We start from the raw sequence: 55,561 nt of genomic DNA on the forward strand, positions 1-55,561 counted from the left end.
TCCGGGCCCGGATGCGTGCGCCACCGCCTGTGGGGCGTCGAGACGCGTCAGATCAGCAGCGTCGGCTTGATGTCGACCAGCCGGCCCAGCAGGCCGTTGACGAACGACGGCGAGTCGTCCGTCGAGAGCTGTCCGGCGAGGTCGACCGCCTCGTCCACCGCGACGGCGTCGGGGACGTCGTCGTTGTAGAGCAGCTCCCAGGTGCCGATCCGCAGCAGCGCGCGGTCGACCGCCGGCATCCGCTCGACGGTCCACCCCTGCGAGTAGGTCGCCAGCAGCTCGTCGATGCGCTCGCGGTGGGTGGCGACACCCTCCACGAGGTCGACCGTGTACTGCGGGACGGCGGCCTCGGTGTGCGGCTCGATCACCCGGTCGGCGACGAGCACCTGCGGGTCGATCCCCCGCTGCTCCGCCTCGAAGAGGATGTCGACGGCGCGCTTGCGCGCCTTGGTGCGTGCACCCATGTCAGCAGGCGCCCGTCAGTCGTTCACGCGGCCCAGGTACGACCCGTCACGCGTGTCGACCTTGACCTTGGTGCCCTGCTCGAGGAACAGCGGGACCTGGATCTCCGCGCCCGTCTCGAGGGTGGCGGGCTTGGTGCCGCCGGTGGAACGGTCGCCCTGCAGGCCCGGCTCCGTGTAGGTGATCTCCAGGACCACGGACGACGGGAGCTCGACGTACAGCGGCGTGCCGTCGTTGGACGCGACCATGATGTTCATGCCCTCGAGCATGTAGTTCGCCGCGTCGCCGACGGTGGCGGCGGGCACGGTGATCTGGTCGTAGGTGTCGGTGTCCATGAAGACGTAGTCGGCGCCGTCCATGTACAGGTACTGGAAGTCGCGGCGGTCCACGTTCGCGGTCTCGACCTTGGTGCCCGCGTTGAAGGTCTTGTCGACGACCTTGCCGGACAGCACGTTCTTCATCTTCGTGCGGACGAACGCGCCACCCTTGCCCGGCTTGACGTGCTGGAACTCGATGATCGACCAGAGCTGACCGTCGATGCGGAGCACGGTGCCGTTCTTGATGTCGTTGGAGGTAGCCACGTTTCTTGTTCGTCCTCGGGGTCGGGTACGGAGCGGAAGTCGTGCGGATGTCGTGCGGATGTCGACGTGCCGGGCCGCAGAGAGCCCGGAACATTCTACAGCGCGACCAGGAGCACGTGCCCCGCGATCCCGACGGCGGCCGACCATGCGAGCGACGCCAGCGTCCCGACCACGAACCGCTCGCTCGCGACCGGGTGCTCGCGCAGCTCCGAGAACCGGCCGAGCCCCTTGACCGCGACGACGACGGCCACGCCCTCCGGGTAGCCCGCGAGCAGCGAACCCGTGACGCACAGCCGCTCGAGCAGGCCGATCCAGGTGCCACCGCGCAGCACGGCGACCGCCTCCGCCGCGGCCTGCGGCTCCCGCTCCGCGTGCCGCAGCACCCACGGCACGAGCCAGGCACCACCGCCCACGCTCGCGCCCAGGCCGACGAGCCACACCGCGACGTCCGCCGCCACCGCTCCGAAGCTCACGCGCGCTCCTCCCCTGCCTCGCCGTCCGGGTCGTCGTCCGGGTCGTCGTCCGGGTCGTCGTCCGGGTGGTCGTCCAGGTCATCGTCCAGGTCGGCACCCGCGGCCCGCAGCAGGCGCGCCGCGAGCGGCCGGACGGCCGCGTCCTCGGCCCACAGCGCGGCACGCAGCCGCTGGCTCACCGCCTGCTCGCTGACCCCCAACGCGGCCGCCGAGGCCCGCTGCGGTGCCGGGCCCCGCTGCGCGACGAGCGTGTCGACGGCCTCCCACCCCGCCGTGGAACGCCGCGCCACGACGGCCCCGAGCAGATGCAGGAGCGCCTGCGCGTCCGCGGCGACGGTCGAGCGCGGCTCCTCGTCCGGCCCCACCACGGCCAGTGGCACGCTGCCGCGCCCGCGCCGCTTCGCCCGGTCGACCGCCGCGCGGGCCCGCACGAACGCCGGGCCGGAGGCCGCCCTCGACTCCGCCGGCAGCGGCCGGTCGACCGCGCCGAGGCCGATCCCCACGGACCATCCGCCGTCGCGCACCAGGTCGAGGACGACGTCGACGGCCAGCGCCGCGCCGTCGTCGTCCGCGGACAGCGCGCCCTGGAGCTCGTCGCCCACCGTGCGGTCGAAGGGCAGCAGCACTCCCGGCCGTCCGTGCGCCCGCGCGGCGACGAGCGCGAGAGCCTCGGGCACGCGGTCGGGACCCCGGGTGCTGCCCCGCTGGTCCGCGGTGATGACGATCATGGATCAACGCTACGACCTTGTGAGGACCTCGACAAGTCTCAGGACTTGTTTCCTGTCAACCCTGGACCCTGGAGAAGGAGGAGTTCAGGACTGGAGCTTGTGCGCGAGGGCGCCGAGCGCCAGCCGGTAGGAGTCGAAACCGAAGCCCGCGATCGTGCCCGTCGCGATGCCGGCCACCACCGAGTAGTGCCGGAACGACTCGCGCGAGGCGGGGTTCGACAGGTGCACCTCGACGAGCAGCAGCCCGGAGGACGTCACCTGGGCGGCGGCGTCGCGCAGCGCGTAGCTGTAGTGCGTGAACGCCGCGGGGTTGAGCACCACGTGCGCGCGGGCGTCGACGGCCTCGTGCAGCCAGCCCACGAGCTCCGACTCGTCGTCGGTCTGGCGCACGTCGACGGTGACGCCCAGCTCGCTCCCCCAGACGGCGGCCTCCCGCTCGAGGTCGGACATGGACGCGTGGCCGTAGATCTCGGGCTCGCGCACGCCGAGCCGACCGAGGTTGGGACCGTTGAGGACGAGGACGTGAGTCATGGCCCGAGGGTACGGCGGCACCACGGCGGCCGTCCCGGCCGTCCGCGCTCGCGCCACCGGTCGTCCGGCCGTCCCGGTCGGGTCAGTCCGTCTCGTCGACGAGCAGCCGGCGCGGGCCCGGGCCGTCGTCGCCGAGCGCGTCGTGCGGGTTGGCGAGCACGCACCGGCTCAGGGACAGGCAGCCGCAGCCGATGCAGTCGGTGAGGTCGTCCCGCAGCCGCTCGAGCTGCTCGATGCGCGCGTCGAGGTCGGTGCGCCAGGCCTTGGACAGCCGCTCCCAGTCGCGGACGTTCGGGGCGCGATCGGCGGGCAGGGTCTCCAGCGCCTCGGCGATGCGCGCCAGCGGGATGCCGACCCGCTGGGAGACCCGGATGAACGACACCCGGCGCAGGACGTCACGTCGGTAGCGCCGCTGGTTGCCGGAGGTGCGGCGGCTGGCGATCAGGCCGCGCCGCTCGTAGAAGTGCAGGGCGGAGACGGCGACGCCGCTGCGCGCGGCCACCTCGCCGACGGACAGCTCGACGTGGTCCCACGGGACCCTCTCGGTCGCGTGCTCCGGCACGATCCGTGTCCCTTCCCGCGCGGCGGCCTCCCGACCCTTGACCTCAACCATAGTTCAGGTCACAGCATGGCGGCATGGACGCCATCCGCCACCACACCTACGGCCCGCCCGAGACCCTCGTCCTCGAGCAGGTCCCCGACCCCGTGCCCGGCCCCGGCCAGGTGCTCGTCGCCGCCCGCGCGCACGGCGTGCACCTGCTGGACACCACCCTGCGCCGCGGCGAGGCCACCGGTCCCCTGCCCGCGCCTCGCCTCCCCGCCATCCCCGGGCGCGAGGTCGCGGGCACGGTGGTCGCGGTCGGCCCGGACGTCGGGGACGACCGGCTCGGGGTCCGGGTCGCCGCCCACCTCGGCGCCGCGCCCGACGGCGGCGGGTACGCGCGCCTCGCCGTCGCGCCCGTCGACGCCCTGCACCGCCTCCCCGACCGGCTCGACCTGGCCGACGCCGTCGCGATGATCGGTACGGGCCGGATGGCGCTCATGACGCTGGAGGTCGCGCGGCCGCGTCCCGACGACGTCGTGGTGCTCACCGCCGCCGCAGGTGGCCTCGGCTCCCTGTTCGTCCAGTCGGCGCTCGACGGGGGCGCCCGGGTCCTCGCCCTGGCCGGCGGGCCGCGCAAGGTCCGCGCGGTCCGCGGGCTCGCACCCGACGCCGGTCAGCGGCTCGCCGTCGTCGACGTCGCCGGGGACGGCTGTCCCGCCGCCGCGCGGGCCGCGCTCGGCCGGCTGCGCGCGGCCGCCGCGACGGTCGTGATCGACGGCGTCGGTGGCGACCTGGGCGCCGAGGCCGCGGCCCTCCTCGGGCCCGCCGGTCGGCTCGTCGTGCAGGGCTGGGCCTCCGGGAGCCCGAACCCCGTGGCCGCGAGCGCCGTCACCCCGGCGGGCGACCCGGTCGATGTGCGGGCCGTCGTCGGGCCCGGCGCCCCCGCGTTCGGCGACCTGCGCGCCTACCAGCGACGGGCCCTGGAGCGGGCGGCGTCGGGCGAGTGGCGCGTGCTCACCCATCGGGTGGCGTTCGCCGAGGCGGCACGGGCGCACCGGGAGCTCGAGGAGCGCCGCACGGTCGGCAAGGTGGTCCTCGGATGACCGGCGCGTCCGCCGAGGGTGCGGCCGACGGGTCGCGCGCCGGGCTGCTGGGCGTCCGGGCGCAGCGCACGGTGCTGACCGGCATGGTGGCGTACGTCGCGCTGGGGGCGTTCGAGTCCCTGGCGGTCTCGACGGCGATGCCGACGGTGGCCGCCGAGCTGGACGGCCTGCGCCTGTACACGCTCGCGTTCGCGTCGGGGTCCGCCGCGGGGGTCGTGGGGATGCTGGTCGCGGGCCGGTGGACGGACCGCCGCGGGCCGACGCCTCCGCTGCTGGCGGGGATCTCGCTGTTCCTCGCGGGGCTGCTCGTCGCGGGGCTGGCACCGAGCATGCCGGTGCTCCTGGCCGGTCGCACCGTGCAGGGCGCGGGCAGCGGCATCGAGGGGGTCGCGATCTTCGTGCTGGTGGCGCGCGTGTTCCCCGCGGAGCGGCGGCCGAAGGTCTTCGCGTGGTTCGCGGCCGCGTGGGTGGTGCCGGGGGTCGTGGGCCCGCTGCTCGCCGGGGCGATGACGCAGTACCTCGGGTGGCGGTGGGTGTTCCTCGCCGTGCCCGTGCTGGCCGTGCCCGCCCTGCTGGCCCTGCGGCCGGCGCTGGCGGCGGGGCGCACCCGGGGCTCGGCCGGACGGGTCGCCGACGACGGCGGGGACGCGGCGTCGTGGCGTGACGTCGCGGGCCAGGTGGTGCGCGGCGCGCGCGGGCTGGGGACGGTCGTGCTGGTGCGGGCGCTCGTGGCCGCCGCGTTCGTGGGTGCGCAGGTGCTGCTGCCGCTCGCGCTCGTCCGCGAGCGCGGTCTCGCCCCGGCGTTCGCCGGGGCGGTCCTCACGCTGCACGTCCTCGGGTGGTCGGCGGGGTCGTGGGCACGCGGTCGCGGGCTCGGAGGCCTGTCGCACGCGGCGTTCCTCCGCGTCGGCGGCATCTCCCTCGCGCTGGGGACCGCGGGTGTCGCCCTGCTGGTCGTCCCCGGCGTGCCCCTGGCCGCCGCGGCCGCGCCGTGGGTGCTGAGCGGGCTCGGGATGGGACTGATGTTCCCCACCCTCAACCTGCTCGTCCTCGAGCTCGCGCCGCCGTCGGCGCAGGGCGTGTCGATGTCGGTGCTCCAGGTGTCCGACGCGGCGGCGTCCGCGCTCGCGCTGACCGGCACGGGCGCGCTGCTGTGGGCCCTGCACGACCGGGTCGGCGCGGCCGCGTACGCGGTGTGCCTCGGCCTCTCCGCGGCGCTCGCGCTGACCGCGGCCGTGCTGGCCGGTCGTACCCGACCCGACGTCGTCACGAATTCCGTCGCGTTCCCGTCGGGTGTACGGGATGCTGCCGATGAGGATGTGCTCCCCGCCCGGTCCTCCTGAGTGCACCGTCCCGGGCGAGCTCTGGCGATTCCCCGCTCGTCCGCACGGACCGGGCCGCAGGCCGGCCCGGTCCCCGTACCGTCGTCCCGACGAGGAGTCACGATGTCTCAGCCCTCGAATCCCCCCACGCCACCCGCCATCCCGGTCGACGCGCTCCGCACCGCGCTCGGCGACGCGACGCCCGTCGTCGGCCCGGACGACGACGGCTACCACGCCGCCCGCGCCATCGAGCCCGGCGGCGTCGAGCAGCGCCCGGCGGCCGTCGTCCGGCCCGCCGACACGGACGCCGTGGTCCGCGCGGTGCGCGTCGCGCGCGACGCCGGCGCCGAGGTCTCCGTCCGCTCGGGCGGGCACTCGGTCTTCGGTCTGGGCGCCGCCGACGGCGCGCTCACCCTGGACCTGCGCGATCTCGACTCCTTCGAGCTCGACGTCGACGGCCGCACGGCCTGGGCCGGCGGCGGCATCACCGCGGGCGCGTACTCGCGCGCGGCCGGGCAGCACGGCCTGGCGACCCCGTTCGGCGACACCGGCACCGTCGGCGTCGGCGGCATCACGCTGGGCGGCGGCGTCGGCCTCCTGTCGCGGTCGCTCGGCATGACCATCGACAGCCTCCTCGGAGCGGAGGTCGTGACCGCGGACGGCGAGGTGGTGCGCACGGACGCCGACCACGAGCCCGACCTGTTCTGGGCGCTGCGGGGCGGCGGAGGCAACTTCGGCGTCGTGACACGGTTCCGGTTCGCCCTGCACGAGGTGTCGCAGGTGGTCGGCGGAGTGCTCCTCCTGCCGGCCACGCCCGAGAGCGTGGCGGGGGTGGTCGCGGCAGCTCAGGCCGCGCCCCCGGAGCTGACGATGGTCGTCATGGTGATGCCGGCGCCGCCGATGCCGATGATCCCCGCGGAGCACCACGGACGTCTTGTGGTCATGGCCAACGCGTGCTGGTCCGGCCCGCTCGACCAGGCGGACGCCGCCCTGGCCCCGCTGCGCGACGTCGCCGCCCGCGCCGGCGGCGCGCTGCTGGACGGCCTGCGCGCCGCGCCCTACCCCAGCCTGCTGGAGGGGGGCCCGGAGGGCGGCCCGCTCGTCGCGACCGGGCGCACGTTCCTCGCCGACGGGCTCGACGAGGCCGCCGCGGCGCACCTCCTGGAGCAGCTGGAGGGGTCCGACGCGCTGATGCGCGCCGCCCAGCTGCGGGTGCTCGGCGGCGCGGTGTCGGACGTCCCCGCCGACGCGACGGCCTATGCCCACCGCGGTGCGCGCCTGGTGGGCAACGTCGCCGCGGTCGCCCGCGACGCGGCCGGCGCCGCCGGGTACACCCCCTGGGTCGAGGCACTGGCCGACCGACTGCGCGGCGCGGAGGGCGCGTACGTGAACTTCAGCCTCGACGGCGGGCTCGACGCCGCGCGGGCGGCCTACCCGGGCGCCACCTGGGAGCGGCTGCGCGACGTGAAGCGCCGCTACGACCCGCAGAACCGGTTCCGCGGCAACGTCAACGTGCCACCGGCGTAGCAGGCGGACGAGAGGGACGGTCAGCGGGCCCGCGCGTCGATCTCGTCGCGGCGCGCGAGCACCAGCCGGTCGACGACGTCGTCCGGCAGAGGGGCGTCGGGCTGGAAGGAGACGGACCCCTTGGTGGTGCGGAACCCGCCCAGGTCGCCCGCGAGCGCCGCGACGACGTCGGGGCTGAAGGGGTAGAGGCCCACGTGCGTGCGCGTGACCACGGCGCTCACCAGCGGGCTGCCGCGGTACCGCAGCGCGGGCATGCCGTAGCTGCGGCCCTCCTCGACGTCCGGCACGAGGGCCCGTGCCCGCTCGTAGACGCGCGCGACGGCGTCGCGCTCCGCTCCGGTCAGGGTGGCCAGGTAGTCCTCGACGTCTCCCACGGGTCCATCGTGGGGTGCGGCGTCACGTCTCGCCACGCCACGTCGTCGGCAGTGCGGGGCGGAACGCCCGCCCCGCGGAAGGATGGGCAGCATGCCACGCACGGACACCCCCGCCCGACGACGCACCGGGCGTGCGACCGAGCCCCGCACCGACCTGGAGGACCTGCGCCGGGTGGCGTTCGGCGCCGCGTACCGGATGCTGGGCAGCGTCACGGAGGCGGAGGACGTCGCCCAGGAGGCCATGCTGCGCGTGGCACCGGTCGGGGCGGTGGACCCCGTGGTGATGAACCCCGCCGCGTACACGACGACGGTCGCGACCCGGATCGCGCTGGACGTGCTGCGCTCGGCGCGGGTGCGGCGCGAGTCGTACGTCGGCGAGTGGGTGCCCGAGCCGCTGGTCGGGGACGTGGTGGCGGCCGGGTCGGCGGGGCGCGAGGCCGCCGCGCACGCGGAGCTGGCCGACGACCTGTCGACGGCCTTCCTCGTGCTCCTGGAGACGCTCACGCCGGCGGAGCGGGCCGCGTTCCTCCTGCACGACGTGTTCGGCTATCCCCACCGCGAGTCGGCCCAGGTGATCGGGACGACGGAGCTGGCCGCGCGGCAGCTCGCGTCACGGGCGCGGCGCAGGGTCGCGGCCCGGCGGGAGGCGGAGTCCGGGGCGAGCGCCGGGGCGGCCAGGACCGACCCGCACGCCGCGGAGCTGGTGCGGCGGTTCATCGCGGCCACGGAGGAGGGCGACGTCGACGCGCTGGTCGAGCTGCTCGCCGACGACGTGGCGCTCACCGGGGACGGCGGCGGCAACGTGCCGGCGGGGCTGGCGGTGTCCCGCCCGGTGTCCGGGAACGTGGCGGTGGCCCGGCTCCTGTCGGGGTTCGCGCGGCGGGGCGCGCCCGCGCGCATCGAGGCGACCGTCGTCAACGGCGCTCCGGGCATGATCGCGTACGCCGACGAGTCCGTCGGCGGCGGCGTCATCGGCACGTACGCGGTGCAGGTCGTGGGCGGGCGCATCACCCGGATCGACGGCGTCATCAACCCGGACAAGCTGCGCCACCTGGCGCCGCTGGCCGACCTGGAGGCGGTGGCCGCCGAGATCAGGGCAGCGGGGCAGCGACGTCGGGCCGCACAGGCTCCCGACGGCCCACCGTCACCTTGAGCATGAGCACGAGGCCCACCAGGATCACGGCGACGATGCCCAGGGTCCCCCAGATGGTGGCGCCCGTGAGCGCGATGAGCAGCGTCCACATCGAGGGAGCGAGGAACGAGACCGCGCGGCCCGTCGTCGCGTAGAGGCCGAAGATCTCCGACTCGCGCCCGGCGGGCGCGACCCGCGCCAGCAGGGAGCGGGACGCGGCCTGCGCCGGGCCGACGAAGCAGGTCAGCGCCAGCCCCGCCACCCAGAACACCGCCGCCCCGAGCGGGTGCAGCGCGACGACGAGCAGCCCGCACACCACGAGCCCGGTGAGCGAGCCGATGATCACCGCGCGGGGCCCGAACCGGTCGTCGAGGCGCCCGGCGACGATCGTGCTGAGCCCGGCGAGCAGGTTGGCGGCGATGCCGAACGCGATCACCGCGTCGTCGCCGAACCGGAACGACACCGCGGCGATGACGGCGCCGAACGTGAACACCGCGGACAGGCCGTCGCGGTAGACGGCGCTCGCGAGCAGGAACCAGAAGGTGGGCCGCTCGTGGCGGTACAGGGCGACGACGTCGCGCACCAGGACGACGTACCCGGCGAAGAAGCCGACGCGCGGGCGGTCCTCGGCGGGCGGCGCCTCGGGCACGTAGCGGAACAGCGGCCAGGCGAAGGCCACGGCCCACAGGGCACAGCCCAGCGCGATGACCCGGTAGGCCAGGCCGTCGTCGGTGGGCATGCCCCACCAGTCGAACGTCTGCGCCACCACGACGAGGACGAGCGCGACGATCCCGCCCAGGTACCCCAGCCCCCACCCCAGCCCGGACACCCGGCCCACGGTGCCGCGCGTCGACACCTGCACGAGCATGGCGTTGTAGTTCACGCCGGCGATCTCGCTCGACACGCTGCCGAGGGACACCAGGGCCGCGCCGAGCACGAACCAGGCCGGGTCCGCGCGGACGGCGAAGAGCGCCGCCATCGCCAGGACCATGACCAGCGTCGCGCCGCCCACCCAGGCCTTGCGGCGTCCCTCGACGTCGGCGCGACGCCCCAGCACCGGCGCGAGGAGCGCCACGAGCAGGCCCCCGATCGTGATCCAGAGCCCCAGCCCGCTCGTGAGCCCGGCCAGGGCGCGCTCGTGCACCGGGTCCGTCGCGGGCAGCGCGGCCACCTCGGGCGTCAGGAACGCGTCGCTCGTGAGGTACAGGGCCGTGAAGACGAACGTCACGATCACGGTGTTGAACGGCTGGGTGGCCCAGTCCCACATCGCCCAGGAGACGACCTGGCGGCGCGGCACCGGCGCCTCCGCGACGCCCGGCCTCGCCGCGCCGTCGTGCCGCGGGCCGTGAGGTGAGCCGTGCGGCGACCCGGGCGGCGACCCGGGCGAGGCGGTGGGCGCGGCGTCGGGTACGGGTTCCGGCACCGCCGGTCGGTCGCTCATGAGGCGCAGTCTGCCCGACGCGGGCGCCCGGCGGGGGGGGCGCGTCGCACCGCGGTCGACGGCGCGCCGCGACCGACGCCCGCGGATACGATCGCGCCGTGCACGCCCCCGCCCCGCGCCCGCCCCGACGCCCCGGTCCCGCCGGGCGGTGGCGGCCCGACCGGCTCCTCGGCCCGGCCTTCGAGGAGCGGCCGCTCGGCCCCGCGACCCTGGTGCGGGCCGTCGACCGGCCGGCGCGGCCGCGCGCCGTCGTGCTGCACGTGCACGGGTACAACGACTACTTCTTCCAGGCGCACCTCGCCCGGGCGTTCGTCGACGCCGGCCTGGCGTTCCACGCCGTCGACCTGCGCCGCGCGGGGCGCTCCCTGCTCGACGCCGGCCCGGGGGCCGACGACCCGCTGCCCCCGCACTACGTCGCGAGCCTGCGCGAGGCGGGCGCCGACCTGTCCGCCGCGGCGCACGCCGTCCGGGAGCTCGAGCCGGGCCTGCCGCTCGTGGTGCACGCGCACTCGACGGGCGGCCTGAGCGCGGCGCTGTGGGCGCACGCCGTCCGTCACGACCCGGCGCACGGGCCCGACCTCCTGGTGCTGAACTCGCCGTTCTTCTCCCTCAGCGGCTCCCGGCTCGCGGACGCGGGCCGCTCCGCGGTGCTCGAGGTCCTGGGCCGACGTCGCCCGCTCGCCGTCGTCAGCGCGCACCCCTCCGAGTACGCCACGGCCCAGCACGCCTCCCACGGCGGCCGGTGGGACTTCGACACGACGCTCAAGCGCCCCGAGGGGCTCCCGGCGCGCGCCGGCTGGCTCCGCACGGTCACGCGCGCGCAGGCCCGCCTGGCCCGCGGTCTCGCCGTCCCCGGGCCGGTCCTGGTCGCTCGCAGCGACACCTCCGGCCCCGACCGGCCCGACAACCCGCTTCTCGACGCGCAGGACACCGTGCTCGACGTCGGCCGGATCGCGGCCCTGACCCCCCGGGTCGGGCCCGACACGACCCCGCTCGTCGTGCCCGGCGGCGTGCACGACCTCGCCCTGTCCGCCGACACGCCGCGGCACGCCTATCTCGACGGCGTCCTGGCATGGCTCGCCGCCCGCCTGCCGCAGGCCCGCCCGCCCGTCCCCGGGACCCTGACCGCCGGCGCCGACGACCTCCGCGACACCGACGACACCCGCGACACCGTGCGCGAGGAAGAGGCGCAGCCGTGAGACCTGTCCCCGCGCACCCGTACCTCGACCCCCGCGGCGCCGACGGCGCGCCGCTGGCCGTCGTCGCGCTGGCCCACCGCGGCTTCTCGCACGGCCGGGAGAACCTGGAGAACTCCCTGGCGGCGTTCGCCGCCGCGGTCGACCTGGGCTTCCGCTACGTCGAGACGGACGCGCACGGCACCGCCGACGGCGTCGCCGTCGCCCTGCACGACGCCTCCCTCGACCGCACCACCGACGCGACCGGGCGCGTGGCCGACCTGCCGTGGTCGGTCGTGCGGCACGCACGCATCGGCGGCAGCGAGCCGGTGCCGCGCCTCGACGACGTGCTCGGCACCTGGCCCGACCTGCGGGTCAACATCGACGTCAAGGAGGACTCCGGGGTGGCGCCGACCGCCGAGGCGATCGAGCGCACCGGCGCGCACGACCGGGTCTGCGTCACGTCGTTCGACGTCGGGCGCCGCCGCGCGACCCTCGCCCGCCTGTCCCGCCCGGTCGCGACGTCGGCCGGGCGCCGCGAGGTGGCGCGCTTCCTCGCCGGGGCCCGCCTCCGGGTCGACGCGATCACCCGCCGCGCGCTGCGCGACGTGGACGCCCTGCAGGTCCCCGTCTCCGAGGGCCGCGTGCCGGTGGTCGACGCGAGGACGGTCGCCGCCGCCCACCGCGCCGGGCGGCAGGTGCACGTGTGGACGATCAACGCTCCTGGGGAGATGGGTCGTCTCCTCGACCTGGGCGTCGACGGGATCGTCACCGACCGCGCCGACCTGCTGCGCGACGTGCTCGTCGCGCGCGGCCTGTGGGCCTGAGCGTCCCGCCCGTCAGGCCCGGCCGGGTCCGGCGCCCCCGCCGGCCGGGGCGAGCTCGACGCCCCATGCCTCGCGCACCACGGCCTGCCCGCTCGGGGTGAGCCGCAGCCCCCGCCCGGTCGTCCGCGCCACCCACCCCGCGTCGAGGAAGCGGGTGCCGACGGCGGCGCCGAGCGCGCCGGCCAGGTGCACGCGCCGCTCGGTCCAGTCGACGCAGGCCCGCACCGTGGGACGGCGGGCGCGGACGGCCGCGTCGACCTCCACGCCGAGGTCGCGCAGCCCGTGGGTCCCGGCGTCGGTGAGCGCGAGCGACTCCCCGACCAGCCACCCGGACGCCACCCACGCGCCGGTCAGCCCTACACCGAGCCGCCCCGCGAGATGGTCGTAGCAGAACCGCGCCTCCGCCAGGCGGTCGGCCTCGCGGCTGCGGCGGTACCCCGTCACGGGCGCCGGTCCCGTCAGGCCGCCGAGCGCCTCCAGCGCATCCGCCACCTCCGGGCCCGCGAGCTCGTAGTACCGGTGACGCCCCTGCGCGCGTGAGGTCACCAGTCCGGCCTCGAGGAGCACCGCGAGGTGCTCCGACGCGGTGGACGCCCGCACGCCGGCCGCGCGGGCCAGCTCCCCCGCCGGGCGGGCCGTGCCGTCCATGAGCAGCCCCAGGAACACCGACCGGGCCGGCGCGGCGAGCGCACGCCCGACGGCGGTGAAGTCCCGGTCCCGCCCGTCACCAGCCATGGCCCCGACGATACGGTGGCGACGCTTCGGCGGACGCCGAGACGTCTCGCGTCTACGGTCGGCGCATGACCGCCGCTGCTGCCCCCGCCCCGCAGGACCTCGAGGTCCGTCTGCCCGGCACGCCCGGCGCACTGGCCGACCTGGGCGAGACGCTCGGGCTCGCCGGTGTCAGTCTGGAGGGCGGCGGCGTGACCAGCCTCGACGGCGGCCGCGTCGCCCACTTCCTCGTCGACGACGGACCCCGCGCGGTCGCCGCGCTGGCGGCGGCGGGTCTCGGACCCGCGGTCGCCCGCGACGTCGTCACGACCCGCCTCGCCCAGGACGTCCCCGGGCAGATGGGCGCGTTCGCGCGCCACCTCGCGGAGGCAGGCATCGTCGTGGAGCACCTGTACAGCGACCACGACGGCAACCTCGTGCTGCTCGTCGCGGACGACGACATCCCGGCGTGCCGGGACGTCGTGCGCGGGTGGGACGCCGAGCGCGAGTCCGCGCGCCCGGCCGGCGGGGGCGCGGGCTAGAGCCCGAGCTGGACCGTCACGCCGGGCCGGCCGGCCGGCGGCTCCTTCGAGATCTCCGCGTACGCGGCGGCGAGCAGCGTCGGGTCCGGCCCCTCGAGGCGCGTCGGCTTCGCGACGTCGTCCAGCACGACGAAGCGCAGCAGGTTGCCGCGCGTCTTCTTGTCGCGCTGCATGGCCGCGAGGAGCTTGTCCCAGCGGTCGCCGCGGTAGGTGGTGGGCAGGCCGAGGGAGTCCAGGATCGCGCGGTGCCGGTCCACGACGGCGTCGTCGAGCTTGCCCCCGAGGCGGGCGAGCTCGGCCGCGAAGACCATCCCCATCGCGACGGCGGCGCCGTGCCGCAGCTGGTAGCGCTCGGTGAGCTCGATCGCGTGCCCCAGGGTGTGCCCGTAGTTGAGGATCTCCCGCAGGCCCTGCTCCGTGAGGTCCTCCCCCACGACGCGGGCCTTGACCCGCACCGACCGCTCGATGAGCTCCGTCAGCACGGCCCAGGTCTCCGGCGAGGCGTCCGAGCCCTTCCACTCCCGCAGCTCGTCGGCGTGCTCCTCCACGAGCTCGAGGATGCGCGGGTCGGCGATGAAGCCGGTCTTGACGACCTCCGCCATGCCGGCGACGAGGTCCCAGCGGTCGAGGGTCTCCAGGGCCGCCAGGTCGCACAGCACCCCCGCGGGCGGGTGGAAGGCGCCCACGAGGTTCTTGCCCTCGGCCGTGTTGATGCCCGTCTTGCCGCCCACCGCGGCGTCGACCATCGCGAGCAGCGTGGTCGGCACGTGCACGACCTTGATGCCCCGCAGCCAGGTGGCCGCGACGAAGCCGGCCAGGTCGGTCGTCGCCCCGCCGCCGACGGAGACGATCGCGTCCGACCGCGTGAAGTCGGCCTGGCCCAGCACCTGCCAGCAGAACGCGGCGACCTGGGCGGTCTTCTGCTCCTCGGCGTCGGGCAGCTCGACCGCGAACGCCTCGTAGCCCTGGCCCACGAGGTCCTCGCGGACCGCCTCCCCGGTGGCCTGCAGCGACGCCGGGTGCATGACCAGCACCCGCCGCACGCCCTCCCCGAGCAGGCCCGGCAGCTCGCCGAGCAGGTGCCGCCCGACGACGACGTCGTAGGACGGTGCTTCGTTCGTGCTGCCCTGCACGGTCACGCGGACCGTCATGACTGGACCTCCTGTGCCGATGTGCCCGCGGCCGCGTCGTGCTGCGCCGCGCCTTCCTGAGCCGTGCCCTCCTGGGCCGGTGCACCCCTGACACCGGCGTGCACCTGTGCGGCGACCTCCTGCGGGGGCCGCTCGTCGGAGACGACGTGCACCGTGGCGAGCCGCTCGTAGGTGGGGCGGCGCGCCTGCATCAGCTCGACCCATCGCGCTCTCGGGTTGCCCACGAGCAGCGGGCGGGACTGGTTGAATCCGACGCGGGGCGCGGCGTGCGCGAGGGAGACGTCGAGGAAGACGACGGTGCCGCCGCCCGCGACGTAGCCCTCGAGCGCCCGCTGGGTGTGCTCGTCCATCACCGCGCCACCGCCGAGGGCGAGGACGCCGGGGTGGCAGGCCAGAGCCGTGGTGACGGCCTCCCGCTCGAGCTCGCGGAAGTGCGGCTCGCCGTCCTCCACGAAGATCTCGGCGACCGGCTTGCCCGCGGTCTCCTCGACGTCCGCGTCCGTGTCCCGGAACGCGACGCCGAGCCGCTGCGCGAGCAGGCGGCCGACGGTCGTCTTGCCGCTGCCGGGCGGACCGATGAGGACCGCGCGGGGCACGCCCGCGCTCATCGGAGCAGCTCGGGGATCGAGGCGAGGTACGCCTCCGCGTTGCGCCGCACCTCGGCCACCGAGTCGCCGCCGAACTTCTCCACGACGGCCTGGGCCAGCTCGAGCGCCACCATCGCCTCCGCGACGACGGCGGCGGGCGGCACCGCGCACACGTCCGAGCGCTGGTGGTGCGCCGTGACGGCCTCCCCCGTGGCGACGTCGACCGTCGCGAGGGCCCGCGGCACGGTGGAGATCGGCTTCATCGCGGCGCGCACACGCAGCACCTCGCCGTTCGACATGCCGCCCTCGATGCCGCCCGCGCGGTTGGAGCGGCGGTGGATGTGGCCGTCGTCCCCGCGCTCGATCTCGTCGTGCGCGGCCGAGCCCCGGCGGCGCGCGGTGCGGAAGCCGTCGCCGACCTCGACACCCTTGATCGCCTGGATGCCCATGAGCGCGCCCGCCAGGCGGGCGTCGAGGCGCCGGTCGCCCTGCACGTAGCTGCCGAGGCCGGTCGGCACGTCGTAGGCGAGCACCTCGACGACGCCGCCGAGGGTGTCGCCGTCCTTGCGGCACTCGTCGATCTCCGCGACCATCGCCGCGCTCGTCGTGGCGTCGAAGCAGCGCACCGGGTCGGTGTCCAGGGCGGCGACGTCGTCGGGCGTGGGCAGCTCGGTGCCCTCGGGGACCTCCACCGGGCCGATCGCCACGACGTGCGAGACGAGCCGGACGCCGACCGCCTGCTCGAGGAACTTCGCCGCGACCAGGCCCAGCGCGACACGCGTCGCGGTCTCGCGGGCCGACGCGCGCTCGAGCACCGGCCGGGCGTCGTCGAAGCCGTACTTACGCATCCCGACGAGGTCGGCGTGGCCCGGGCGGGGACGGGTGAGCGGCCGGTTGCGCGCGATCTCGCGCTCGTCACCGGTGCCGGCGTCGACGAGCAGCGCGTCGCGGTCGACGGGGTCCGGCGACATGACGTCGGTCCACTTGGGCCACTCGGTGTTGCCGATCTCGAAGGCCAGCGGGCCGCCCTGCGTGATCCCGTGGCGCAGGCCGCCGAGCACGCGCACCGCGTCCTGCTCGAACTTCATGCGGGCGCCGCGGCCGTACCCGAGCCGCCGGCGGGCGAGCGCCGCCTGGATGTCCGCGGTCACCACCTCGACGCCGGCGGGCAGGCCCTCCAGCACCCCCACGAGTGACGGACCGTGCGACTCCCCCGACGTCATCCAGCGCAGCATGCCCGCGATTCTTCCACGCTTCGCGGCTTCGGCTTACAACACACCAGATCGTGGACGGGCGCACAGACGTGCACCCGTCCACCGATCGGCTTCGATTCCAGTGTCAGTAGGCAAAGCAGTGGTCGTTACTGCCACCGTTCCCAAGGGAGACCCACTTCATCTTGTTTCGAGTCTCAGGGCCGTATCGACCGTCAGCCGTAACCCCGATCTTCTTCTGGACCGCGACCAAAGCGTCTCGGGTGTTGTTCCCGAACACACCGTCGGCCGCAATGCTCTGCCCGAAGCAGTAATTCATGGATGCCTGCAACTGAACTACCCCGTCACCTCGAGTCTTGTTGGTGGCGTTCATGTAGCAGGTGTAGGTTCCCGCCGAAGAGCTGTAAGGAACATAGGTTCCCGTCGCCGACCGATGCTTCATCGTGTTGCAGTAGGCCGTAGCGGCACTGGCAGGAACCGCGGCCGCAAGACCACCACCGAGAATGGTCAGCAAGGACACGAGAGCAACCAGAAGTCGCGAGCGCTTCGTCACGCTTTTCTCCGATCTAGAGTTATCAACCGACTCTACAGACCGTACAGTTCGCCGTATCCTCAGACAAGAGGCACATTCCGACTATTGTGGAGCGAACCACCAAGCGCAATATCCATGGCTGCCACAGGCGCAGTGCGCCCCGTCATCAGCCTCACCTGCTCGACGGCTTGGTGCAGCAGCATCCGCTCCCCGCCGACGACGGTGCCACCCGCATCCGACCAGGCGGTCGACAGCGCGGTGGGGCGCGGGTCGTAGACGACGTCGAGCAGCACGCCCGACGGCGCGGCGCCGTGGGCGGCGATCGCGGCCGCGACCGGGTCGGCGGCGTAGGCCGGCATCGTGGAGACCACGACGTCGGCGTCCCGCAGCGCGCCCAGCGAGGCCGACGGGTCGAGGACCTCGAAGCGCGGGCTGACGCCCATCCGCGCGGCCGCCTCCTGAAGCCCCGCCGTGCGGCCGAGGGAGCGGACCAGCACGCGCGGCGTCGTGCAGCCGAGCTCGCCCAGCGCCGCGAGCGTGGACGCGGCGGTGGCGCCGCCGCCGAGGACGACGGCGCTCTCCGTGCTTGCGCCGGCACCACGCCCCTGGGCCACGAACCCCTCGCGGAGCGCGGTGACGAGGCCGTACACGTCCGTGTTGGTGCCCGTGAGCGTCACGCCGCACTGCGCGGGACCGACGAGCACCGTGTTGACGGCGCCCACGGCCACGGCGAGCGGGTCGACGTGGTCCACGAGGTCCATGACCGCGTGCTTGAGGGGCATGGTCACGCTCAGGCCGGCCCAGCCGAGATCGAGGCTCCGCACGAGCGCCGGCAGGTCCTCGACCGTGGTGTCGATCGCGGTGTACTCCCAGCCCTCGAGTCCGAGCGCGTCGTACGCGGCGGTGTGCAGGATGGGCGAGAGGGAGTGCGCGACGGGGTGGCCCAGCACCGCCGCTCGACGAAGAACGGCCACGTCAGTATCCGTTCTCGTCTTCCCAGGCGCGCAGCTCGTCGACGTACTTCTGGTGCTGCTCGTAAGTCTCGGAGAACTTCGTCTCGCCCGTGTCGAGGTTGACGGCCACCCAGAAGATCCAGTCGCCGTCGGCGGGGTTCGCGACGGCCTCGATCGAGGAGGCACCGGGGTTGCTGATCGGCGTCGGTGGGAGCCCCAGATGCTTGTACAGGTTGTACTTGTTGCTCGTGTCGGCCTTGTCGTCGTTGGTCAGCTGGGTGCCGGGCTTGCCTGCGCCGTAGGCGACCGCCGCGTCGATGTCGAGGGTCATTCCTCGATCCAGTCGGTTCTCGATCGCCCGCGCCATCTTGGGTCGGTCCTCAGCGTCTCGAGCCTCTCGCTCGATGAGCGAGGCCTTGTTGAGGGCCTCTTCCCAGTCGCCCTTGTCGATCCCCGCCGACTCGAGCTCGTGCTTGGTCTGGTTCACCATCGCCGTGAGCAGCGTCGTGGCGTCGTCGCCCGGCTGGACGGTGTAGGTCTTCGGGAACAGCCAGCCCTCGGCGTTGCCGTCGGCCTGCTTCGGCAGTCCGAAGGACTCCGGGTCCTTCAGCGCCTTCTCGAGCTGCTTCGGCGTGATGTCCGTGACCGAGCCGACCTTGTCGACGATCTGCGCGACCGTGTACCCCTCGGGGATGGTCACGTTCGTCTGCAGCTTCTCGTTCTTCACCAGCGCGGCGACGGCGTCCGACGCCTTCATCTCGGCCTGCAGCTGGTAGGTGCCGGGCTGGATGCCGGCGGCGGCCGGGTTCTGGCCGAACGCGTCCGTGAACGCGCCGACGCTGGCCACGACCCCGGCCTCCTGCAGCACCGTGCCCATCTGGCCGCCGGTGGCGCCCTCGGGGATGACGACGTCGACGGGGTCCCCGCCCGGTCCCGGGTAGTCGTCGTTCTGCGACCCGATGAACGGCAGGTCGCCGACGAGCGAGTCCATGCGGTCCCAGAGCAGGTAGGCCCCCGCGCCCACGAACCCGAGGACCACCACCAGCACCACGGCCGTGCGCTGCCTGCGGCGGCGCTTGCGCTTGGCGGCGGCCCTCCGGCCGGCGGCCGAGCGGCGCCGCGTGGGTGCCGCGGGCGCCTCCTGGAGGGCGGGATGCTCGAAGAGGTCCGTCACGCCGGGTTCTTCCTTCTGACAGGGCCTGGGGTGGGCACGATGGGTCGGCTGCTGCTGTCCGGGCTGGTCAGGCGCCCGGTCGCTGCTGCTCGACGAGCTCGCCGGCGCGCTCCCCCGCCGACCGCTCCACGTCGAGTGCAGATTGCAGAATGATAACGGCTGCGGCCTGGTCGACGACAGACCGGTGTGTCTTGGTGCGTCGCCCCGCCGACCGCAGCTGCGCGTGCGCCGTCACGGTCGTCATCCGCTCGTCCACGAGACGCACCTCGACGGGGGCGACGGCGGCCGCCAGGCGGGAGGCGAAGTCGCGCGCGTCCGCGGTGGCCGCGCCCTCCGCCCCGGACAGGTGGCGCGGCAGACCGACGTACACGACCGCGGCGAACCGCTCCTCGACCTCCGTCGCGATCCGGGCGACGTCGGGCGTCACCGTGGGCGCGCCGTCGGCGCCCGCGGGCACCTCCAGCACGCGTGGCACGGTCTCGACCGGCGTCGCGACGAGGCCGTCGGGATCGCTGCCCGCGAGCCCGATGCGCGCCTTGCCGACGTCCACCCCGAGGCGCGCGCCCCGCGGCAGCCCGCGGGGCGCGTCCTGCTCCGGCGACGGTCCCGTCACGCGCCCGCCTGCGCGGCGCGCACGCCCTCGGCGACGCCGGCCAGCGCGGCCGGCAGCGCCGACGCGTCGGTGCCGCCGCCCTGGGCCAGGTCCGGCTTGCCGCCGCCCCCGCCGCCGAGGGTCTTCGCCGCGGCCTTGACGAAGTCGCCGGCCCGCAGGCCCGCGTCGCGGGCGCCCGCGTTCGTGGCCACGACCACCAGGGGCCGCCCGCCCGCGACGCCGCCGACGGCGACGAGCACCGGCTCGGCGTCGCCCAGGCGGCCGCGGACGTCCAGCGCCAGCGCACGCAGGTCGTCGGCCGAGGCCACCTCGCCGGCGTCGTGCGCGACGACCCGCACCTCACCCACGCGCTCCGCCTGTGCGGCGAGGGTGCCCGCCGCGGCGAGGATGCGGTCCTGGCGCAGGCCCGCGAGCTCCTTCTCGGTGTCCTTGAGGCGCGTGAGCAGCGAGCCCACGCGGTCGGCGAGCTCGTCCGGGCGGGCACCCAGCAGGCCCGTGAGCTGACCCACGAGGGCATGCTCCTTGGCCTGGAAGCCGTACGCGCCGTCGCCCACGAGGGCGTCCACGCGACGCACGCCGGAACCGATCGAGGCCTCGCCGAGCAGCGCGACGCGGCCCACCTCGCCGGTGGCCTTGACGTGCGTGCCACCGCACAGCTCGCGCGACCAGTCGCCGCCGATGGACACGACACGCACGGTGTCGCCGTACTTCTCGCCGAAGAGCGCCATGGCGCCCAGCTCGCGGGCGCGGGCGATCGGCATGGTCGCGTCGGTCACCTCGAGGTTCTCGGTGAGCCGCGCGTTGACGCGCTCCTCGATCTCGCCGAGGGCGTCCGCGGCGACCGGGGTCGGGGACCGGAAGTCGAAGCGCACGCGGCTCGGCGCGTTCTCCGACCCGGCCTGGGTACGGTCCGGCCCGACCATCTCGTGCAGCGCCTTGTGGATCATGTGCGTCGCCGAGTGGGCGCGGCTGATCGCGACACGACGCGCGACGTCGATCGTCGCGGTGCCGGGGTCGCCCAGCGCCATCGTGCCCTCGACCAGGCGGCCACGGTGCACCGACAGGCCCTTGACCGGGCGCTGCACGTCGTCGACCTCGATGGTCGCCCCGCCGTCGAGAACGATCGTGCCCTGGTCGGCGAGCTGGCCGCCGGCCTCCGCGTAGAACGGCGTGCGGTCCAGCACGACCTCGACGTCGGCGGGCGCGGTCGCCGCGGGGGCGGGCACGCCGTCGACCAGCAGACCGGCCACCGTCACCGCGGACTCCGTGTCCGTGTACCCGAGGAACTCGACCGGCGCGGAGAGCTCCTTGTTCAGGTGCTCGTACGAGCGCAGGTCGGCGTGGCCCGTCTTCTTCGCGAGCGCGTCGGCGCGGGCACGCTGCTTCTGCTCCGCCATGAGGTCGCGGAACGCCTTCTCGTCCACCTGGACGCCCTGCTCGGCCGCCATCTCGAGCGTGAGGTCGATCGGGAAGCCGTAGGTGTCGTGCAGCTGGAACGCCTCCGCGCCGCCGAGCACCGGGGTCCCGCCGTCGGCACCGTCCGAGGCGCGCGACTTGGCGCGGCCCACGGCGGTGTCCAGGATCGTGGTGCCCTGCGCGAGCGTGCGGCGGAACGCATCCTCCTCGGCGTACGCGACGTCGCTGATGCGGCCGAAGTCGGCCTCCAGCTCCGGGTACGACGCCTTCATCGCGTCCTTCGACACGGGCAGCAGCGACGGCAGCGCGACCTCGTCGACGCCGAGCAGGCGCACCGCGCGCACGGCGCGGCGCACGAGGCGCCGCAGCACGTAGCCGCGGCCCTCGTTCGACGGGCGCACGCCGTCCCCGATCACCATGAGCGACGAGCGGACGTGGTCCGCGATCACGCGCATCCGCACGTCGTCCTCGGGGTCCGCGCCGTAGCGCTTGCCGGTCAGCTCCTCCACGCGCGCGATGACGGGGAACACCTCGTCGATCTCGTAGAGGTTCTCCTTGCCCTGCAGCAGGTACGCGATGCGCTCCAGGCCCGCCCCCGTGTCGATGCTCTTGTGCTCGAGCTCGCCCAGCAGCGGGTAGTTCTTGCCCTGGCCCTCGCCGCGCACGAACTGGTCGAAGACGAGGTTCCAGATCTCCAGGTAGCGGTCGCCGCCCGGGTCGACCGTGCCGCCGACGGCCTCGGGGCCGTACGCGGGTCCGCGGTCGTAGTGCCACTCGGCGCAGGGGCCCGCCGGGCCGGGCTGGCCCGTGTCCCAGAAGTTCTCCTCGCGGGGCAGGCGCACCACGTGCTTCGGGTCGAGCCCGACGCCCTTCGTGAGCGCGTCGAAGGCCTCGGCGTCCTCCTCCCAGATCGTCACCCAGAGGCGGTCGCCGTCGAGGCCGTAGCCGCCCTGGCCCTGGTCGGTCGTGAGGAGCTCCCACGCGAAGTCGATCGCCTCGCGCTTGAAGTAGTCCCCGAACGAGAAGTTGCCGTTCATCTGGAAGAACGTGCCGTGCCGCGTGGTGCGGCCCACGTTCTCGATGTCGTTGGTGCGGATGCACTTCTGCACGCTCGCGACCCGCGGCCACGGCGCGGGCTCCGTGCCGAGGATGTACGGGATGAAGGGCACCATGCCGGCGATCGTGAACAGGATCGACGGGTCGGGCGAGACCAGGGGGGCGCTCGGGACGATCGCGTGGTCCTTCGACTCGAAGTAGTCGAGCCAACGCTTGCGGATCTCGGCGGTGCGCATGATGTCCTTCGATGTGTCGAGCCGGTACGGCTGGTGACGGGCGTGACGTGCGGGTGGCCGCCCGCCGTGGCGGCGGCCGTCCCCCATTCTCGCGCCCACCGGGAGATGGTCGGAACGGGAATTCTCAGAACGAGTAGCCGAGGTCCGCCTCGTCGGCGGCGATCTCCGCCTCGGCGTCGGGATACCGGCCGGGCTGTCCGTCGCGCGTCGCGGCCGCGTGCCGGGCGCGCCCGGGGCCCCCGCGCAGGTCGGCGGGACGCAGCCCGCTCGCGCGGACGTCGTCCGGGCCCGGCTGCCCCTCGGCCAGCAGCGCCGCGGTGAGCTCGGCCTCGCGGGCGCTGCGCGCCTGCGAGAACTCGCGCCGGAACGTCGCGACGAACGTCTCCGCCCGCCGTCCGGCGTCCTGCGCCGCACGCTCCGCGCGGTCGACCACCGCCTCGGGCGCGTACTGCGCCACGATCTTGCGGCCCCGCTGGACGACGACGACCGTCACCACGACGCCCACGCCGACCCAGAACAGGCGGCGCATCAGCGGCCGGCCTTCGCGTCGTCGCCGCGGCTCGAGCGCGAGGCCCGCGCGAACGCCTGGCGCACGCCGTAGGAGAACGCCGCGACCTTGACCAGGGGGCGGCCGAGCGTCGAGGCGTACAGGCCGGCCAGCGCCGACACGTTCTCGCTGACCTGGGCCGCCGACGTCGTGATCGTGTCCACCTTGACCAGCTGGTCGTTGGTGGAGGCCACCGTGGTGGCCGCCTCGTCGAGGATCGGCACCGAGTGCTCCGTCACCTCGCGGATGGAGCGCGTCGCCTCGTCGAGCACGCGGCCCAGCTTCACGAGCGGGATCGCGAGCAGGCCCACGAGCAGCACGAACGCGACGGCCGCGATGAGCCCGGCCACGTCACCCATCGACATCAGATCTCTCCTCGCACAGGTGTCAGACGGTCGGTCGTCACCCTATCCCGGGTGACTCCCTGCAGACGGCGGACCCAGACGGCGGACGCCCCGCCCCCCGCGACGGCGGGTGACGGGGCGTCCTGGGTGCGGAGTCCTCCGCGGAGATGCTCGGGATCAGCGCGCGTAGAACTCGACCACGAGCTGCACCTCGCAGGTCACGGGGACCTCGGCGCGCTTCGGCTTGCGGGTCAGCGTGGCCGACAGCTTCTCGAGGTTCACCTCGAGGTAGCCCGGGACGGCCGGCAGGACGTCGCGGTGCGCACCGGCGGCGGCGACCTGGAACGGCGTGGTGGTCTGCGACTTGGGCTTGACCTGGATGGTCTGGCCCGGCTTCACACGGAACGACGGACGGTCGACGATCTTGCCGTCCACCAGGATGTGACGGTGCGTCACGGCCTGGCGGGCCTGCAGGATGGTGCGGCCGAAGCCGGCGCGCAGCACGAGCGCGTCGAGGCGCGTCTCGAGGTCCTCGACCATGACCTCACCGGTCAGGCCCGGGTGCTTGCGGGCGTTCTCGTAGACCTTGAGGAGCTGCTTCTCGCGCAGGGCGTACTGGGCGCGCAGACGCTGCTTCTCACGGAGGCGGACCGCGTAGTCCGACTCGGTGCGGCGGCGCGCACGGCCGTGCTCACCCGGGGGGTACGGGCGCTTCTCGAAGTGGCGGACGGCCTTCGGGGTCAGCGCGAGGCCGAGCTTGCGGCTCAGGCGGACCTGGCGGCGCGACTTGGTGACAGCGGTCACTGGTTGCTTCCTGTCCTGTGGTGATGGATGAGGTCACACCCGACGTCCGCCCCGCGAGGGGAGGTCCGGGTGCGGGACCAGCCGATGGAGCTCCCGCACGGGGCGGGTGCTCACGGGGCCGAGGTCCCAGGTGGTCGCCGGAAACGGCAACCGCAGCATCTTACCGCATCCCGCGGGGCGTCCCGGCCTGCCGAGTCTCCACCTGCCCTGCCCTCGCAAGGCCTTGTCGCCGGCGCCGACCGGGCGCTTGACTGTGCACCGCCGGCACGGCGCCGGCACGTCGCCCGAAGGAGTCGCCAGGATGCCCTCCCCCGTCACGCTCTCGCCCCGCTCCGCCGAGGTGGTCCGCTCCACCCTCCCCGTGGTCGAGGACTCGATCGACGACATCACCACGATCTTCTACCGGACCCTCCTGGACGAGCACCCCGGCCTGCTCGGTTCGATGTTCTCCCCCGAGCGGATCGCCGACGGCTCGCAGCAGAGGGCGCTCGCGGCCGCGATCACGTCCTGCGCGGCGATGCTCGTCGCCGACGAGGACGCCGACCCCCGCGACGTGCTCGCGCCCGTCGCCCGCCGGCACCGTGCGGTCGGCGTCGAGCCCGCGCAGTACGAGGTGGTGCACGAGCACCTGTTCGCGGCCATCATCGCCGTGCTGGGCGACGCGGTGACGCCCGAGGTGGCGGCCGCATGGGACGAGGTCCACCGGACGATGGCGAGCACCCTCGTCGAGCTCGAGGCGGCGTGACGACGGGTCACCGACCGGCGGGGCGCGTCAGGCGTCGTCGAGGATCTGCCGGATCCGCGCCACCCGGTCGGTGACCTGCTTCTCGAAGCCCCGGTCGCTCGGGTCGTAGTAGCGCCGACCGGCGAGCTCGTCGGGGAGGTACTGCTGGGCCGCGATGGCGTGCGGCGCGTCGTGCGCGTACCGGTATCCCTTGCCGTGGCCGAGGCCCTCGGCGCCCGCGTAGTGCGCGTCGCGCAGGTGCGGCGGCACGACGCCCACCTTGCCCGCGCGGACGTCCGCCAGCGCGGCGTCGATCCCCTGGTACGCCCGGTTCGACTTCGGCGCGGTGGCCAGGTGCACGACCGCCTCCGCGAGGACGATCCGTCCCTCGGGCATCCCGATGAGCTGGACGGCCTGCGCGGCCGCGACGGCGGTCTGCAGGGCGGACGGGTCGGCCATGCCGACGTCCTCCGCCGCGGAGATCACCAGGCGTCGGGCGATGAACCGCGGGTCCTCGCCCGCGGCCACCATGCGCGCCAGGTAGTGCAGGGAGGCGTCCACGTCCGAGCCCCGGATCGACTTGATGAACGCGGAGACCACGTCGTAGTGCTGGTCGCCGTCACGGTCGTACCGCACGGCGGCGACGTCGACGGCCCGCTCGACCGTGTCGAGGTCCACGGCGACCGGGTCCCCGGGGTCACGCCCGGGGGTGGCGTCGGCCAGGGCCGCGCCGGCGGCCGCCTCCAGGATGGTCAGGGCCTTGCGCGCGTCCCCGCCCGCCATGCGCACGAGCTGGTCCTCCGCGTCGTCCGCCAGCTCGACGGCGCCGTCCAGACCGCGCTCGTCCGCGACGGCGCGGCGCACGAGGGCGCGGACGTCGTCGGCGGTGAGCGGCTTGAGCGTGAGCAGCAGGGATCGGCTCAGCAGCGGGGAGTTGACCGAGAACGACGGGTTCTCCGTGGTGGCCGCCACCAGCGTCACCCACCGGTTCTCGACGCTCGGCAGCAGCGCGTCCTGCTGCGTCTTGGAGAAGCGGTGCACCTCGTCGATGAAGAGCACGGTCTCCTCGCCGCCCGTGGCGAGGCGCCGGCGGGCGTCCTCGACGACCTGGCGCACCTCCTTCACGCCGGCGGTGACCGCGGAGAGCTCGACGAAGCGCCGGCCGGAGACCGTCGCGACGAGGTACGCGAGGGTCGTCTTCCCCACGCCGGGAGGCCCCCACAGGATCACGGACCCCGGGGCGGCCCGGCGGGCCGACTCGTCGTCCGGCTCCACGAGCCGGCGCAGCGGCGAGCCCGGCACGAGCAGGTGCGCCTGGCCCGCGACCTCGTCGAGGGCGGCCGGGCGCATGCGCACGGCGAGAGGGGCGCTCGGGCCGGTGCGGCCGGTCGCCGGCGTGCCGCGGGTGCCGGTGAGCGCGGCGTCGAACAGGTCCATGCGCCTCAGCCTACGGAGCCCCACCCACGGACCGGGCGCGCGGGGCCACCCTGCGGCTGTGACGTGGCCCGCCCTAGGGTGGGCCGCATGGACGCCGACGTCGTGGTCGTCGGGGCGGGGCCCACGGGACTGCTCCTGGCCGGGGACCTGGCCCGCGCGGGCGCGCGGGTCGTGGTGGTCGAGAGGCGCCCGGCCGGACTCAGCAACCTCACCCGCGCGTTCGCCGTGCACGCCCGCAGCCTCGAGGTGCTCGACGCACGCGGGCTGGCCGACGAGCTCCTGGAGACCGGACGCCGGGTGCGCCGGATCCGCGTGTTCGGTCGCGTCGACGTCCGCCTCGACGCGCTGCCTGGCCGGTTCCCGTTCGTGCTCGTGACCCCGCAGTACGAGGTGGAGCGCCTGCTGCGACGCCGGGCGGAGGACGCCGGCGCGGAGTTCCGGCACGGGCTGCGCGTCACCGACGTCACCCAGGACGACGACGGCGCCACGGTGGTGGCGGTCGAGGAGGGCGGCGGCGCGCCGGAGGCACCCGTGCGACTTCGCGCACCGTGGGTGGTCGGCACCGACGGCGTCCGGTCGACCGTGCGGCGGGCCACGGGCATCGCCTTTCCCGGCGCGACCGTGATCCGCGCCATGGTGCTCGCGGACGTCCGCCTGGCCCGTCCGCCCGAGGACGCGCTCACCGTCGCGTCGGCCGGCGGTGCGCTGGGCTTCCTCGCCCCGTTCGGGGACGACTGGTACCGGTTCATCGGCTGGGACGAGGCCCTCGACCACGGCGCAGATGGGCCCGTGGACCTCGACGAGGTGCGCACCCTCGCACGGGCGACGCTCGGCGACGACCACGGGATGGCCGAGCTGCGGTTCGGCACCCGCTTCGCGGCCGACGAGCGCCAGGCGACCCGCTACCGGGCCGGGCGCGTGCTGCTCGCGGGCGATGCCGCGCACGTGCACAGCCCGGCGGGCGGGCTCGGCATGAACACCGGCCTGCAGGACGCCGCGAACCTGTCCTGGCGCCTCGCCGCCGTCGTCCGCGGCGCCGACGACGACCTGGTGGACGGGTACGCGGCGGAGCGCCACCCCGTCGGGACCCAGGTGCTGCGCACCAGCGGCACGATGCTGCGGCTCGCCACGCGTCCGGGGCCCACGGCCGCCGTCCTGCGCGCCATCGGCGCCACCCTGCTGTCGCGGGTCGCGGCAGCCCGCCGACGCGCCGCCGCGTCGGTCTCCGCCCTCGGCGTGCGGTACCCCGCCCCGCCCGGCGCGCACCCGGCGGCCGGGAGCCGCGTGCCGGACCTGCCGCTGGTGCCCGGACCTGCGGGGCCGCGCCTCGCGGAGGCGCTGCGCGCGGGGCGGTTCGTCCTCGTCGGCCCCGAGGCGGGCCCACCGGAGGACGTGCCCAGGGCGCCCGGCGAGCTCGACGCCGGCGAGCGGGTCCACGTGCGACGCGCCGACGGTCGCGACGCGACCCTGCTGGTGCGGCCGGACGGCTACCTCGCCGACGCGCGGCGGCCGGGGTCACCGGCGTCGGGCACGGCGTGAGCAGCGCACGGCGCGGGCCGTCGGGCAGGTCGGGAGCGAACCGGCGGGGTGCGCCCGGTCAGGGCCGCCAGCTCTCGAACCGCTGCGCGACGACGTAGCCCAGGCGGAGGTAGACGCGGCGCGCCGCGTCGTTGTCCGCGTACATGCCGAGGGTCACCAGGGCGACCTCGTGGAGACCGGCTCGGGTGGCGGCGGCGGTCACCGCGGCCGCGATCCCGCGACCGCGCCACGCGGGGTCGGTCCCGATCGAGCCGAGCACCCACGGCTGGCCGGAGACCCGCCGGGACGCGCCCGCGACGCCCCGCAGCACGCCGGCGTCGTCGCGCCAGCCCCACCAGCGCGACCGTGGCTCGTCCGGCGGCAGCTCGCCGTGGGGGTTCGCGACGGCGAGCGCACGGGCGAGCTCGTCGCGGGCGTGGGGGCCGTCGAGCTCGGCGACCCGCTCCTCGCCGGGCTGGGCGCCGGGCGCCGCGGTGGTGCCGAACCAGTCCCACGCGCCGGCGGGCTGCCGGTCGAAGGGCTCCGGCGCGGCGCCGGCACGGGGAGCCTGGACGGCCAGGGCGGCGTGGGTCCCGCGCGGCAGCGACGCGCGCCGCACGCGCAGCGCGTCGCCCTGCGACCGCAGCTCCGTGCGGGCCCGCAGGAGGAGCCGCGCCGCGCCGTCGGCCGTCCCGACGCCGAGGAGGCTCGTGCCCGCGGCGTCCGCCTCGACCGCGAAGGGCCGCTCGCCGTCCGTGCGCTCGCGCCACCGCAGGCGCACGAGCAGGGCGTCGTCGTCCCACCAGACGTGGCTGGCGTCCCACCCGTGGAAGGCGTGCTCGGCGACGACCACCGGGTGCAGGGCCCAGCGGTCGGGCAGCCTCGCCCCGGCCACGTCGGTGACCGGGGCGAGGCCGTGCCCGTCGAGAGCGAGCGTCACGCCCCCGCGGCCGGGGCAGCCTCGTCCTGCGGGACGGCGTCGACGCCCGCCTCCTTGCGCTGCTCCGGCGTGATCGGGGCCGGGGCCTCGGTGAGCGGGTCGTAGCCGCCGCCCGACTTCGGGAACGCGATGACGTCGCGGATCGACGCCGACTTCGTCAGCAGCGCGACGATGCGGTCCCAGCCGAACGCGATGCCGCCGTGCGGCGGGGCGCCGAACTTGAACGCGTCGAGGAGGAAACCGAACTTCTCCTGCGCCTCCTCGGGGCCGATGCCCATGACGTCGAACACGCGCTCCTGCACGTCGCGGCGGTGGATACGGATGGAGCCGCCGCCGATCTCGTTGCCGTTGCAGACGATGTCGTAGGCGTAGGCGAGCGCGTTGCCCGGGTCGGACTCGAAGCTGTCGATCCACTCCGGCTTGGGCGACGTGAACGCGTGGTGCACGGCCGTCCAGGCCGAGTGGCCCAGGTCCACGTCGTCGTCCTCGCCCGTGGGCTTGAACAGCGGTGCGTCCACCACCCAGACGAACGCCCAGGCGTCCTCGTCGACCTGGCCGGTGCGGTGCGCGATCTCCAGCCGGGCCGCGCCGAGCAGCGCACGCGCCTCGGCGGTCCTGCCGGCCGCGAAGAACACGGCGTCGCCCGGGTGCGCGCCGGTGGCGGCCGCGAGGCCCTCGCGCTCGGCGTCCGACAGGTTCTTGGCGACCGGGCCGCCCAGCGTGCCGTCCTCGCCGTAGGTGACGTACGCGAGGCCCTTGGCGCCGCGCTGCTTGGCCCAGTCCTGCCAGGCGTCGAACTGCCGGCGCGGCTGCGACGCGCCCCCGGCCATCACGACGGCGCCCACGTACTCGGCCTGGAAGACGCGGAACGGCGTCTCGGCGAAGTAGTCCGTGAGCTCGACGAGGGGGTTGCCGAAGCGCAGGTCGGGCTTGTCCGTGCCGTACAGGCGCATGGCCTCCGCGTAGGTCATGCGGGCGATCGGCGTGGGGATCTCGACGTCGACGAGCTTCCACAGGGCGACGAGGACCTGCTCGGCGAGCGCGATGACGTCGTCCTGGTCGACGAAGCTCAGCTCGACGTCCAGCTGCGTGAACTCCGGCTGGCGGTCGGCGCGGAAGTCCTCGTCGCGGTAGCAGCGGGCGATCTGGTAGTAGCGCTCCAGCCCGCCGACCATGAGCAGCTGCTTGAACAGCTGGGGGCTCTGCGGCAGCGCGTACCAGGAACCGGGCGCCAGGCGCGCGGGCACCAGGAAGTCGCGCGCACCCTCGGGCGTCGAGCGGGTCAGCGTGGGCGTCTCGACCTCGACGAAGTCGTGCTCGTCGAGCACGCGGCGGGCGGCCTGGTTCGCCTTGGCGCGCAGCCGCAGGGCGTGCGCCGGCGCGGGGCGGCGGATGTCGAGGTAGCGGTGCTTGAGGCGCGCCTCCTCGCCGATCACCTCGGTGTCCGCGAGCGCCGTCGAGACCTGGAAGGGCAGCGGCGCGGACTCGTTGAGCACCACGACGTCCTTCGCCACGACCTCGATCTCCCCGGTGGCGAGGTTCGGGTTGGCGTTGCCCTCGGGCCGGCGACCGACCACGCCCGTCACCTGGAGCACGAACTCGGAGCGGAGCGGGTGCGCCACCGCCTCGTCGCGGATGACGACCTGCGCGATGCCGGACGCGTCGCGCAGGTCGATGAAGGCCACTCCCCCGTGATCCCGGCGCCGATCGACCCACCCCGTGAGGGTGACGGTCTGACCGATGTGCTCGGCCCGCAGTGAGCCGGCCGTGTGGGTGCGGAGCACGGAGTGTTCCTTTCGAACGGGGTGGGGACGGCGTCGCCGGTGGCGACGCGCGGACGCGCGAGGCGCCCGTGCGAGTCTAGTCGGTGGCCGAACCCCTTCCGCGAGGAGATTCCCATGGCGCCACGGATCGCCACCACGACCACCGTCGACCGCGACGAGCTGCTGGAGGTGCTGCGGGCGCGCCACCACGGCGTCCTCGTCACCACCCGGCGGGACGGCTCGCCGCAGCTGAGCCCGGTGACGTTCGGCGTGGACGCCGCCGGCCGGGTCGTGGTCTCGACGTACCCGGACCGCGCGAAGGCCGTGAACCTGCGGCGCGACCCGCGGGCGTCGTTCCTGGCCCTCGGCGACGACTTCGACGACGCCTGGGTGCAGGTGGACGGCACGGCCGAGGTGATCGACGTGCCGGACTCGGTGGAGCCGCTGGTCGAGTACTTCCGGGCCGCCGCCGGGAAGGAGCACCCGGACTGGGACGAGTACCGGGAGGCGATGCTGCGTCAGGGCAAGAGCGTCGTGCGCATCACGGTGGAGCGGTGGGGCCCCGTCGCGACCGGCGGGTTCCCCGCCCGGCTGGTCGAGGGCGCCTGAGAGCCTGGTCACACCCACCGCGCGCCCGCCCGGCGGGCCGTAGCGTCGACCCCATGGCGACGTTGCCCGACCCCGTCTGGCCCGTGCTCGTGCTCGCGTTCGTCTCCGCGGGCGACGCGCTCCTGTGCGTAAAGCCGGTGGCGTTCATCGCGCAGTGCTTCCGGGACGTGAACTTCCCGGAGCGCTGGTGGTGGGTGATGCCGTGGATCAAGGCCGCCGCCGCGGCCGGGCTCGTCGCGGGGATCTGGATCCCCTACCTCGGGCTCGTCACCGCCGTCTGCCTGGTCGTGTACTTCGTGCTCGCCCTGACGTTCCACGTCCGGGCGCGGGACTTCGGCCGCAACTTCTTCGTCAACGCCACGGGCATGTTCCTGCTGTGCCTGTTCGTGCTGTGGTTCTCGTTCCTGCGCTGAGCCCGTCTGTGCCCCAGAAGAGCACCAGCCCTCAGAAGAGCACCTGCTCGACGCCCGTGCCGGCCACCTGGAGCCCGCCGCCGTCGCGCGGCATCCCCGCGAGCGCCCCGGCCGGGTAGTCGCCCTCGTCGTGCGGCTTCAGGTCGTCCGGGAACCGCCCCGTCGCACCCGAGCGCGAGCGGTGCCCGGACGAGCGGAAGCCGCGCTCGGTGAGGAGGGGCTCCACCCGGTCCCAGAGCCACTGCCGGTAGGCCTCGAGCGCGTAGGTGCCGCGGGCGTAGACGCGCCCGTAGCCGGCGACGGCACGCGGGTGCTCGCGCTCCAGCCACTGCAGGTACCACTCGCGGGTGCCGGGCTTGAGGTGCAGAGGCACCACGGTGACTCCCATGGCGCCGGCGTCCGCGACGGCGTCCAGCAGGCGGCGCAGGTGGTCGCGGGAGTCGGTCAGCCACGGCAGCACCGGGGCCACCATGACGCCGCAGGGCAGGCCCGCCGCCCGCACCGCGCGGATCAGGTCGAGGCGCGCGCGGGGTGTCGGCGTCCCCGGCTCGACCGACTGCTGCAGCTCCTCGTCGGCGGGCGAGTCGGCGAAGCCGAGGGAGACGCCGAGCCCGACCTCCACGCGCTGCGCCGCGTCGGCGATCAGGGGCAGGTCGCGACGCAGCAGCGTGCCCTTGGTGAGGATCGAGAACGGCGTGCCCGAGTCAGCGAGCGCTCCGACGATGCCGGGCATCAGGCGGTACCGGCCCTCGGCCCGCTGGTACGGGTCGGTGTTGGTGCCCATCGCCACCGGCTCCCGCGTCCACGACGGCCGCGCCAGCTCGGCGCGCAGCACCTCGGCCACGTTCGTCTTCACCACGACCTGGGAGTCGAAGTCACGGCCGGCGTCCAGGTCGAGGTACTCGTGGGTGGGGCGGGCGAAGCAGTACCTGCACGCATGACTGCATCCCCGGTACGGGTTGACGGTCCACCCGAACGGCATCTTCGAAGCGGCGGGCACCTTGGACAGCGCGCTCTTGGCGAGCACCTCGTGGAAGGTCACGTCGGCGAACTCCGGCGTCCGCACCGTGCGCACGAGGCCGAGCCGCCCCAGGGCGGACCGTTCGAGCCCCGGCAGGGCACCGTCGTCCGCGCCGACAGTCTGACCTTCCCATCTCACGCAATCATTCGAACAGATGTTCGATCGATTGTCCAGGCCCGGCCGGCCCCTGTCACCGGCGGAGCCGCGCGAGCGCCCGGCGGCCCCGCTCGCCCCACGGCAGCGGGCGGCCGGCCAGCTCGGCGAGCAGCACGACGACCGTGTCCAGGGCGGCCGCGGTCACCTCGCGCGGCACGGGTCTGTCGGGGTCGGCCCAGTCGTCCCCCGGCGCCACCGGCAGCAGGTCGTCCAGGTCGCCGTGCGCGGTGACGTCCTGGTCGCGCAGCCAGGCGACCCAGGTCTCGCTGAGGTCCGCCACCCACGGATGGTCGTCGGGCCCCAGGGCGACGGGGGTGGACCGCCGCGGGGCGAGCGCGTCGCCGGCGACGATGCCGTCCACGATCGGCGAGAGGGCGCCGCCGCGCCGCGCCGCGTCGCCGAGCCGACGGTTGAGCCCGCGCAGCACCTGGGCCTCGGGCGCCCCGACCGAGGCGTTCGACCGCTCGGCGTCCCGCGGCGCCCACGCGGGGTCGACGTCGATCGCGTCCAGGAACCGGAGCCAGAGCGCGTCCCTGGCGCCGCCCACCGGCGGGGCCGTCACGAGGTGGACGCGCGGCGCCGGGAGGCCCGCGGCCCACACGGGCAGCACGTGGGTCGGGTCCAAGGACCTCAGGAACGCGGACCGACCCGCCCTGGCGCGGTCGAGGTAGGCGCGCAGCGTCGTCCTCGAGCCGAACTTCAGCGTCTCCTGCCATCCGCTCGCGAGCTCGCGCGCGAGGTCTCGGGCGGTGAGGACCACGTGGACCTCCGCGCCGGTCGCGGCCAGGTCCGCGAGCGCCCGGGCCGCCTGGTCCGGGTCCGCTCTCGCCAGCAGCTCGTGGCTGACGACGACGTCGCCCCGCGTCCGCCGCACCTGGCGCACCAGGCGGTCCCACGCCCCGTCAAGGCGCCGCGGGTCGATGCCGTGGCGCGCCCCCGTGACGTCCAGCGCGGCGAAGTAGTGCAGCCGCGGATCCCCCAGCGGACCGCTCGGGTACAGCACCCCGTGCCGTCGCAGGTCACGGCGGTTCGCGTGGAGACGGGACTGCAGGTAGGTGGTGCCGGACTTGGGCGCACCCACGTGCAGGAAGACTCGGCTCGGCATGGGCCCCAGCGTCGCACGACGCCCTGGGCACGCCCTGGACAGGTCCCGGGCGCGCGGCCCGGTCACAGCGCCAGCGAGACCCCCGACCGCGACGTGGCGAACAGCCCGTCCGCCCCCTGGAGCGTGAGCGCCGGGACCGGCGCCGCGGCGAGGTCCGACGGCCGGTAGCGCTTGAGGTCCCCGCGGTAGACGACGGTGCCTGGCACCGCCAGCAGCGTCTGCGGTCGCACCTTCCAGCGCGGGACGCCCAGGTCGCACACCCCGGCGTCGCGTAGCACGTGATAGACGAACTCGGAGCAGAAGAACCGCCGGTCGTCCTCGGACCCCCGGCCGAGCAGCCCGGTCACGAGGCCCGGGGCGTTGTACGCGTACGTGTGGCTGTCGAGGAGGAACTCCGCGACGCGCGCGCCCACGGCGTCCCGCTGGCGGGGTGTCACGGGGACCTCGAGGACGACGCCCGGCAGCCGGTCCATCCCCCGGTACAGGTCGTCGTCGAGCCGCTCGCGCTTGAAGCAGCCGACGAACGGGTTGGACGCGCGGCGGCGCCCAAAGCTGAACATGAGCTCGAGGTCGGCGTCGAGCGCCAGCGCCGCGTGCGTGTACTCGTCCCGCGTCGCGAGGCGGATCGTCCGCGACAGGACGGTGCTGCTGCGGGACAGGACCACGTAGATGCTCACGGCGGTCACCGTACCGTTCCCCGGGCGCCGTCCGGCCAGGTCAGCAGCGAGATCAGGGTGAATCTCAGGGGCGCCTCAGGGTGTTCGGGGGACAACCCCCGCGGGAGGTCCCCCGATCAGTTCCGCCCGGGCGCGGGGTCCACCCCTCAGGCCGGTCGCCGCCGGCCGCTTCCCGACCCGAGGAGTACCCGTGATCACCGTGCAGCGCGGCTTCAGCAGCTTCTCCGTCGACGACCTCGACGCCGTCGAGTCGTTCTACCGGGACGTCGTGGGGCTGCGCGTGACGCGTACGTCCATGGGGCTCGAGCTGGACGTCACCGGCGGCACGGCGGTCTTCGTGTACCCGAAGGGCGAGGCCCACGAGCCGGCGAGCCACACCGTGCTCAACCTCGTCGTGCCCGACGTCGTCGCCGCGGCGGCGGACCTGCACGCCGCCGGCGTCGACCTGGTGCGCTACCCGGGGTTCGCGCAGGACGCCGACGGCGTCGTGCGCAGCGCCGACCCGCGCCAGGGCCCGACCATCGGCTGGTTCCGGGACCCGGCGCGCAACGTCGTCGCGCTCATCGAGGCCTGAGCCTCACCCTGCCGCGCCCGGGACGACCCGCGGGAACAGGTCCTCCGCGGGCGGCTCCCACGACGCGGCGTCGGCGTGGACCTGCTCGCCCGAGCGGATGTCCTTGACGTCGCCGGCCAGCGCATCGGGCTCCCTGCCGTCCTCGCCGGGCTGCGCCGGGAACCACACGAACGGGATGCCGCGCCGGTCGGCGACCTTGATCTGCTTGCCGAACTTCGCCGCCGTCGGCGCGACGTCCGCCGGGACGCCGCGTGCGCGCAGGGCCGCGGCGACGGCGTCGGACCGGTCGCGGTGCGCCTCGTCCGTGACCGCGACCAGCACGGCCGCGGGCACGCCGCGCGTCGCGGCGACCAGCCCCGCGGACAGGAGCCGGGAGACCAGGCGGGAGACACCGATCGACAGGCCGACGCCCGGGTAGGTGTTCTTGCCGTCGGAGGCGAGGGTGTCGTAGCGCCCGCCCGAGCAGATCGAGCCGAGCTGCTCGTGCCCCACCAGCACGGTCTCGTAGACGGACCCGGTGTAGTAGTCGAGGCCGCGTGCGATCTTCAGGTCGGCGACGACGACGCCGGGCGCGCGGCGCGCGGCCGCCTCGATCAGCGCGGCGAGCTCCCCCAGGCCCGTCTCGAGCAGCTCCGTGACCGCGTCGTACGACGCGGCCAGCGCCCGGACCCGGTCCACCACGGTCGTGTCCGTGCCCGAGATCGCGGCGAGCTCGAGGCATGCCTTGGCCTGCTCGGGCGTGGCGTCCTGCTCCGCCTGCAGCAGCTCCGCGACGGCGTCGGCACCGATCTTGTCGAGCTTGTCGACCTGGCGCAGCACGCCCACGACGTCGTCGAGGCCCAGCCCGCGGTAGAACCCCTCGGCCACCTTGCGGTTGTTCACGAGGATGCGGACCTCGGGCACCCCAACGTCGCGCAGGGCGCCGAGCGCCGCGGCCATCACCAGCGGGAGCTCGACCTCGTAGTGATAGGGCAGCTCGCCCGCGCCGACGACGTCGATGTCGGCCTGGACGAACTCACGGAAGCGGCCGTCCTGGGGACGCTCGCCCCGCCACACCTTCTGGATCTGGTAGCGCTTGAACGGGAAGGCGAGCCGGCCGGCGTTCTCGAGCACGTAGCGCGCGAACGGGACGGTGAGGTCGAAGTGCAGGCCGAGCTGCTTCTCCGCGCGGTCGCCCGGGGCGTCGCCCTCCTCCTGCAGCCTGCGCAGCACGTACACCTCCTTGGAGGTCTCGCCCTTGCGCAGCAGCTGGTCGAGCGGCTCCACCGCCCGCGTCTCGATGCCGGCGAACCCGTGCAGCTCGAACGTGCGCCGCAGCGTGTCGAGGACGTGCTGCTCGACGACGCGGCCGTCGGGGAGCCATTCGGGGAAGCCGGAGAGCGGGGTGGGGCGTGCCATGGGCCTCATCTTCCCAGACGCCGGAGCCGTCGCGGGACCCTGTCCCAGCACGGGCGGTACGGGGCCGGCACGGGACCCGCACGGGACCAGCACGGGACCAGCACGGGGTCAGCGAAGGTAGGGGTTGGTCGCCAGCTCCCGGTCGACGGTGGTGGTCGGGCCGTGCCCGGGCACGACGCCGAGGCCCGGGTCGAGCCGACCCACGACGTCGCGCAGCGTGCGCGCCATCGTCGCGGCGTCGCCGCCCGGCAGGTCGGTGCGGCCCACCCCGCCCGCGAACAGGACGTCCCCCGCGAGGACCACGCCGGCCTCCTCGGCGACGAGGAGCGTCGAGCCCTCGGTGTGCCCCGGCGCGTGCAGCGTCCGCAGCCGCACCGCGCCCGCGACGAGCTCGCCCTCGCCGCCCGGGCCGACGTCGAGCGGCTCGACGGCGACGGGCGCACGGTAGTCCTCGGCCCGCCGACCCGTGGCCGCGAGCGCCTGCGCGAGGGCGCCGCTCACCCCCGGGTCGCCGCCGTCGCGCACCGCGGCGAGGCCCAGCGTGCCGAACGGGTCGGCCAGCCGGTAGGCGTCGGCGGGGTGGATGCGCAGGGGCACGTCGTACCTCTCGCAGAGCGCCGCCGCGTCCCAGGTGTGGTCCACGTGCCCGTGGGTCGCGACGACGGCGCGCGGGACCAGGCCACACTCGGCGACCAGGCGCTCGACCTCGGGCGCCACGCCCGCCCCGGCGTCGACGACCACGCAGTCGGCGTCCCGGCCGTCGGCGCCGGCGACCACGACGCAGCAGTTGGTGGCGAAGACGGGGGCGACGACGACGAGGATCTGCACGGCGCCACGCTAGCGGCCGGCGGCCGGCGTCGGGGCCACGTCATGGGCCACGGCCACGACCGCCCTGCGGATGTGACCTGCGTCCCGCGCCCTAGACTGTCCCCCGCGCGCGGAACTTCCCGTGCGGCGACGGGGACGAGTCGAGGAGGTCCGCGAGTTGGCGGCCACCAAGCGCGAGCGGGAGTACGCCCGCAAGCGGCAGGAGAAGTGGGAGCAGCGGCAGGCGCAGGCGCGCGCCCGGCGGCAGCGGACGTTCGCGATCGTGGCGATCGTGGCGATCCTCGCGCTGGTGGGCGGCGGGTTCGTCGTCGCGAACCTCGGCGGCGTCGCGGGCCCTGCGGCCTCCTCGACGCCGCAGGCCGCCGGAGACTGCCCGCCCGCGGAGTACGGCGCACGCTCCGGCGGCGACCGGCCCGACCCCTCGGCCGCCGAGGGCAGCACGTGGACCGCGACGCTCGACCTGTGCACGGGGGCGGGCGACTCGCAGGTCGTGGTCGAGCTCGACGGGGCTGCCGCCCCGCAGGCCGTCGCAAGCTTCGTGTCGCTCGCGAAGCAGGGGTACTTCGACGGCACGGCCTGCCACCGCCTCACCACCTCCGGCATCTACGTGCTGCAGTGCGGCGACCCCACGGGGACCGGGACCGGTGATCCCGGCTACTCGTACGGCCCGATCGAGAACGCCCCGGAGGACGACGTCTACCCCGCCGGGACCATCGCGATGGCCCGCCGCGGTGACGACGGCGAGTCGATCGGCTCGCAGTTCTTCGTCGTGTACCAGGATTCGACCATCCCGTCCGACACCGCGGGCGGGTACACGGTGCTCGGCACCGTCACGTCCGGCCTGGACGCCGTCCAGGCAGTCGCTGACGCGGGCGTCGAGGGAGGGGCCGGCGACGGCTCCCCCACGAGCCCCGTCATCATCGAAGGAGTGGAGACCCAGTGAGCGAGAGCACCCCCGGCTCGACCGGCCCCGAGGAGACCCCGGCCGGCACCGAGGAGACGGCCGAGACTCCATCGCAGACGACCCCGGACGAGGCGACCCCGCCCGCCCCCGCGGCGGACCCGCAGCCCGCCGCGGGCGAGACCGCAGAGACGGCTCCGCCGGCCGAACCCACGGAGACGACCCCCGAGGCCGGACCCACGGAGACGACCCCGGAGCCCGAGACCGCGCCGGCGGCCGAGCCGCAGAGCCCGGCCGCCGGGACGGCCGACACCGCCGAGACGGTTGCCGGGCCCGAGTCCGTCGACGCGGCTCCGGCCGAGCCGACCCCGGCCCCTGCGCCTGCTCCTGCCCCGGCCCCGGCGAAGCCGTCCGGCGTGCCGAAGCCGCCCCGCCCGGGCGCGCCCAAGCCGTCGGCGCTGCGCCGCCCCGCCGCGCCCACGCCGGCGGACGTGCCGCCCGCCGAGCCCACCACCCCCGTGGCCCCTGTCGTGCCGCCGGCCCTCGACGCCGCCGCGGCGGCCGCCGCAGAGGCGTTCGGTCGCGTGGACGAGGACGGCACGGTGTTCGTGCGGGAGGCCGCCGGCGAGCGCCAGGTGGGCCAGTTCCCGGGCGTGGACGCCTCGGAGGCGATGAGCCTCTACGTGCGCCGCTACCTCGACCTCGACGCCAAGGTCGCGCTGTTCGAGACCCGTCTCGACAGCGCGGACCTGTCCGTCCGCGAGATCGACCAGACCCTCGCGAAGCTCGCGGAGGAGACCGGCGAGCCGGCCGCCGTCGGCGACCTGGACGCCCTGCGGACCCGCGTCGAGGGCCTCAGGGCACGAGCGGCGGAGCGTCGTGCCGCCCTCGAGCAGGAGCGCGCGGCCGCCAAGGCCGAGGCCGTCGCCGCCCGGACCACCATCGTCGAGGCCGCGGAGAAGATCGCCGCCACCGACCCCAGCAAGATGCAGTGGCGCCCGGCCGGCGAGGAGCTGCGTGCCCTCCTGGACCGGTGGAAGGAGTCGCAGCGCACCGGGCCGCGCATCGACCGCCCCTCCGAGGAGGCGCTCTGGAAGCGGTTCAGCCACGCACGCACCGCGTTCGACCGCGAGCGGCGCCACTTCTTCGCCGACCTCGAGCAGCGCAACTCCGCCGCCAAGTCGGCCAAGGAGAAGCTGGTCGCCGAGGCGGAGTCCCTCCAGACCAGCACCGACTGGGGGGCCACCGCTGCCGCCTACCGCGACCTCATGACGCAGTGGAAGGCCGCGGGGCGCGCCAGCCGCAAGGACGACGACGCGCTCTGGTCCCGGTTCCGGGCGGCGCAGGACGCGTTCTTCGGCGCCCGGGACGCCGAGAACGCGGCGATCGACGCCGAGTACGGGCAGAACCTCGAGGTCAAGGAGGCGCTCCTCGCCGAGGCCGAGGCTCTTCTGCCCGTCAAGGACCTCGCGGCCGCGAAGGAGAAGCTGCGCGACCTCCAGGACCGCTGGGAGGAGGCCGGCAAGGTGCCGCGCGCCGACATCCAGCGTGTCGAGGGGCGCATGCGCGCCGTCGAGACCGCGGTCCGAGGCGCCGAGCAGGCCCGCTGGGACCGCACCAACCCCGAGACCCGCGCGCGGGCCGAGGGCGCCGCGGCACAGCTGGAGGCGGCCATCGAGGGTCTCGAGCGTGACCTCGCCGAGGCGCGCGAGTCGGGTGACGCGCGGCGCGTCGAGGCGGCCGAGACGGCGCTCGCCGCGCGGCGCGCCTGGCTCGAGCAGGTGGTCCGCGCCGCGGAGGACACCCGCGGCTGACCGTGCGGGCCGCCGACGGGGTCGTCGCGCGTCCGCGACGATCCACAGGCGCTGACCCGAAGGGGCTCACGACCGGATAGTTTCCGCGTCGTGAGCCCCTTCGTCTTCCTCGCCGTACCCCCCGCGCCACCCGCTCCTCCCCCTGGCGCACGCCACGGGCCCTCCTCCCCGCCGCCACGCCTCGGCGACCTGCTCGCGCCCCCGCGCCGGTCGCGCGGGCTCCTCGTGCGACCGGCGGACGTCGGCGGCCGGGCGGCGTGGGACGTCCTCGTGCGCGACGGCGCCCTCGAGACGGTGCGGGACGACGCGGCGGTCGTCGCCGGCACGCCCGTGACTCCCCCGCTGCGGGCCGCGCTGCTGGCCAGGTCGCTGCCGGCGGGAGCCGTGGCCGCCGGGCGCACGGCGGCGTGGGTGCATGCCGGCCGGGCGGCGGGCCCGCGTGCCACCGAACATCTCGACGTCGCCTACGCGGCCGGCGGGCACCGGCCCGAGCTCTGGGGTGCCGGCCTCGTGTGGCAGGCACCGCTGCTGCGCGGCGACGTCGTCGAGCTGTCCGGGGCCCGCGTGACCGCGCCGCTGCGGACCGTCGTCGACGTGGCCGTGCACGTCCCGGTCGAGGAGGACGCGGCACGGCTCGCCCGGACCGTCGCGGACGCCTGCGGCCTCGCCCTCGCGGACGCGGCCGCGCTGCTGGAGCGCCGGGCCCGCGTCGTCGGGCGGCCGCGTGCCCGCCGCGTGCTGGCCCGGGCCGGCGCCCTCCGTGCGGCGCCCGCCGCCCTGCCCTAGGTTGAGCCGCATGGCCTCCGCCGCACCCGCCGTCGAGCTCGACGCCGCTGGCCGCGCCGTGCGCGTCTCCAGCCCCGACCGTGTCGTCTTCCCCGAGCTGCCCGACCGCCCGGGCCTCACGAAGCGGGAGATCGTCGAGTACTTCCTGTCGGTGGGTGACGGGATCCTCGGCGCGCTCCTGCACCGGCCCACGACGCTCGAGCGCTGGCCGAAGGGCTGGTGGCCGGAGGCGGTGATGGCGACGCGCGCCGACAACCGCGGCGACGCGTTCTACCAGAAGCGCCTCCCGAAGGGTGCGCCCGACTGGGTCGAGACCGCGACCATCGCCTTCCCCAGCGGGCGCACCGCCGACGAGGTCGCGCCGACCGAGCTCGCCGTCGTCGCCTGGGCCGCGAACCTCGGCACCCTGACCTTCCACCCGTGGCCGGTGCGCCGCGACGACGTCGAGGCGGTCGACCAGCTGCGCATCGACCTCGACCCGCAGCCCGGCACCTCCTTCGACGACGCCGCGGCCGTCGCGCCGCACCTGCGCGAGCTGCTCACGGAGCTCGGGCTCACCGGCTACCCGAAGACGTCGGGCGGGCGCGGCCTGCACGTCTTCGTGCCGCTCGCGCCGCGATGGTCGTTCCAGCAGGCCCGCCGCGCCACGATCGCGATCGGCCGCGAGCTGGAGCGACGCCTGCCCGACCAGGTCACCACGAAGTGGTGGAAGGAGGAGCGGGGCGAGAAGATCTTCGTCGACTACAACCAGATGGCGCGCGACCGCACCATCGCGTCCGCGTACTCCGTCCGGGCGAACAAGCGCGCCACCGTCTCCACCCCGCTGGAGTGGGACGAGGTCGGCGAGGTGCACCCCGACGACTTCGACGTCACGACCGCGCCCGCCCGGTTCGCCGAGCGCGGCGACCTGTTCGCCGCGTTGCGCGCCGACCGCGACCCGGCACTCGACTGCTCCCTCGACGCGGCGCTGGAGCTCGCGCGGCGCGACGAGGAGGAGCACGGTCTCGGCGACCTGCCCTACCCGCCGGAGTACCCGAAGATGCCGGGCGAGCCGAAGCGCGTGCAGCCCAGCCGGGACACCGACCGCAAGCGCAGCTGACCGGCCCCTCCTCCGTCAGGGACGGGTGTAGCGCAGGAAGACCGACCCGTCGCGGAGCGGGACGCACTCGGCGCGGGCGAGATCGACCTGCATGCCGTCGGGCAGGTGGCGCAGGCCGCCGCCCGCGACGTGCGGCACCACGCGCACGGTCATCTCGTCGACCACCCCGGCCAGGAGCGCCCCCGCGGCGGTCGTCGGGCCGGAGACCTCCACGACGCCGTCGGTCCCGGCCGCGATCTCGGCCAGCCGCCCGGGGGTGAGCCGTGGCTCGAGCGTGGTGCGCGGCGCGTCGAGGGGTTCCCGGGCGGCGACGAGGGAGTCCGAGCAGACGATCTTGTCGATCCCGGTCCAGATCTCGGCGAACTCGTCCGCGGCGTCGCTCAGCCCGCGCTCCCACGTGTCCCACACGCGCATCGTCTCGAACATGCGCCTCCCCACGACGAAGGTCCGCACGTCCCGGACCTGGTCGTTGATGAAGGCGTGCACGGCGTCGTCCGGCGCGCCCCAGTCGAAGTCGCCCGACGCGTCGGCCACGTAGCCGTCGAGCGAACAGCTCATCAGTCCGTACCTGAGGGTTCCCATGCCCCCCAGACCTCCCAGGAGTCCTCGACTCATCGGTGGTCCGCCGCACGTCCGGGCTCAGGCGGTGCCCGGCGCCCCGGGCAGGAGGCCGGCCAGGTCGTAGCCGACCGGCTCCTCGAGCTGGGCGTACGTGCACGACGCCGGCTCACGGTCGGGCCGCCAGCGCTTGAACTGCGCGGTGTGCCGGAAGCGCGAGCCCTCCATGTGGTCGTACCCCACCTCCAGCACCCGCTCGACGCACAGCGGCGTGAACGACAGGTCCTTGCCCGCGCTCCAGCGCGACTGCGCACCCGGGCGCCGCTCCCCGGCGCTGCCGTCGGCGACCGCCGGGTCCTGCCAGTCGGCCCACGGGTGCGCGGCGGCGTCCTCGGTGCCCGGTTCCACGACGAGGGGCGCGAGCTCCGCGTGCAGGGTCGCCCGCCGCGCTGCGGGGAACGACGCCGAGACGCCCACGAACTGCAGGCTGTCCGGATCGTCGGCCTCCGCGTACAGGCCGAGGAGCAGCGAGCCGATGAGCGGCTTCTCGGGCGTCGACGTCTTGTGCAGCCGATAGCCCGCCAGCACGACGTCGGCCGTCCGCGCGTGCTTGATCTTCAGCAGCACGCGCTTGTTCGGCTGGTACGCGTCGTCGAGACGCTTGGCGACGACGCCGTCGAGGCCCGCGCCCTCGAACGCCTGGAACCAGTCGCGCGCGACGGCGGCGTCCTGCGTGCGGGGCGTGGCGTGCACCTGCGGCCCGTCGAGGCCGAGGCCGTCGAGCGCCGCGAGCCGGTCCCGCAGGGGCCGCCCGGACAGGTCGTCCTCGCCGAGGGCCAGGACGTCGAAGACGACGAGACTGGCCGGGGTCTCGGACGCGAGGAGCCGCACCCGGGAGTCCGCGGGGTGGATCCGCTGCCCGAGCGCGTCGAAGTCGAGGTGCGCCGCCCGAGCCGCGCCGTCCCCGGGGCGGGCGACCACGATCTCGCCGTCGACGACGCAGCGCTCCGGCAGCGCGTCGAGCGCCGCGTCCACCACGTCCGGGAAGTAGCGCTGCATCGGCCGCCCGTTGCGCGAGTCGATCCGCACGTCGTCGCCGTCGCGGAACACCAGGGCGCGGAACCCGTCCCACTTCGGCTCGTACACCCACACCGCCTCGCCGTCGGGCTGGTCCGGCACGTCCGGCACCGACTTCGCGAGCATGGGCAGCACCGGCGGTTCGAGCGGCAGCGTCATGCTGGCGAACCTACTCCGGGAGGGGGCCGGGCACCTCCGCTCGCCGGGGGCGCGCGCCCTCGAGCCGCACCCGGACGGTCACCCTCCCGGCGTCGTCCCGGTGCGCGACGGCGTGCCCCCGGCGCTCGGCGCCGTCGAGCTCGACCGTCAGCGGGGCGCCCTCGCCCAGGAAGTTGCGCCACCAGCTCTTGGCGTCCGGCACGCCCACGCCGATGACGACCTCGTCCCCCCGCCGGCGGAACCCGACGGGGATCGTGACGTGGCGCCCCGACCGGCGCCCGGTGTACCGGACGATCGTGAGGGCACGGCGCAGCGGTCCGCCCCAGCGGGGCGAGCCGCGCCAGGCGAGCACGCCGGCGTTGAACCGGGTGACGAAGCGGCGGGTGCGGGGCGAGCTCAGGCTCGGCATGCGGAGGTCCTCCCGGACGGTCGTCGCGACGTCGTGGCACGGGCGCAGGCAGCGGGCCGCCGCCGACCGGTCGAGGCCGGGCTCGATGCGCTCAGACCCCCGCCGACTCCTGGTGGACGTCGGCGGCCTTCGTCCCGGTGATGCGGTAGACGTCGAAGACGCCGTCCACCTTGCGGACCGCGGTGAGCACCTGCTGCAGGTGTCCGGGCTCCGCCATCTCGAAGACGAACTTCGACAGCGCGATCCGGTCCGACGACGTCGAGACCGATGCCGACAGGATGTTGACGTGGTAGTCCGACAGCACCTTCGTGACGTCGGAGAGCAGCCGCGACCGGTCGAGCGCCTCGACCTGGATCTGCACCAGGAACATCGTGTTGGCACCCGTGGTCCAGGACACGTCCACCATGCGCTCGGGCTGGGCCTTGGCCAGCTGCTCGGCGTTGGCGCAGTCCGCCCGGTGGACGCTGACGCCCGCGCCGCGGGTCACGAAGCCGACGATGGAGTCGCCGGGCACCGGGGTGCAGCACTTGGCGAGCTTCACCCAGATGTCGTCCACGCCCTTGACGACGACGCCCGGGTCGCCGGTGCGGCCCCGGCGCGACGGGCGACCGGGGGCCGCGGCCTCCGCGGCGTCCTCCTCCGTGCCCTCCTCCCCGCCCAACGACTTCACCAGCAGGTCGACGACGTGCGGCGCCGACGCGTGCCCCTCGCCCACCGCCGCGTACAGCGCGGAGACGTCGGCATAGCGCATGTCGTTCGCCAGCCCGACGAGCGCCTCGTGGCTGAGCAGGCGCTGGATCGGCAGGTTCTGCTTGCGCATCGCCTTGGTGATGGCGTCCTTGCCCTGCTCGATCGCCTCCTCGCGCCGCTCCTTGGTGAACCACTGGCGGATCTTGTTGCGGGCGCGCGCCGACTTCACGAAGGCGAGCCAGTCGCGGGACGGGCCGGCGGACTCCGCCTTGGAGGTGAGGATGTCGACCGTGTCGCCGTTCTGCAGCGTCGAGTCCAGCGGGACGAGCCGCCCGTTGACGCGGGCGCCCATGGTGCGGTGCCCCACCTCGGTGTGCACCGAGTACGCGAAGTCGACCGGCGTCGCTCCGGCGGGCAGCGCCATCACCTCGCCCTTGGGCGTGAAGACGTACACCTCCGCGCCGCCGATCTCGTAGCGCAGCGAGTCGAGGAACTCGCTCGGGTCGGCGGTCTCGCGCTGCCAGTCCACGAGCTGGCGCAGCCACGCCATGTCGTTGGCACGCGGGTCGTCCGACGCCGCCTTGCCCGCCGGCGCCATCTGCTTGTACTTCCAGTGCGCGGCGACGCCGTACTCCGCCCGGCGGTGCATGTCGTGCGTGCGGATCTGGATCTCGACCGGCTTGCCGCCCGGTCCCACGACCGTCGTGTGCAGCGACTGGTACATGTTGAACTTCGGCATCGCGATGTAGTCCTTGAACCGGCCCGGGACCGGGTTCCAGCGCGCGTGGAGCGCGCCGAGCACCGCGTAGCAGTCCCGCACCGTGTCCACGAGGACCCGCGTGCCGACCAGGTCGTAGATCTCCGCGAAGTCGTGCCCGCGCACGATCATCTTCTGGTAGATCGAGTAGTAGTGCTTGGGCCGGCCGGTGACCGTCGCCTTGATCTTGGCGCTGCGCAGGTCGGCGGAGATCTGCTCGCGCACCACCGACAGGTACTCCTCGCGAGCGGGCGCGCGCTCCGCCACCAGGTGCACGATCTCGTCGTACACCTTGGGGTACAGGGTCTGGAAGGACAGGTCCTCCAGCTCCCACTTGATCGTGTTCATGCCGAGCCGGTGGGCCAGCGGGGCGTAGATCTCGAGCGTCTCGCGCGCCTTGCGCTGCGCCGACGTGCCGGAGACGTACTTCCAGGTGCGGGCGTTGTGGAGCCGGTCCGCGAGCTTGATGACCAGCACGCGGATGTCCTTGGCCATCGCGACGACCATCTTGCGCACGGTCTCCGCCTGCGCGGCGTCGCCGTACTTCACCTTGTCCAGCTTGGTGACGCCGTCGACGAGCATGGCGATCTCCTCGCCGTACTCGCGGGTCAGCTCGTCGAGCCCGTAGTCCGTGTCCTCGACCGTGTCGTGCAGCAGCGCGGCCGCCAGGGTCGCGCCGTCGAAGCCGAGCTCGGCGAGGATCGTCGCCACGGCGACCGGGTGCGTGATGTACGGGTCGCCGGACTTGCGCTCCTGGCCCCGGTGACATCGCTCGGCCGTCGCGTAGGCACGCTCGAGCACCGAGAGGTCGGACTTCGGGTGGTTGGTGCGCACGGCCTGCAGGACGGGCTCCAGCGCGGGGGTCGTAGGAGGCGCGCCACGCACGCCGAGCCGCACGAGCCGGTTGCGCACGCTGCGCCCGGAGCCCGCGCCACGGCCCGATGCCGAGCCCTGCCCGGTCGATCCCTGGGGCGCGGCGGCGGCGCGCGCGACCTTCGTCTCGTCGCTCATCTGCGCCTCCTTCCGCAACCACCGCGGGGTCGCCGTCGGCCGGGACGGCAAGTCTACGACTCCACGCGCAGCAGAGCCTCGACCGTCCGCCCGGTCAGCCTGTCGCGTCCGCCCAGGCCGGAGAGCTCGAGCAGGAACGCCAGCGCGACCACCTGACCGCCCGACCGCTCCACGAGCTCGGCCGCCGCGTATGCCGTGCCGCCGGTGGCGAGCACGTCGTCGACCAGCAGAACACGCGCACCCGCCTCGAGTGTTCCCGTGCGCAGCTCGATCGCGGCCGAGCCGTACTCGAGGTCGTAGTCCACCCGCTCCACCGGCGGCGGCAGCTTGCCCGCCTTGCGCAGCGGCAGGAACCCGACCCCGAGGCGGGTGGCGAGCGGCGCGCCCAGGAGGAAGCCCCGTGCCTCCATGCCCGCGACGACGTCCACGCCGCCGTCCGCGTCCACGAGGCGGGCGAACGCCTCCACGACGTCCGCCAGCGCCGGGCCGTCCGCGAGCAACGGGGTGATGTCGCGGAACACGACGGGCGGGTGCGGGTAGTCCGGGACGTCGCGGATCAGCGCCCGGACCTCGGCGGCCCGCTCGGGGCCGAGCCCTCCCAGCCCGTCGACGACGATGTCGTCCACGGCGCCGCCGGTCGGGCCGGTCGTCTCGTCGACCATGCTCGCCCCCGGCTCAGTGGCCGCGCTTGCGGCGCGGCTGGGCACGGTTGCCCTGGTGCTGGCCCGGGATCAGCTGCGCGGACCCGGTCGTGTACGCCGCGACCTCGGCGTCGTGGCCGCCCTCGGCGACCAGGCCGGCACGCTCCTCGAGGACGCCCTTCGTGTGCGCGGCGATCTTCGGCTCGCGCTCACGCAGGGAGACGTCGAGCGGCGTCGCGAGGAAGAGCGACGACGCCGCACCGACGGCGATGCCCACGAACAGCGACAGCGACAGGTCGCGCAGGGTGCCCGCGCCCAGCAGGAACGCACCGACGAACAGGATGCTCGCCACCGGCAGGAGCGCCACGACGGAGGTGTTGATCGACCGCACCAGCGTCTGGTTCACGGCGAGGTTGGCCCGCTCGGCGTACGTGCTGCGGGTCTGCGTGAGCACGTCCGCCGTGTTCTCGCGGACCTTGTCGAACACGACCATCTTGTCGTACAGCGAGAAGCCGAGGATCGTCAGGAAGCCGATGATGGTCGACGGCGTGACCTCCCAGCCGATCGCCGCGTAGACGCCGGCGGAGATGAGCAGGTCCGCGAGCATCGCGACGATCGCCGCCACGGACATCCGCCAGGCACGGAAGTACACGGCCATGAAGAGCGCGGCGGCGACGACGAACACCACGGTGCCCCACAGCGCGCGCATCGAGACGCCGGCGCCCCAGGTGGGGCCGACGAAGGACGTCGTCACGGCGGACTCGTCGACGCCGTAGGCGGTGGCGAGCCCCGTGACCAGGGCGGCCTCCTGCTCCGGCGTGACCTCCTCGGTCTGGACACGCACCGCCGAGCCGCCGACGATCGCGACGCGGGGCTCCTCGTTCGGGAGCACCTCGTGCACGGTGTCGATCGCCACCTGCTGCTCGGTGGAGGTCACGTCGTTGACCGTGAACTCCGTGCCGCCGCGGAAGTCGATGCCGAGCGTGAGGCCCTTGATGAGGATCACGGCGATCGACGCGACCGCGAGGACGCCCGCCACCGTGAACCAGCGCCGGCGGCGCTGCACGATCGGGTAGGACCGACGGCCCGTGTACAGGTCGTTGCCCCACTGGGCGAAGTTCATGCCGGCCATCAGCGGCTCTCCTCGTTCGTGCCAGAGGGGTTCTCACCGGTCGCCGAGGGCGATCCGTCGTCCGGTCCTGCGCCGGGCCCCGGGTCCGCCTCCTCGGCGGCCGCCCGACGCTCCGCCGCGCGGCGCTCGGCGATCGTCAGCCGGCGCCCGGAGGCGTCCGTCACGGGGGCCGCGGGCGCCTGACGCGCGCCGCTGTGCACGGGCTCCGGCGTCACGCGCTCGCTCGACGCCCCGGCGTCGTCCGGGACCTCGGCGGCGGCCGCGGCGCCCGCCACGGCGGGCTGCGGCATCCGCACGCGCCCGGCGCCCGCGTACCGCGGGCCGGAGCCCGCGCGCAGCCGCTCGGGCGACAGGCCGGACCAGAGGTGGCCGTCCCGGAAGAACGGGACCTTGGTGATGACCTCCATCATCGGGTGCGTGAACCAGAAGACGACCGCGACGTCGATGATGGTCGTCAGACCCAGGGTGAACGCGAAGCCCTGGACGCCGCCGACGGCGAGGAAGTACAGGATGATCGCGGAGATCAGGTTGACGGCCTTGGCGGCGAGGACCGTACGCCGGGCACGGGCCCAGCCGCGCTCGACGGCGTAGGCCAGCGTGCGCCCGTCGCGCAGCTCGTCACGGATGCGTTCGAAGTACACGATGAACGAGTCCGCCGTGAAGCCGATGGCGACGATGAGGCCGGCGACGCCCGCGAGCGACAGCCGGTAGCCCATCCCCCAGGAGAGCAGGGCGATCGACACGTACGTGATGACGCCGGCGACCACCAGCGACGCGACCGTCAGCAGGCCGAGCGTGCGGTACTGCAGCAGCGAGTACACGACGACCAGCGCGAGACCGATGAGGCCGGCGATCAGACCGTTACGCAGCTGCTCGGAGCCGAGCGTCGCGGAGATGACCTCCTGGCTCTCGACCGTGTACTGCACGGGCAGCGCGCCGAAGCTCAGCTGGTTGGCGAGCGTCGCGGCGGTGTCCCGGGTGAACGAGCCGGAGATGGTCGCCTGGCCGTTCGAGATGATCGTGCCCGGGGACAGGGACGGCGCCGAGACGACGAGCCCGTCGAGGACGATGGCGAACTGGTTGCGCGGCGCCTCGAGGCCCTGCAGGCGGGTCGTGGTCTCGCGGAACTCGTCGGTCCCCACGGAGTCGAAATTGAGGAAGACGCCCCACTCGTTGGTGGTGGTGCCGTTCGCGCCCGGGACCAGGCCGGAGCTCGCCGACGCGATGTGCACGCCGTCGACCTCCATCGGGCCGAGGATGTACTTCATCCCGTCCTGCTCGCCGCAGGTCACCAGCGGCTTGTCCGGGTCGTCCCCGCCGCCACCCTTGAGGTTCGCGGGGTCGGTGCAGTCGAGCTCCTCGAACTGCTTCTGGATCTCCGGCGTGATCTGCGCCAGGTCGCTCGGGTCGGACGCCGCGGCGGCATCCTCGCCCGCGTCGGTCCCGTCGGTCGCCGTCGGGGACGGGTCGGCGTCGTCGCCGGAGGTCGCGGTGGCGGTCGGCGTGGCCGACGGGTCGACGTCCGCCGGGACGGACAGCGGGGCGCCGGCGCCCTTGCCGCTCGGGCTGTCCCCGGAAGCGTCCTCGTCCGTCGCGCTCTCGTCGGTGGCGCTCTCGTCGGTGGCGTCGTCGGCCGCGTCACCGGAGTCGGCGCTCGGGGAGGCCGACGGCTCGGGGGTCGGCGTGCCCGCGGCGTACGTAAGGACGGGGCGGAAGCGCATCTGCGCCGGCTGCGAGATGAGGTCGATGGTCTCCTGCGACACTTCGCCGGGGATGCCCACGACGATGTTGTTCTGCCCCTGGGCGGTGATCTCCGCCTCGGAGACGCCCGAGGAGTCGATGCGCTGGCGGATGACGTTGATCGACTCGTCGATCGTCTCCGACGTGACCTGCGACCCGTCGGTGGTGTCCGCCTTCAGGATCAGCTGCGTGCCGCCCTGCAGGTCGAGCGCCAGCCCCGGGGCCCAGCTCGCGCCGTCCGGGTTGGCGTCGGACTTGGCGTCCCAGAAGACGCCGGCGCCGAGGGCGAGGAACGGCAGGACGATCGTCAGGATCGTGAAGACCACGAGGGTGCGTACCGGACGCGACCGCTTCGTGCGTGAGTTCGCCAACTTCTGTCTCTTCCCGTCTGCGCGCCGCCGCGGGGCCGACGCGTGATGGCGCCGGCCGGGATCACCCCGACCGGCGCGTCGTCAGGCCGACGGGCGCGAGCGCCCGCCGTCCCATGTCGCTGGTGCTGTCACTTCGTGGTGCCGGTCTCGCCCTCGTCGCGACGCTGCTGCTCCCGGTACTCCCGCTGCGCGGTGTCCAGGCTCGACAGGTCGTCGGGGACGTCGATGTGACCGTCGCCGGAGGTGATCGTACCGGTCGCGGAGGAGTCGGTTGTGACCTCGGTCTCGTCGGCCTCGTCCACGGGCTCCTCGACCGGCGTGTCGACGCGCTTGGCGATGGCCGCGCGCAGCCAGCGGGTCTGCGCGCCGCCGGGGACCGTCTCGATGGTGACCGTGTCGGCCGCCTCGTCGATCTCCACGACCGTGCCGAACAGTCCCGAACCGGTCATGACCTCCTGGCCCGGCGCGAGCTGCGACCGGAACTCGGCCTGCTGCTTCTGCTGCTTGCGCGTCCGCTGGCTCATGAAGAACATGAGGCCGGCGAGGACCACGAAGAGGATGATGAGTTCCACGGAGCGTCCTTGTCTGTCGCTGCCCGACGGTCGTCGACCGACTGCCGGGCGTCGGGGCGCACCGGTCGGCGCGCCGGCGCAGGATCCTGCGCACACGGCCCCCAACGAGCACGGCACCCGTCGAGTTCCGGCCCCCGGGCCGTCGGCGGCAGGGGGCTCTCCCAGTCTACTGGGGCGTCCCGGCGTCCCCGTCGGCGGCGCCGGACCCGTCGAACAGCGTCCCCCCGAGCGGGGCTCCCCACGCCCCGGGCGGCGGCTCGAGCCCGAGGTGCTCCCACGCGGCCTGCGTCGCGACCCGGCCGCGCGGCGTGCGGCCCAGGAGCCCCTCGCGGACGAGGTAGGGCTCCGCGACCGTCTCCACGGTGTCCGGCTCCTCCCCCACGGTCATCGCGAGGGTGCCCAGGCCCACGGGCCCGCCGCCGAACCGGCGGCAGACGGCGTCGAGGACGGCGCGGTCCAGGCGGTCCAGGCCGATCGGGTCGACCTCGTAGACCTCCAGCGCGGCCCGGGCCGCCCGCAGGTCGAGGCTGCCGTCCCCGCGCACCTGCGCCCAGTCGCGCACGCGGCGCAGCAGCCGGTTCGCGATGCGGGGCGTGCCGCGCGAGCGGCCGGCGATCTCGTGCGCGGCCGCGTGCTGGATGTCCACGCCCAGCAGCCCGGCGGACCGGATGATGACGCGCTCCAGCTCGGCGGCGTCGTAGAAGTCGAGGTGCCCCGTGAACCCGAAACGGTCGCGCAGCGGGGCCGGCAGCAGGCCGGACCGCGTCGTCGCGCCGACGACGGTGAACGGTGGCAGCGCCAGCGGGATCGCGCTCGCCCCCGCCCCCTTGCCGACCACGACGTCGACGCGGAAGTCCTCCATCGCGACGTACAGCAGCTCCTCCGCCGGACGGGCCAGCCGGTGGATCTCGTCGATGAAGAGGACCTCGCCCTCCTCGAGCGAGGAGAGCACCGCCGCCAGGTCGCCCGCGTGCTGGATCGCCGGGCCGCTCGTGACCCGCAGCGACGTGCCGAGCTCCGCGGCGATGATCATCGCCAGCGTCGTCTTGCCGAGCCCGGGAGGCCCCGACAGCAGCACGTGGTCGGGAGACGCGTCCCGCGCGAGCGCCGCCTGGAGCACCAGGGAGAGCTGGTCACGGACCACCCGCTGCCCGACGAACTCGTCCAGCTTCTTGGGCCGCAGCGCCGCCTCGGCCGCGCGCTCGACGTCGTCGGCCGAGGAGGTGACGAGCCGCTCGCCGCCGTACTCCGGCTCCAGCGGCTCAGCCACGCCGGCCGCCCAGGGAGCGCAGCGCCGCCCGCAGCGTGGCGGCGACGTCGACCGGGCCGTCGGCTGCCCCGTCACCGGCGTCCGCGAGGACGCGGTCGACGGTGTCCTGGGCGACCTTGGCGGCCCAGCCCAGGCCCACGAGCGCCTCGACCACCTGGTCGCGCGCCGGGTCCCCCGCCGCGACCGGCGGCGCGTCGGGGACGGCGGCGCCGGTGGCGGCAGAGGTCGGTGCGCCCAGCTTGCCGGACAGCTCGAGCACGAGGCGCTGGGCGCTCTTGGGGCCGACGCCGGGGATGCGCCGCAGCGCCGCGAGGTCCTCGGACGCGACGGCGCGCCGCAGGGCGTCGGGGGTCAGCACGGCGAGCATGGCGAGCGCGATGCGCGGGCCGACGCCCGAGACCGACTGCGCCGTCTCGAACACCTCGCGCTCGTCCGCCTCGGCGAAGCCGAACACGGTCATCGAGTCCTCGCGGACGACGAGCGTGGTGTGCAGCTGCGCCCGCTCCCCCACCCGGAGGCCGGCCAGGGTTCCCGGGGTGGCGTGCACGAGGTACCCGACCCCGCCGACGTCGAGCACGGCCCGCTCCAGCGTCACGTGCGTGACCGTGCCGGTCAGGGAGGCGATCACCGTGGTCCTTCCGTCGAGCCGGTCTGGTGTCGAACACCCGTACGAGGCGTCACTGTAACAACGGGCGCCGACGCCGTCCGCCGCGACACGAGCGGAACGAGCATCGACCGGGAGCGGCCGCCCGTCAGCGCGAGGTGCGGGACGGCGCCCCGCGGTGCTTGCCCTTGCGGGCCGACTGCTCGGCCGCGGCCCAGGCGCGCTGCGCGGGGGTGAGCTCGTGACGCTCGCCGCCCTGGAGCGCGCCCGCCGGGCGCCAGAGGTGCGTCACGGCGAGGGCGAGCGCGTCGGCCGCGTCGGCGGGTCGCGGCAGGTCGTCGAGCCCGAGGATGCGCGCGATCATGCGCTGCACCTGCTCCTTGCCCGCGCGGCCGGAGCCCGTCACGGCGGCCTTCACCTCGCTCGGCGTGTGCATCGCCACGGGGATGCCGCGGCGCGCGGCCGCGACCATCGCCAGGCCGGCCACCTGGGCCGTGCCCATGACGGTGCCCAGGTTGTGCTGGGCGAACACCCGCTCGACGGCCACGACGTCGGGCACGTGCCGGTCGAGCCACTCATCCAGCCCGGCGGCGACGTGCAGCAGCCGCAGGTCGATGCTCGTGGCGGGGTCGCTGCCCACCACACCCACGTCGACGAGCCGCGCCCGCCGCCCCGGCAGCGAGTCGACGACGCCGACACCGCACCGGGTCAGCCCCGGATCCACCCCCAGCACGCGCACGTCGTCACCCTCTCACGCGGCGAGCCGAGGGGGTCCGAGATACGCCGAGGCAGGTCCTACCTCGCGGGATCGGGAACGACCTCGGCGGCTCGGGGACCGCCCGGGGGGCTCAGTCCTCGTCGAGGGCCGCCATGACCTCGTCGGAGGCGTCGAAGTTCGCGTAGACGTTCTGCACGTCGTCGCTGTCCTCGAGGGCGTCGATGAGCCGCAGGATCTTGCGTGCGCCCTCGACGTCGACCTCGACCTCCATGGACGGGTGCCAGATGGAGTCGGCGGAGTCGTACTCGAGGCCCGCCTCCTGGATGGCGGAGCGGACCGCGACGAGGTCGGTGGCCTCGCAGAGCACCTCGAAGGCCTCGCCCTCGTCGCTCACGTCCTCGGCACCGGCGTCGAGGGCGGCGAGCATCACGTCGTCCTCGGTGACGCCGTCGGCCTTGGGCACGACGACGAGGCCCTTGCGGGAGAACAGGTACGACACGGAGCCCGGGTCGGCCAGGTTGCCGCCGTTGCGGGAGAACGCGAGGCGCACCTCGGAGGCGGCGCGGTTCTTGTTGTCCGTGAGGCACTCGACGAGGACGGCGATGCCGTTCGCGCCGTAGCCCTCGTACATGATCGTCTGGTAGTCGACGGCGTCGGCGCCCTCGCCGGAGCCGCGCTTGAGGGCGCGGTCGATGTTGTCGTTCGGGACGGACGACTTCTTGGCCTTCTGGATGGCGTCGAACAGCGTGGGGTTGCCGGCAGGGTCGCCGCCACCCGTGCGCGCGGCGACCTCGATGTTCTTGATCAGCTTCGCGAAAAGCTTGCCGCGCTTGGCGTCGATCGCCGCCTTCTTGTGCTTGGTCGTGGCCCACTTGGAGTGACCTGACATGCGCTCCCTAACTCCTTCGCGATGCTTGGACGATCCGGACGAACAGCCCGTGCACCCGCGCGTCCCCCGTGATCTCCGGGTGGAACGCGGTGGCGAGCAGCCGTCCCTGACGTGCTGCGACGATCTTACCGGCGGCGGGCCCCACCGCGGAGCCGTCCGCCCAGCGGTCGGGGATGCGGGCGAGCACCTCGACGTCCGGCCCCGCCTCCTCGACCCACGGCGCGCGGATGAACGCGGTGCGCACCGGGCGGCCGCCCGGTGCGTCCGAGACGCCCGCGACCTGCAGGTCCGCCTCGAACGAGTCCACCTGGCGGCCGAACGCGTTGCGCCGCACGACGACGTCCATCCCGCCCAGCGTGCGCTGGTCGGCGGTCCCGCCCTCGATGCGGTCGGCGAGCAGGATCATGCCCGCGCACGAGCCGAACACCGGCAGACCCTCGCCGATCAGCCGCCGCAGCGGGTCGGCGAGCTCGAAGAGCCGCAGCAGCTTGTCGATCGTCGTCGACTCCCCGCCGGGCAGGACGAGCCCGTCGACGGCCTCCAGCTCGGACGGGCGCCGCACGCTCACCGCGCGCGCCCCCGCCTGCTCGAGCGCCGCGGCGTGCTCGCGCACGTCGCCCTGCAGGGCGAGGACTCCGATCGTCGTGGTCACCGGGGAAGTGTAGGGGCCACGGATCCGCCCGGCCGACGGCCGCTCAGGCGCACGTCCCGCGCACGTCCCGATCAGGCGCACGTCCCGATCAGGCCGAGGGCGATGTTGTAGGTGCGGGTGTTCGACGACACGGACGTCCACACGACGTTGCCCGTGAAGACCCGCTCGGCGCGCACCCGTGCCGTGGCGTTCGTCGCGACGCCGGTCACCTGGTAGGCGGTGGTGCCGGCGGGGACCTGCGCGGTGGTCGGCGTGGCGGCAGGGCCGAAGGTGAACTGGTACCGGGTCGCGTTGGCGACCGCCGTCCAGTTGAACGTGACGGACACCAGACCGAGCGCGCCGCACGAGAGGGTGGGAGCGGGGACGGTCGCCGCGCTCACGGCGCCGCTGACGACCGTGCCTGTGTCGGTCCACGCCGTGCCCCCGAGCGAGGCCGCGAGCGCGACGGACA

Annotated in this window: 58 protein-coding genes (1 of these 58 cut by a window edge); 16 read left to right on the forward strand and 42 right to left on the reverse strand. The window is 74.6% G+C overall.

Annotation, left to right across the window (positions count from 1 at the left end; all coding sequences use genetic code 11):
• Positions 1-47: 47 nt before the first annotated feature.
• The 6 genes from nusB to soxR all read right to left on the reverse strand — a co-directional run bounded on the left by nusB (position 48) and on the right by soxR (position 3,337).
• A complete protein-coding gene (gene nusB, locus ACFQ80_RS00920) occupies positions 48-464 on the reverse strand; it encodes a transcription antitermination factor NusB (protein WP_430551260.1) in 417 nt (138 codons plus the stop codon).
• 15 nt (positions 465-479) lie between these two features.
• Positions 480-1,043, reverse strand: a complete 564-nt coding sequence (efp, locus tag ACFQ80_RS00925; RefSeq protein ID WP_430551259.1) for an elongation factor P — start codon at positions 1,041-1,043, stop codon at positions 480-482.
• A gap of 95 nt (positions 1,044-1,138) precedes the next feature.
• On the reverse strand, positions 1,139-1,516 hold the full coding sequence (locus ACFQ80_RS00930; protein ID WP_430562214.1) for a hypothetical protein: 378 nt from the start codon (positions 1,514-1,516) through the stop codon (positions 1,139-1,141).
• Positions 1,513-2,244: a hypothetical protein gene (locus ACFQ80_RS00935; protein ID WP_430562215.1), complete on the reverse strand. Its 732-nt coding sequence runs from the start codon at positions 2,242-2,244 to the stop codon at positions 1,513-1,515. Before ACFQ80_RS00935 ends, ACFQ80_RS00930 begins: the two co-directional genes overlap by 4 nt.
• An 84-nt stretch (positions 2,245-2,328) precedes the next feature.
• The gene (locus tag ACFQ80_RS00940) at positions 2,329-2,775 is read right to left on the reverse strand and encodes a type II 3-dehydroquinate dehydratase (protein ID WP_430551256.1); all 447 of its coding nucleotides are present in this window, start codon (positions 2,773-2,775) and stop codon (positions 2,329-2,331) included.
• A gap of 82 nt (positions 2,776-2,857) precedes the next feature.
• Positions 2,858-3,337: a redox-sensitive transcriptional activator SoxR gene (gene soxR / locus ACFQ80_RS00945; RefSeq protein WP_430562216.1), complete on the reverse strand. Its 480-nt coding sequence runs from the start codon at positions 3,335-3,337 to the stop codon at positions 2,858-2,860.
• Positions 3,338-3,411: 74 nt separating this feature from the next.
• On the opposite strand from soxR, the gene ACFQ80_RS00950 reads away from it, so the two are divergent.
• The 3 genes from ACFQ80_RS00950 to ACFQ80_RS00960 all read left to right on the forward strand — a co-directional run bounded on the left by ACFQ80_RS00950 (position 3,412) and on the right by ACFQ80_RS00960 (position 7,271).
• Complete coding sequence (locus ACFQ80_RS00950) at positions 3,412-4,422, forward strand: alcohol dehydrogenase catalytic domain-containing protein (RefSeq protein WP_430562217.1); 1,011 nt, start codon at positions 3,412-3,414, stop codon at positions 4,420-4,422.
• Positions 4,419-5,765, forward strand: coding sequence for an MFS transporter (locus ACFQ80_RS00955; protein WP_430562218.1), 1,347 nt, complete (start codon positions 4,419-4,421; stop codon positions 5,763-5,765). Before ACFQ80_RS00950 ends, ACFQ80_RS00955 begins: the two co-directional genes overlap by 4 nt.
• 102 nt (positions 5,766-5,867) lie before the next feature.
• A complete protein-coding gene (locus ACFQ80_RS00960; RefSeq protein ID WP_430562219.1) occupies positions 5,868-7,271 on the forward strand; it encodes an FAD-binding oxidoreductase in 1,404 nt (467 codons plus the stop codon).
• Positions 7,272-7,291: 20 nt separating this feature from the next.
• On the opposite strand, the gene ACFQ80_RS00965 is transcribed toward ACFQ80_RS00960, so the two are convergent.
• Positions 7,292-7,645, reverse strand: coding sequence for an iron chaperone (locus ACFQ80_RS00965; RefSeq protein WP_430562220.1), 354 nt, complete (start codon positions 7,643-7,645; stop codon positions 7,292-7,294).
• 91 nt (positions 7,646-7,736) lie between these two features.
• On the opposite strand from ACFQ80_RS00965, the gene sigJ reads away from it, so the two are divergent.
• Entirely contained in the window at positions 7,737-8,798 is a 1,062-nt protein-coding gene (gene sigJ / locus ACFQ80_RS00970; protein ID WP_430562221.1) for an RNA polymerase sigma factor SigJ, read from the forward strand.
• Here the strand turns inward: sigJ and ACFQ80_RS00975 are convergent.
• Positions 8,737-10,218 (reverse strand): MFS transporter, encoded by a 1,482-nt coding sequence (locus ACFQ80_RS00975; RefSeq protein WP_430562222.1) that lies wholly within the window; start codon positions 10,216-10,218, stop codon positions 8,737-8,739. The genes sigJ and ACFQ80_RS00975 overlap by 62 nt on opposite strands.
• A 98-nt stretch (positions 10,219-10,316) precedes the next feature.
• Between ACFQ80_RS00975 and ACFQ80_RS00980 the strand changes: the two genes are divergently transcribed.
• Entirely contained in the window at positions 10,317-11,417 is a 1,101-nt protein-coding gene (locus ACFQ80_RS00980) for an alpha/beta hydrolase (protein ID WP_430562223.1), read from the forward strand.
• Positions 11,414-12,220, forward strand: a complete 807-nt coding sequence (locus ACFQ80_RS00985; protein WP_430562224.1) for a glycerophosphodiester phosphodiesterase — start codon at positions 11,414-11,416, stop codon at positions 12,218-12,220. The genes ACFQ80_RS00980 and ACFQ80_RS00985 overlap by 4 nt, the downstream gene beginning before the upstream one ends.
• 12 nt (positions 12,221-12,232) lie before the next feature.
• Here the strand turns inward: ACFQ80_RS00985 and ACFQ80_RS00990 are convergent, their stop codons facing one another.
• The gene (locus ACFQ80_RS00990; protein ID WP_430562225.1) at positions 12,233-12,955 is read right to left on the reverse strand and encodes an ArsR/SmtB family transcription factor; all 723 of its coding nucleotides are present in this window, start codon (positions 12,953-12,955) and stop codon (positions 12,233-12,235) included.
• A gap of 65 nt (positions 12,956-13,020) precedes the next feature.
• Between ACFQ80_RS00990 and ACFQ80_RS00995 the strand changes: the two genes are divergently transcribed.
• Positions 13,021-13,473 (forward strand): hypothetical protein, encoded by a 453-nt coding sequence (locus tag ACFQ80_RS00995; protein WP_430562226.1) that lies wholly within the window; start codon positions 13,021-13,023, stop codon positions 13,471-13,473.
• Here ACFQ80_RS00995 and aroB read toward each other — a convergent pair.
• The 11 genes from aroB to rpsD all read right to left on the reverse strand — a co-directional run bounded on the left by aroB (position 13,470) and on the right by rpsD (position 24,097).
• Positions 13,470-14,624, reverse strand: coding sequence for a 3-dehydroquinate synthase (gene aroB, locus ACFQ80_RS01000; protein ID WP_430551244.1), 1,155 nt, complete (start codon positions 14,622-14,624; stop codon positions 13,470-13,472). The genes ACFQ80_RS00995 and aroB overlap by 4 nt on opposite strands.
• Positions 14,621-15,232, reverse strand: coding sequence for a shikimate kinase (locus ACFQ80_RS01005; protein ID WP_430551243.1), 612 nt, complete (start codon positions 15,230-15,232; stop codon positions 14,621-14,623). Before ACFQ80_RS01005 ends, aroB begins: the two co-directional genes overlap by 4 nt.
• Positions 15,229-16,446, reverse strand: a complete 1,218-nt coding sequence (gene aroC, locus ACFQ80_RS01010) for a chorismate synthase (protein WP_430551242.1) — start codon at positions 16,444-16,446, stop codon at positions 15,229-15,231. Before aroC ends, ACFQ80_RS01005 begins: the two co-directional genes overlap by 4 nt.
• 103 nt (positions 16,447-16,549) lie before the next feature.
• On the reverse strand, positions 16,550-16,975 hold the full coding sequence (locus ACFQ80_RS01015; RefSeq protein WP_430562227.1) for a peptidoglycan-binding protein: 426 nt from the start codon (positions 16,973-16,975) through the stop codon (positions 16,550-16,552).
• Positions 16,976-17,034: 59 nt separating this feature from the next.
• Positions 17,035-17,928 carry a shikimate dehydrogenase gene (locus ACFQ80_RS01020; RefSeq protein ID WP_430562228.1) on the reverse strand — a complete coding sequence of 298 codons (894 nt, stop codon included), beginning with the start codon at positions 17,926-17,928 and terminating at the stop codon, positions 17,035-17,037.
• A 1-nt stretch (position 17,929) separates the two neighbouring features.
• On the reverse strand, positions 17,930-19,081 hold the full coding sequence (gene mltG, locus ACFQ80_RS01025) for an endolytic transglycosylase MltG (RefSeq protein ID WP_430562229.1): 1,152 nt from the start codon (positions 19,079-19,081) through the stop codon (positions 17,930-17,932).
• A gap of 67 nt (positions 19,082-19,148) precedes the next feature.
• On the reverse strand, positions 19,149-19,694 hold the full coding sequence (gene ruvX, locus ACFQ80_RS01030; protein ID WP_430551239.1) for a Holliday junction resolvase RuvX: 546 nt from the start codon (positions 19,692-19,694) through the stop codon (positions 19,149-19,151).
• Positions 19,691-22,402, reverse strand: a complete 2,712-nt coding sequence (gene alaS / locus ACFQ80_RS01035) for an alanine--tRNA ligase (protein ID WP_430562230.1) — start codon at positions 22,400-22,402, stop codon at positions 19,691-19,693. Before alaS ends, ruvX begins: the two co-directional genes overlap by 4 nt.
• Positions 22,403-22,526: 124 nt before the next feature.
• Complete coding sequence (locus ACFQ80_RS01040) at positions 22,527-22,931, reverse strand: hypothetical protein (RefSeq protein WP_430562231.1); 405 nt, start codon at positions 22,929-22,931, stop codon at positions 22,527-22,529.
• Positions 22,931-23,314 carry a DUF948 domain-containing protein gene (locus ACFQ80_RS01045; protein WP_430545449.1) on the reverse strand — a complete coding sequence of 128 codons (384 nt, stop codon included), beginning with the start codon at positions 23,312-23,314 and terminating at the stop codon, positions 22,931-22,933. Before ACFQ80_RS01045 ends, ACFQ80_RS01040 begins: the two co-directional genes overlap by 1 nt.
• A 156-nt stretch (positions 23,315-23,470) precedes the next feature.
• A complete protein-coding gene (gene rpsD, locus ACFQ80_RS01050; RefSeq protein WP_430551236.1) occupies positions 23,471-24,097 on the reverse strand; it encodes a 30S ribosomal protein S4 in 627 nt (208 codons plus the stop codon).
• 301 nt (positions 24,098-24,398) lie between these two features.
• On the opposite strand from rpsD, the gene ACFQ80_RS01055 reads away from it, so the two are divergent.
• Positions 24,399-24,842, forward strand: a complete 444-nt coding sequence (locus tag ACFQ80_RS01055; RefSeq protein WP_430562232.1) for a globin domain-containing protein — start codon at positions 24,399-24,401, stop codon at positions 24,840-24,842.
• A gap of 27 nt (positions 24,843-24,869) precedes the next feature.
• Here ACFQ80_RS01055 and ACFQ80_RS01060 read toward each other — a convergent pair whose 3' ends face one another.
• On the reverse strand, positions 24,870-26,258 hold the full coding sequence (locus ACFQ80_RS01060) for a replication-associated recombination protein A (protein ID WP_430551234.1): 1,389 nt from the start codon (positions 26,256-26,258) through the stop codon (positions 24,870-24,872).
• A gap of 78 nt (positions 26,259-26,336) precedes the next feature.
• Here ACFQ80_RS01060 and ACFQ80_RS01065 point away from each other — a divergent pair, with 78 nt between their 5' ends.
• Positions 26,337-27,797: an FAD-dependent oxidoreductase gene (locus ACFQ80_RS01065; protein WP_430562336.1), complete on the forward strand. Its 1,461-nt coding sequence runs from the start codon at positions 26,337-26,339 to the stop codon at positions 27,795-27,797.
• A 58-nt stretch (positions 27,798-27,855) separates the two neighbouring features.
• Here the strand turns inward: ACFQ80_RS01065 and ACFQ80_RS01070 are convergent, their stop codons facing one another.
• Both ACFQ80_RS01070 and aspS read right to left on the reverse strand, forming a co-directional pair.
• Positions 27,856-28,716 (reverse strand): GNAT family N-acetyltransferase, encoded by an 861-nt coding sequence (locus tag ACFQ80_RS01070; RefSeq protein WP_430562233.1) that lies wholly within the window; start codon positions 28,714-28,716, stop codon positions 27,856-27,858.
• A complete protein-coding gene (aspS, locus tag ACFQ80_RS01075) occupies positions 28,713-30,500 on the reverse strand; it encodes an aspartate--tRNA ligase (RefSeq protein ID WP_430562234.1) in 1,788 nt (595 codons plus the stop codon). The genes ACFQ80_RS01070 and aspS overlap by 4 nt, the downstream gene beginning before the upstream one ends.
• Before the next feature lie 114 nt (positions 30,501-30,614).
• Between aspS and ACFQ80_RS01080 the strand changes: the two genes are divergently transcribed.
• Positions 30,615-31,088 (forward strand): PPOX class F420-dependent oxidoreductase, encoded by a 474-nt coding sequence (locus ACFQ80_RS01080; protein ID WP_430562235.1) that lies wholly within the window; start codon positions 30,615-30,617, stop codon positions 31,086-31,088.
• A 53-nt stretch (positions 31,089-31,141) separates the two neighbouring features.
• Positions 31,142-31,501: a DoxX family protein gene (locus ACFQ80_RS01085; protein WP_430551229.1), complete on the forward strand. Its 360-nt coding sequence runs from the start codon at positions 31,142-31,144 to the stop codon at positions 31,499-31,501.
• A gap of 31 nt (positions 31,502-31,532) precedes the next feature.
• Here ACFQ80_RS01085 and ACFQ80_RS01090 read toward each other — a convergent pair whose 3' ends face one another.
• From ACFQ80_RS01090 to ACFQ80_RS01100, 3 genes are all read right to left on the reverse strand, one after another.
• Positions 31,533-32,660 (reverse strand): Rv2578c family radical SAM protein, encoded by a 1,128-nt coding sequence (locus tag ACFQ80_RS01090; RefSeq protein ID WP_430562236.1) that lies wholly within the window; start codon positions 32,658-32,660, stop codon positions 31,533-31,535.
• Positions 32,661-32,712: 52 nt separating this feature from the next.
• On the reverse strand, positions 32,713-33,783 hold the full coding sequence (locus ACFQ80_RS01095; RefSeq protein ID WP_430562237.1) for a hypothetical protein: 1,071 nt from the start codon (positions 33,781-33,783) through the stop codon (positions 32,713-32,715).
• A 62-nt stretch (positions 33,784-33,845) separates the two neighbouring features.
• Positions 33,846-34,460 (reverse strand): hypothetical protein, encoded by a 615-nt coding sequence (locus tag ACFQ80_RS01100; protein WP_430551226.1) that lies wholly within the window; start codon positions 34,458-34,460, stop codon positions 33,846-33,848.
• A 190-nt stretch (positions 34,461-34,650) separates the two neighbouring features.
• On the opposite strand from ACFQ80_RS01100, the gene ACFQ80_RS01105 reads away from it, so the two are divergent.
• A complete protein-coding gene (locus ACFQ80_RS01105; protein WP_430551225.1) occupies positions 34,651-35,034 on the forward strand; it encodes a VOC family protein in 384 nt (127 codons plus the stop codon).
• Between the two features lie 3 nt (positions 35,035-35,037).
• Here the strand turns inward: ACFQ80_RS01105 and hisS are convergent, their stop codons facing one another.
• Positions 35,038-36,432 carry a histidine--tRNA ligase gene (gene hisS / locus ACFQ80_RS01110; RefSeq protein ID WP_430562238.1) on the reverse strand — a complete coding sequence of 465 codons (1,395 nt, stop codon included), beginning with the start codon at positions 36,430-36,432 and terminating at the stop codon, positions 35,038-35,040.
• Positions 36,433-36,540: 108 nt separating this feature from the next.
• Entirely contained in the window at positions 36,541-37,260 is a 720-nt protein-coding gene (locus ACFQ80_RS01115) for an MBL fold metallo-hydrolase (protein WP_430562239.1), read from the reverse strand.
• 157 nt (positions 37,261-37,417) lie between these two features.
• On the opposite strand from ACFQ80_RS01115, the gene ACFQ80_RS01120 reads away from it, so the two are divergent.
• From ACFQ80_RS01120 to ligD, 4 genes are all read left to right on the forward strand, one after another.
• A complete protein-coding gene (locus tag ACFQ80_RS01120) occupies positions 37,418-38,203 on the forward strand; it encodes a peptidylprolyl isomerase (protein ID WP_430562240.1) in 786 nt (261 codons plus the stop codon).
• Complete coding sequence (locus ACFQ80_RS01125; RefSeq protein WP_430562241.1) at positions 38,200-39,975, forward strand: DUF349 domain-containing protein; 1,776 nt, start codon at positions 38,200-38,202, stop codon at positions 39,973-39,975. The genes ACFQ80_RS01120 and ACFQ80_RS01125 overlap by 4 nt, the downstream gene beginning before the upstream one ends.
• Before the next feature lie 90 nt (positions 39,976-40,065).
• A complete protein-coding gene (locus ACFQ80_RS01130) occupies positions 40,066-40,761 on the forward strand; it encodes a hypothetical protein (RefSeq protein ID WP_430562242.1) in 696 nt (231 codons plus the stop codon).
• A gap of 10 nt (positions 40,762-40,771) precedes the next feature.
• On the forward strand, positions 40,772-41,860 hold the full coding sequence (ligD, locus tag ACFQ80_RS01135; protein ID WP_430562243.1) for a non-homologous end-joining DNA ligase: 1,089 nt from the start codon (positions 40,772-40,774) through the stop codon (positions 41,858-41,860).
• Between the two features lie 15 nt (positions 41,861-41,875).
• Here ligD and ACFQ80_RS01140 read toward each other — a convergent pair whose 3' ends face one another.
• The 14 genes from ACFQ80_RS01140 to ACFQ80_RS01205 form a co-directional block, all read right to left on the reverse strand.
• Entirely contained in the window at positions 41,876-42,418 is a 543-nt protein-coding gene (locus ACFQ80_RS01140; RefSeq protein WP_430562244.1) for a dihydrofolate reductase family protein, read from the reverse strand.
• Positions 42,419-42,499: 81 nt separating this feature from the next.
• Positions 42,500-43,654 carry an ATP-dependent DNA ligase gene (locus tag ACFQ80_RS01145; protein ID WP_430562245.1) on the reverse strand — a complete coding sequence of 385 codons (1,155 nt, stop codon included), beginning with the start codon at positions 43,652-43,654 and terminating at the stop codon, positions 42,500-42,502.
• A 10-nt stretch (positions 43,655-43,664) separates the two neighbouring features.
• A complete protein-coding gene (locus tag ACFQ80_RS01150; RefSeq protein WP_430551216.1) occupies positions 43,665-44,063 on the reverse strand; it encodes a hypothetical protein in 399 nt (132 codons plus the stop codon).
• A 91-nt stretch (positions 44,064-44,154) separates the two neighbouring features.
• Positions 44,155-46,521, reverse strand: coding sequence for a RelA/SpoT family protein (locus ACFQ80_RS01155; protein ID WP_430562246.1), 2,367 nt, complete (start codon positions 46,519-46,521; stop codon positions 44,155-44,157).
• 53 nt (positions 46,522-46,574) lie between these two features.
• Positions 46,575-47,183, reverse strand: a complete 609-nt coding sequence (locus ACFQ80_RS01160; protein WP_430551214.1) for an adenine phosphoribosyltransferase — start codon at positions 47,181-47,183, stop codon at positions 46,575-46,577.
• A 13-nt stretch (positions 47,184-47,196) separates the two neighbouring features.
• Positions 47,197-48,294, reverse strand: coding sequence for a protein translocase subunit SecF (secF, locus tag ACFQ80_RS01165; protein WP_430551213.1), 1,098 nt, complete (start codon positions 48,292-48,294; stop codon positions 47,197-47,199).
• Positions 48,294-50,360: a protein translocase subunit SecD gene (gene secD / locus ACFQ80_RS01170; protein ID WP_430562247.1), complete on the reverse strand. Its 2,067-nt coding sequence runs from the start codon at positions 50,358-50,360 to the stop codon at positions 48,294-48,296. Before secD ends, secF begins: the two co-directional genes overlap by 1 nt.
• A 173-nt stretch (positions 50,361-50,533) precedes the next feature.
• Positions 50,534-50,977: a preprotein translocase subunit YajC gene (gene yajC / locus ACFQ80_RS01175; RefSeq protein ID WP_430551211.1), complete on the reverse strand. Its 444-nt coding sequence runs from the start codon at positions 50,975-50,977 to the stop codon at positions 50,534-50,536.
• 166 nt (positions 50,978-51,143) lie between these two features.
• Positions 51,144-52,247, reverse strand: coding sequence for a Holliday junction branch migration DNA helicase RuvB (ruvB, locus tag ACFQ80_RS01180; RefSeq protein ID WP_430551210.1), 1,104 nt, complete (start codon positions 52,245-52,247; stop codon positions 51,144-51,146).
• Positions 52,240-52,875 (reverse strand): Holliday junction branch migration protein RuvA, encoded by a 636-nt coding sequence (gene ruvA, locus ACFQ80_RS01185; protein WP_430551209.1) that lies wholly within the window; start codon positions 52,873-52,875, stop codon positions 52,240-52,242. Before ruvA ends, ruvB begins: the two co-directional genes overlap by 8 nt.
• Before the next feature lie 124 nt (positions 52,876-52,999).
• A complete protein-coding gene (gene ruvC / locus ACFQ80_RS01190) occupies positions 53,000-53,590 on the reverse strand; it encodes a crossover junction endodeoxyribonuclease RuvC (protein WP_430551208.1) in 591 nt (196 codons plus the stop codon).
• Positions 53,591-53,699: 109 nt separating this feature from the next.
• Positions 53,700-54,458: a YebC/PmpR family DNA-binding transcriptional regulator gene (locus ACFQ80_RS01195; protein WP_430551207.1), complete on the reverse strand. Its 759-nt coding sequence runs from the start codon at positions 54,456-54,458 to the stop codon at positions 53,700-53,702.
• Positions 54,459-54,465: 7 nt separating this feature from the next.
• Positions 54,466-55,110: a pyridoxal 5'-phosphate synthase glutaminase subunit PdxT gene (gene pdxT / locus ACFQ80_RS01200; protein WP_430562248.1), complete on the reverse strand. Its 645-nt coding sequence runs from the start codon at positions 55,108-55,110 to the stop codon at positions 54,466-54,468.
• Positions 55,111-55,181: 71 nt separating this feature from the next.
• A protein-coding gene (locus tag ACFQ80_RS01205) for a hypothetical protein (protein ID WP_430562249.1) crosses the window boundary here: on the reverse strand, positions 55,182-55,561 show its 3' end. 520 nt of this gene lie beyond the right edge of the window; the window shows 380 of its 900 coding nt (coding positions 521-900); its start codon lies off the right edge, out of view — the gene reads right to left on this strand; its stop codon occupies positions 55,182-55,184.

Origin of the sequence: Isoptericola sp. NPDC056578, from assembly GCF_042793275.1 — a bacterium.
In the GTDB taxonomy this organism is placed as follows: Bacteria; Actinomycetota; Actinomycetes; order Actinomycetales; family Cellulomonadaceae; genus Isoptericola.

Excerpts from the sequence above, each read along its gene's own strand:
- nusB (WP_430551260.1), bottom strand. The coding sequence starts at position 464 with ATGGGTGCACGCACCAAGGCGCGCAAGCGCGCCGTCGACATCCTCTTC.
- ACFQ80_RS00935 (WP_430562215.1), bottom strand. The coding sequence starts at position 2,244 with ATGATCGTCATCACCGCGGACCAGCGGGGCAGCACCCGGGGTCCCGAC.
- ACFQ80_RS00940 (WP_430551256.1), bottom strand. The coding sequence starts at position 2,775 with ATGACTCACGTCCTCGTCCTCAACGGTCCCAACCTCGGTCGGCTCGGC.
- ACFQ80_RS00950 (WP_430562217.1), top strand. The coding sequence starts at position 3,412 with ATGGACGCCATCCGCCACCACACCTACGGCCCGCCCGAGACCCTCGTC.
- ACFQ80_RS00955 (WP_430562218.1), top strand. The coding sequence starts at position 4,419 with ATGACCGGCGCGTCCGCCGAGGGTGCGGCCGACGGGTCGCGCGCCGGG.
- ACFQ80_RS00960 (WP_430562219.1), top strand. The coding sequence starts at position 5,868 with ATGTCTCAGCCCTCGAATCCCCCCACGCCACCCGCCATCCCGGTCGAC.
- sigJ (WP_430562221.1), top strand. The coding sequence starts at position 7,737 with ATGCCACGCACGGACACCCCCGCCCGACGACGCACCGGGCGTGCGACC.
- ACFQ80_RS00975 (WP_430562222.1), bottom strand. The coding sequence starts at position 10,218 with ATGAGCGACCGACCGGCGGTGCCGGAACCCGTACCCGACGCCGCGCCC.
- ACFQ80_RS00990 (WP_430562225.1), bottom strand. The coding sequence starts at position 12,955 with ATGGCTGGTGACGGGCGGGACCGGGACTTCACCGCCGTCGGGCGTGCG.
- ACFQ80_RS00995 (WP_430562226.1), top strand. The coding sequence starts at position 13,021 with ATGACCGCCGCTGCTGCCCCCGCCCCGCAGGACCTCGAGGTCCGTCTG.
- aroB (WP_430551244.1), bottom strand. The coding sequence starts at position 14,624 with ATGACGGTCCGCGTGACCGTGCAGGGCAGCACGAACGAAGCACCGTCC.
- ACFQ80_RS01005 (WP_430551243.1), bottom strand. The coding sequence starts at position 15,232 with ATGAGCGCGGGCGTGCCCCGCGCGGTCCTCATCGGTCCGCCCGGCAGC.
- aroC (WP_430551242.1), bottom strand. The coding sequence starts at position 16,446 with ATGCTGCGCTGGATGACGTCGGGGGAGTCGCACGGTCCGTCACTCGTG.
- alaS (WP_430562230.1), bottom strand. The coding sequence starts at position 22,402 with ATGCGCACCGCCGAGATCCGCAAGCGTTGGCTCGACTACTTCGAGTCG.
- ACFQ80_RS01040 (WP_430562231.1), bottom strand. The coding sequence starts at position 22,931 with ATGCGCCGCCTGTTCTGGGTCGGCGTGGGCGTCGTGGTGACGGTCGTC.
- ACFQ80_RS01045 (WP_430545449.1), bottom strand. The coding sequence starts at position 23,314 with ATGTCGATGGGTGACGTGGCCGGGCTCATCGCGGCCGTCGCGTTCGTG.
- ACFQ80_RS01055 (WP_430562232.1), top strand. The coding sequence starts at position 24,399 with ATGCCCTCCCCCGTCACGCTCTCGCCCCGCTCCGCCGAGGTGGTCCGC.
- ACFQ80_RS01060 (WP_430551234.1), bottom strand. The coding sequence starts at position 26,258 with ATGGACCTGTTCGACGCCGCGCTCACCGGCACCCGCGGCACGCCGGCG.
- ACFQ80_RS01080 (WP_430562235.1), top strand. The coding sequence starts at position 30,615 with ATGGCGCCACGGATCGCCACCACGACCACCGTCGACCGCGACGAGCTG.
- ACFQ80_RS01085 (WP_430551229.1), top strand. The coding sequence starts at position 31,142 with ATGGCGACGTTGCCCGACCCCGTCTGGCCCGTGCTCGTGCTCGCGTTC.
- ACFQ80_RS01095 (WP_430562237.1), bottom strand. The coding sequence starts at position 33,783 with ATGCCGAGCCGAGTCTTCCTGCACGTGGGTGCGCCCAAGTCCGGCACC.
- hisS (WP_430562238.1), bottom strand. The coding sequence starts at position 36,432 with ATGGCACGCCCCACCCCGCTCTCCGGCTTCCCCGAATGGCTCCCCGAC.
- ligD (WP_430562243.1), top strand. The coding sequence starts at position 40,772 with ATGGCCTCCGCCGCACCCGCCGTCGAGCTCGACGCCGCTGGCCGCGCC.
- ACFQ80_RS01140 (WP_430562244.1), bottom strand. The coding sequence starts at position 42,418 with ATGAGCTGTTCGCTCGACGGCTACGTGGCCGACGCGTCGGGCGACTTC.
- ACFQ80_RS01145 (WP_430562245.1), bottom strand. The coding sequence starts at position 43,654 with ATGACGCTGCCGCTCGAACCGCCGGTGCTGCCCATGCTCGCGAAGTCG.
- ACFQ80_RS01150 (WP_430551216.1), bottom strand. The coding sequence starts at position 44,063 with ATGCCGAGCCTGAGCTCGCCCCGCACCCGCCGCTTCGTCACCCGGTTC.
- ACFQ80_RS01155 (WP_430562246.1), bottom strand. The coding sequence starts at position 46,521 with ATGAGCGACGAGACGAAGGTCGCGCGCGCCGCCGCCGCGCCCCAGGGA.
- ACFQ80_RS01160 (WP_430551214.1), bottom strand. The coding sequence starts at position 47,183 with ATGGTCGACGAGACGACCGGCCCGACCGGCGGCGCCGTGGACGACATC.
- secF (WP_430551213.1), bottom strand. The coding sequence starts at position 48,294 with ATGGCCGGCATGAACTTCGCCCAGTGGGGCAACGACCTGTACACGGGC.
- ACFQ80_RS01195 (WP_430551207.1), bottom strand. The coding sequence starts at position 54,458 with ATGTCAGGTCACTCCAAGTGGGCCACGACCAAGCACAAGAAGGCGGCG.